Genomic DNA, 57,671 nt, shown 5'->3' with positions numbered 1-57,671 from the left:
ATTTAGTTCATTCAAAACAACATCATCGATAATATATCCTAATTCAGGATCATGACGAATTTGATGGGTCTGTAAATAAACTTGCTCAGCCGATGGTTTTTTTTGAAACAAATCAGAAATTTTTTTAAACATAGTTCGATAAGAAAAGCTGAAAACTCAAAATAATGTTTTATCTTAGCATTTGGTCACGAATACACCTATATTCATGACCAAAAAGCACTCAAACTAAAATTAACCGTAATTTTTTCTTAAATATTCTACAATCTTCTTCGATTCGAACAATTTTACGCCTGTATTAGGATCAACTAAATACGGGACTTGTATATCCTTCCCCTTGCGATTCATTACCTTTACAACCTGCTCGCGTTTACCGCCAGCCAAAGGAATATATTTCCCAGGCTTCAATCGTAAAATCGCTGGTCCTTGATCCTGCCAACGTTCTTTAGCAACATTATGAAACTTAAATGGTAATTCAAGTTCTGTGAGTTCAGCGCGCACGATTCTGGTGTATGGACTCGCTTCAAATCCCCACAGCTCAATTAAATGCTCGGGTTGTGGTCTCTGCTTAATCGCTTTATTTATAAAAATCCCACGAGCACCATTAATCAGTGTTCCAGCTAGAGCAACTACAGGCAATTTGGGGTAGTGTGAGAATTGCTTCGGTGTTTGACCTGTCTCACCATAATACTTAAAAAGATAGTGAATAATATCCTGAGACTCGTAAAGTTTAGCCCCAGTATTTTCATCAATTAAAAAAGGAAATTGAATCTTACCACCAAGTGTTTTTACTTGATCTCGATAGACCCTTCCACCTTTCGGACAAGGATACACTTCGTAGTCAAGATTAAGTAAAGTCAACACCTCTCTTACACGACGACAGAATGGTGATCCTTCAAATTCGTAAAGCTTTAATGCTTTTTCTGGCTGTTTAGGAAACGGTGTACCTGAAGTCCCACGTCCACCTTCTGCAACAGCTGAAGCTAGCGCCTGAGCCACTTTTAATTGATGAATCACCATACTGATTACCTCGTTTTTGTTTTATTTAAATTAATCGACTAATTTTGTCTTGGACACAATAATTCCATTATTGTCTGCATAGATATAATCACCTGGTTGGATTGTGATATTTCCAATTTGAATCGTGATATTGGTTTCGCCCACCCCTTTGCGATTACTTTTTTGAGGTATAGCCGCAAGTGCGTGCACGCCTAGATTTAAACTCGCAATAGCATCAACATCTCTAACACAACCATTAATAATGACACCACCCCATCCATATTTAACGGCAGACTCAGCAATCATATCTCCCATCAATGCACAACGCATGGAAGAACCACCATCTACAACTAAAACTTTGCCTTGCCCATCTGTAGCGAGTAACTCTTTTACTCGTGAATTGTCCTCAAAACATTTAACAGTGACAGCTTCACCCCCAAAGCTTTTTACACCGCCGTAACTTTTGAAGAATTTTCCATCAATAGATGGATACAATACTTGAATATCTAAATCAGGATGGTCATCCAGTAAATCACACGTCACAAATGTTGGCGTTGTCACTTTTTATACCCTCAGTTATGTTTTTGAATCTCTAAATTATCATAAATCTTAATTTTTTCATTTTGAGTTCTTGCGCTCACGACCATAGTATTAGCGACTTGCTCTGCTGTCACTGGCTTATATTTGAATGTATTTGGCAGAAATTGCGATACTCGCTTGAAAATACTCTGAGAAATATCTTCGAGTGTCCTTGTTTCAGCTCTTTCACCAATTAAGAGTGAAGGTCGAATGATCGCCAATTGATAGAGTGATAATGATTTTAGATAATTTTCTAACTTTCCCTTCACTTGATTATAGAAGAATGGAGATCTTTCATTCGCACCTTCCGCACTTACAATTGCAAAAAAAGTATCGGTATTCACGAGCAAATCAGCAAAATGAGCATTTATCTCAAAATCGATATTGTAAAAATTTTCTTTAGAGCCTGCTTTTTTAATTGTACTTCCTAGGCAACTAAAAGCATGTGAGAATTCAGAAGCGTCCTCATCATTTAACATTAAAAAGTCATCAATGACCAACTGATCAACTTTGGTGAACTGTTCAAATTGTTCATCATGCTTACGAACAACTACGACAATTCTTTCGCAATCTACCAATTGATTCAAATGATTTACCAAAGATCGACCAACTAAACCAGTTGCCCCTATAACTATTGCACTTTTAATATTTTTAATCATTTTTTCGCCATTCCTTCCAATATTTATCTAATCTAACGTGCTAACCGCATTTTATCTGCATCAAAAATGTTGTCAAAGCATGTCAAGACTTGACTTTGCCGCATCATTTAATCACAATATGGCACTTGTTTACGGGCTGGTGTAAATTCTTCTAATGTTTGTATTTAGTTGAAATTTCAGCCCGCCCAGACCAATCAATTTCAAGGAGTGCACGAGTGGCAAACTCTGCTCAAGCAAAAAAACGTGCTCGTCAAAACGTTAAAGCACGTAAACACAACGCAAGCTTACGTTCTATGGTTCGTACTTACCTTAAACGCACAGTAGCAGCGATCGCTGCAGGTGACTATGCAGCAGCTTCTGAAGCTTACAAAACTGCAGTACCTGTAATCGACCGTATGGCTGACAAAGGTATCATCCATAAGAACAAAGCTGCTCGTCATAAGAGCCGTTTAAATGCACAAGTTAAAGCTCTAGCTTCTAACTAAGTTGCGTTAAAAAAAGCCCTTTAAGGGCTTTTTTTATATTTTAAATTTATCAACAATACTTAAATAATATTAAAATTACTATCTTTCTTGCTCTACAAATTCACGAATAGACAGCTCATTACATTCACCACGCCATATCCATTTCAATTTTGCATCTATGAATGCTTCACCTTCAAACCAAACAAACAAACCTTCCATCATTTCTGGCCAATCCTGCTGAATAATCTGTGTTTTACCTGAAATCACAGCCAGAATACCAGCCAGAATAGTGTCATGGCTAACCGCCAAACTTAATCCATGATTCTGTTGAGGGTGAGTTTGATAAAGCAAATGTAAAACATCAATCACACCTGTAATTGGCTGCTTCATCCCAGGTAAAGTATTGTTTACAAAGCTATTGATAAATCCCAAAGCACCTTGTTGCTTAAAATATGGCGCAGCTTGCTCGATATCTAAAACGAAGCTACCAGGCTCGACCAAAAGCCCCTGCTCAACAATTTTAATATGATGGGTATTTGACTTAGGATTGATTTGATCAGCACCTTGAATCATCAGTGCTGCAGTATCAATACAACGTTGAATTGGACTAGAAATACAGTGTTCAATCACACGATCTGTTTGATCAATAAGATAAGCCCCCCAAGCCTGCGCCAGATCCTTACCTTGATCTGTTAATTGCAAATCATATCCAGCGAGTCCTTGGCCCACCACCATTTCACGAATTGAGTGGCGAGTAAATAGTGTAACAGGCACAGCAACATCGGGCAGTAAATCAACCGCTCTGAGCATACTTGGAGGAAGCAACTTCAGCGACATAATAATTCTATTAAATGAAATTAATTTGACTATAACACGATGAAATTATAGTTCCACTCCCCTAAAGTACATTTGACAACGCATCTAAAGCCAATTGCCTCATTTCAGGATCACGATAGGCGATAAAACCATTATTCAAAACAGTATCACGCTGATTATAGGTAAATGGCACAGAATCCAAGGTCAACAAACCACCTCCTATGCTCTCTAGCAAGCCTTGTCCAGCACTAGTGTCCCACTCGGAGGTTGGATGAAATCTTGGGTAAATATCTATTTCACCCTCAAGCATCATACAAAATTTATAAGCACTTCCAGCTTCACGACGTATAACCGGTATTTCTCTTTCAATATAATCAATATAGTGTTGATACTTAGGATTTTTACTACTATGACTCAGTCCAATTTGGATGGCATCGACTGGTGAGACTTTAAATTTGCAATATTTTTCCCAAATATTGTTCATAAATGAATATTTATAAGGAAGATCCGTCAAATAGCCCATATACATAACTTGCTCTGTCGGCACGACTATGACTGAAAATACAGTTTGATGGTTCTGAATAAGACTCAGATTAATCGTAAATTCATCACGCTCATGAATAAACTCCTTCGTACCATCCAAAGGGTCTAGCATCCAACATTGAGGCCATTCATGTCGCTCCGAATAATCACTTTCTTCAGAAATGATTGGAATATCAGGTGTAAGTTTTGCAAGCTCTCTGAGCAGATATTGATTGACCTTTAAATCTGCTTGAGTTACAGGAGAATGATCATCTTTTTCATTGATTTTAAAATCACGTCCAGCACAATAATTTTGATATTCTTCTAATAATATTTGGCTTGCAACAGCCAAAATCGGAACCAAATTTAACATTTGTTGATCTTGGGGAGCATGCGTTGTGATAAACATGGATAAAACCTATTTTTTCTGGCGCTACACACTCTAAGCACGACGATCATATTAAGAACCTCAGCCTAAAATGCAGCGTGATTTAATTTGCATTGTTGGATTTATATTTATAGTAGCAAACCTATAAAATATAACCACTTTGAAACACATAACCCATTTCAATCATAAGAACTCTAACACTTTTAAAACAAATTCCGAAGCGTGATTGCCAACAACCCTCAATTCATCTTAAATAACACCCGCAATAGTTCCAAAAATCAGAGCGCGCCTTAGAGTTAATATCACCATAAAAAAACAAGCCTTCTTAAAGAAGGCTTGTTTTTTATTTTTGCTCTTTGACTGGACTTTCAGGCTGTTCATTCGGTTTTTTTACAGGCTCTTTATTTTTAAAAGAGTCCTGATTCCCTTTATCCTCATTAGATTCTTTGTGTGGTTTCGAACTATTATCATGTTTTGTCATACTTCAAACTCCTATGCACCATTTTCAAAAAATATGATGCTTTCATAGCGACTTCTATACTATTTTTGTATTCATTATCAAGATCTAAATTTGTGACCTCACACATCTAATTCGATATAATATGAATGGAATGAAATATAGAAGTCACCACGCACACCCATTCTTGAAGTTCAATTTTAAAATGCTGATGCGAGTCCAACCTTTTGCATCAAATGATGGTGTAAATCGATATTTAAATAACACCCATTTTGTTGTTTTTATTTGTGCTAAATTGCAACAATACCTGAGGAAAGATGAATGAATAAACCCATCATCATGTTCGACATGGATGGAACCCTACTCGATCTTGCTTTTGACGATTTAATTTGGAATCACAAACTCCCTGAGCGACATGCCAAAACTCATCAAATCAGTTTAGAGCAGAGCAATCAAATTCTATTTAAATTTTATCAAGATCATAAGCACACGCTCGATTGGTATTCTACGCGCTTTTGGACAGCCAAAGTCGGCGTTGATACTTTTCAGCTTCAACACGATCACAAAGAATTCATCAAGCCGAGACAGGGATGCATTGCGTTATTATCAAGCCTTAAGCAAGCTGGATACCGAATATGGTTAGTCACCAATGCTGATGAAAGAGGTTTGGCATTGAAAATGAATCAAGTTGACCTCACCTCTTATTTTGAAGTGATGATCAGTAGTGAAACAATCGGTTTTGCTAAAGAGCGTTTTGAATTTTGGTATCAATTACAGCAAATGCACCCATTTGAACCTCGTCACTGCGTTCTCGTTGATGATACTGCGGTTGTACTCGAAGGTGCTAAATCTTTTGGTATTGAGCATCTAATCACAATTACCCAACCATCTAGCGCTCAACCTGAGCGCGAAAGGTCTAAACTTCAGTATCCTGCAATTAATGATCTAAGATCATTAATCCCCTATTTAGACCAAATTAACCATGAGAAAGAAATGAATGTCAAAACAGCATGAAACTAAAATCACTGATTCAATGCGAATTGATAAGTGGCTTTGGGCAGCACGCTTTTTTAAAACCCGCTCAATTGCCAAAGCAGCAATCGAAGGTGGTAAAGTTCATCACAACAATGATCGTGTTAAAGTTTCCAGAGAAGTACGTGTAGGAATGGAGTTAACGATTCAGCAGGGATTTGAAAAGAAAACCGTCATTGTGAAAGCATTATCATCTGTACGAGGCGGGGCACCTACTGCACAATTACTCTATGAAGAAACTGAAGTCAGTATCGCGCGTCGTGAGTTGCTTTCTGCACAAAGAAAATTGCATAATCTTGCACGACCAGATCATCGACCAAGCAAAAAAGATCGACGTGATATTACAAGATTCCGTCAACAAAATGGTCAGCAATATGACGAAGTTTGGTCATACGATGATGAATAAGTTAAAGCGACAAATACTGTCGTTTTGAAGTTTAAAATTATAGAACAGTTCGATTTTTTCTGTCACTATAAATGCCGTGGACATTAGACTTAATTAAAGACATCCACTTAAGTTATCAGTGATTTACATCGTTTTGAGGTTATGAGATGGATGATAATAAAAGCAAAGCACTGAGTGCTGCTTTAAGCCAAATTGAAAAACAATTTGGTAAAAATACGGTAATGCGCCTCGGTGACAATACTGTTCAAGCTGTAGAAGCTGTATCTACAGGCTCTCTTACATTGGATATCGCACTAGGTATTGGTGGTTTACCTAAAGGCCGTATTATTGAAATTTATGGTCCAGAATCATCAGGTAAAACCACCATGACACTTCAAGCGATTGCGCAATGTCAAAAATCTGGTGGTACTTGTGCATTTATCGATGCTGAGCATGCTTTAGATCCTCAATATGCTCGCAAACTTGGTGTTGATATCGATAACTTATTGGTGTCACAACCTGATCACGGTGAACAAGCACTAGAAATTGCAGATATGCTGGTACGATCTGGCGCTATCGACTTAATTGTTGTCGATTCTGTAGCAGCCTTAACCCCTAAAGCCGAAATTGAAGGTGAAATGGGTGACTCTCATATGGGTCTACAAGCACGCTTAATGAGCCAAGCATTGCGTAAAATTACAGGTAATGCAAAGCGCTCCAACTGCATGGTGATCTTCATTAACCAAATTCGTATGAAAATTGGTGTCATGTTTGGAAGTCCAGAAACCACTACTGGTGGTAATGCGCTCAAATTCTATGCTTCTGTACGCTTAGATATTCGCCGCATTGGTCAAGTGAAAGAAGGCGATGAGATTGTTGGTTCTGAAACACGCGTTAAAGTGGTGAAGAACAAAATGGCACCTCCTTTCCGTGAAGCATTATTCCAAATCATGTACGGTAAAGGTACAAATCAGCTTGCTGAATTGGTCGATCTCGCTGTACAACAAGAACTTGTTCAAAAAGCTGGTGCTTGGTATTCATACCAAGGTAACAAGATTGGACAAGGTAAGAACAACGTGATTCGTCATCTTGAGGAAAATCCTCAACTTGCACAAGATCTTGATCGCATGATTCGTGAACAGTTGTTAACCACAGCAACACCAGCTCCAACCGAAGAAAATGACGAAGAAGCTGATTTATTTGAAGTATAATTTTTCAAAAAATTTGAAATCGAAGCGCCCAAATTATGGGCGCTTTTGTTTAAGAGCATGGATTTAAAATGTCAGAGAAGTTTCCCAAGTTCATTCATTATGAGGACTTAAAATCAATAATGAATGAAGATGAACCTCAACATCCCATCAATGATCAACACTCGGCTAGTCAACACCTAACCGATCAAGCACCAGATGAATGTGATTTAGATGATACTCATTCATCAGTTCTAGCACAGAATAAAGGCTTAACAGGGACTCGTTTGAGATCGTATGCATTTGCAGTCTTAACTCGCAAAGAATACTCAAAAAAAGACTTAATTGATAAACTTGCTTTGTATGCACAAAATAAGGAAGAGGTTTTGAGCTTAGTTGATGAGCTAGCGCGAGAAAATTATCAAAGTGATGCTCGCGTTGCAGAAATGACGGTACACAGCCAATTACGTAAAGGAAAAGGTCCAAATCGAATAAAGCTAGCGCTTAAAAGCAAACACGTTGATAAAGCGTTGGCTGAACCAGAAATGGAAGAAATAGATTGGTATGAACAAGCATACTTATTGAAGGTCAAAAAATATGGCTATGAAGTTGCTCAGGACGCAAAATTAAAAGCAAAACAAATTCGCTTTTTACAATATAGAGGCTTTGAAATGGATGCGATTATGAAAGCTATAAAACGAAAAGAGAATGAAGAATAAGAAATAAAATTATTATAATGGTGGCAACCCTACTAGCAAAACTCCGGCACATCATAGTTCTGATACCGTTGCTACCTTCCGGTCCTGGCGGGGTTCTCAGAGTACAATTGCGAAGCCACCAGCAGGGCTACCATTGCAAGAACAGAGTATAGAGATTTTTAACGATCTTGCAAGACCATAATGGGCTTTAAAGGCACTAAAAAAGTTCAAGTGAATATTTACTAATCTATTAACAACAAACTTGATATTTTTCATCTAAATAACTTCAACTTAAATTTCTTCATTTATACAGTTTCATTGTAAATTTATATTGATTTTAAATGCTATGACGTTTTTAATGATCTGATTATTAAGAATTGAAAATACTCAAAGTTCAAATTTGAGTATGGACACAAATGGAATAATGAACATGCTCAATAAGCGTACTTTTCTTGCACTAGCATTGATGAGCTCAACATCAGTTTTTGCCAATATTCCTATCGAATCAAAAGGATTAAGCCAAAATTCGAGTTTGAACCAAACAGCAGTCGCAGCGAATAACACCGCTACAGCCCCTACCAACACCAGTTGGCAGCTTATCCAACAAAATCAACGCTTAGAAAATCAAATTCGTGCACTTCAAGGCAAATTAGAAGAACAAGAACATCAAATTAATCAACTGACCAACGAATTAAAAAATCGCTATACAGATCTAGATCAAAGATTAGAACTCCTTCAACAAAAAATTGATCCTGTGGAGGAGTCCAATGCCGAAGATCCTAATACTGCACCACCCATTCCTAATGAGCCAACTGCACCAAGCACTAGCACTAACTCCAATACCACAGCATCACAAAATGCAACGAACTTGAATCAAACCAACCAACAAGAACTTGATAAAGCGGCTTATACAGTTGCCTTAGATGCATACAAACAAGGTGGCGCAAAAAAAGCCATTGCACCTATGCAAAACTTTGTACGTAACAATCCAAATAGTGTGTATACAGGTAATGCCTATTTTTGGTTAGCTGAATTCAATTTAGCAATTGAACCACCCAATTATGAAGAAGCAAGAAAACACTATGAAACTGTCGCTTCGAAGTTTCCAAATTCAGGAAAAGCACCGCGATCTTTATATCAGCTGTATAGCATCGCGAAAGATGTAAATAAAAACGCTCAAACTGCTGAAATTTATAAAAATAAACTACTGAGCACCTATCCTGACTCTGAAGAAGCTGGATATTTCAAAAAAAGTTGAATAAAAAAAGACATCATAAGATGTCTTTTTTTTTCTAGCAAAAGCTCTTAACGAACAATACCGCGCTTAGATTCATTTAGAGAATCTATGAGGAGCTGAGCTTCAGAAACATTTGGTAAAATTTCAGCAGTAATCTGCTCAATGGCTTGTTGTGTCGTTAGACCACTTTTATAAATTAACTTAAATGATTCTCGCAAACCATTGATTACATCTTTTGACCAACCCTTACGACGCATACCTTCTACATTCATTCCAAATGCATGCGCCGGATTACCAGACACCATCACATAAGCAGGAACATCCTTCAAAATCAATGATGCTCCACCAATCATGCTGTATGAGTCGATTTTACAGAATTGATGAATACCGGAGTTGCCACCGACAACAACGAAGTCACCAACATGCACATGACCTGCGACACCAACATTGTTTGCAAAAATGTTGTTATTACCCACCACACAGTCATGCGCAATATGCGTATTGACCATCAACAGATTATTACTACCAATTTTAGTAATACTTTGATCCTGCACTGTACCGCGATGCAGACTGCAATGCTCACGAATTTTGTTGTTGTCGCCAATCTCAAGCCAAGTTTCTTCACCAGCATACTTAAGATCCTGACACACCTCACCCACACTGGCAAACTGGAAAATTTCGTTTGATTTACCGATGCGAGTATATCCACCAACCACCACATGAGAATGTAACACTGTCCCACTATCAATCGTCACATGAGGACCAATAATCGAATAAGGACCAATTTTTACATCAGAAGCAATCGTTGCCGTAGGATCAATAATTGCTGTAGGGTGGATTAAATCACTGTTACTCATGCTTGCTCTAATTTCTGATGAGAAATAATAATTTCAGCTGTCGCTGCAATTACACCATCAACGCTCGCACTACAAAGATACTTGTAAATACCACGTTTCTGCATTACAAGCTCTGATTTTAACACGAGTTGATCACCAGGAACGACTTGTTTTTTAAAACGAACTTTTTCAGCGCCAGCGAAAAGAAAAAGTGAACCAGGTTTTGGTTTTTCATTGTTCATGATAAAGCCAAGAACGCCAGAAATTTGTGCCATCGCCTCAACGATTAAGACACCCGGCATGATTGGATAACCTGGAAAATGACCTTGCATAAACTCTTCATTTATGGAGACATTTTTAAATCCGACAATTCCATTCTCAGTCACTTCTGTAACACGGTCTACCAATAGAAATGGATAACGATGCGGCAAATATTCACGAATTGTTTGAATATTCATCGGCAATTCAGGAATTGAAAAAGATAAAGTAGACTCTGTCATATTATTTACGCAATTTTAAAGTTGATTCGATTGACTCTAACTGAGCCTGCATATCATCTATTTGTTTGACTAATTTGGTCAATGGCACATCTGCTAATTGTCTTAGACGAACAACTGTTCGTTTCCAACGAGAATTTTCGAGCAATCCCATTCCTGAAGAATATGTACCAGCTTCTAAAATGCTACCTGTGACCATTGACATTCCAGTTAGCGTCACATTATCTACAATTTTTAGATGTCCTGAGATACCACAAGCACCTGCAAGGATACAGTTTTTGCCAATCACAGTACTGCCCGCAATACCGCATTTTGCAGCAATTGCAGTATTTTCACCGATTTGAACGTTATGTGCGACTTGCACAAGATTATCAATAATCACACCATCATGAAGTATAGTGTCATCCAAAGCGCCACGATCAATACTACAGTTGGAACCAATTCTGACATCATTTCCAATTTGAACAGACCCGAGTTGAGCAATTCGGTTCCACTTACCTTGATAAGGAGCAAAGCCAAAACCCTCTCCTCCAATTACGGTATTCGCATGGATACGAACACGTTTAGCAATTTTAGATCGACCCGTAATCGTGACATGCGAATCAATGAAACAATCCTCACCGATTTCAACATACTCATCAATTTTAGTTTGCGAATGAATGACTGTATTTGAACCAATCACGGCATGCGGGCCAACCACCACATAATGTCCAATATATACATTATCCCCTATCATAGCACTCGGATCGATTACTGCGGTGGCCTCGATACCACGTTGCACAGTTTTAGATTCGAACACATGAGTTAAAATCGCGAAAGCAAGATACGGATTTTGTACGACAATAAAATTATTATGCTGATTAAGCTGAGCCTGCATCTCAGAAGTGACAATTAAGGCACCTGCTTGAGATGAAATCGCTTCGTCTAAATACCTATCAGAATTTACAAAAGAAATTTGGTTTGAGTTCGCTTGAGTTAAACTTGCAAGACCCTCTAGCAACAGATCTGCATCACCAATAACTTGGCCTTGTACAAGTTTGGCCAAGTGATCGAGACGAAATTGATTTGATTTCATTGACTATTTGATTGCATTAACCTTTTGAATCATTTTAGCAGTTAAATCGTATTTTGGGTCATATGCCAAGGCAGCATTTTTATTTAAAACTAAATCAAGATTATTTTCTTTGCGCAATTGTTCAGCAACTTGTTTAATTCTTGAGTCGAAAACTTTATTTGTATTTTGAATGGTACTTTGAACACGTGATTGAACAGTCTGTTGCAAAGATTGAAATTCGTTCATCTTCGTTTGATATTGAGAGGATAGTTGCTGGGCATTCGATTGATTGGCTTGAGCTGATTTAGCCAACGCTTCAATTTCTTTACCCAATTGTTCTAATTTTACCGTTTGCGGTTTAATTGTCTGCTCAAGCTGAGTATTCTGCTGTTTTAAGTACGTGCTATTTTCAACGACTTTTTCTAAATCAATTACCCCATATCCTGCTGCATGCGCAAAGCCAACTACAGATGTGAGTAAAACCGTTGAAATCGTTGTTTTAAACATATTCATTATTATTCCTTAAAGGCAAAAGGCCGTACTAGAAAGTACGACCAATTTCAAATTGAACAGACTTAGTTTCATCACCAGGCTTATCATTCAGAGGGTACGCATAGCTTAATGATAGTGGACCAATCATCGTAATCCATGTGAAGCCTACACCAACACTATATCGCATATTTCCAGCATCGAAACCAAAGTTGTCTTTACAGTATTGTCTAGCATCGAATGCAGTCGAATTGGTTGCGCCAAAATAAATATTTCCAGTAGGTACGTCACATTGAGTGTCGAACACTTGAGCACCTTCTGCAAAAATAACAGGACGGACCTGTCGCGCCCAGTCGCCTTTAAAAGGAACTGGTAAGATTAATTCAGTACCAAATTGAACTAATGCATTACCCCCCACCTCTTCAGGGTTTCTATCTTCTCGAGTTAGAGCAGCATCTGTAATACTCGGATATTTTGGACCTAATGTACTATTATCATAACCACGAACAGACCCATAACCACCAGCGTAATAGTTTTTATAGAATGGTAAATCATTACCGAAACCTACCTTACCATAACCACGCCATACAAAATCCTTTCCTAAAGGAATAAAGGCTTGAGTATCGTATGTTACCTTCTGATATTCAACATCACTACCCGGCAATGCAATCTCTGCATTAACACGATGAGACATACCCGACGTTGGGAAGCGTGGATTATTTAATGTGTTATAAGACCAACCTAAATTTAAACTATAAGTAAAGAAATCACCTTTAAACTCATTACCGTACTCAACTTCAGGTTCAGAGCAAGGTTCATAACCAATTACATTACCGTTATCATCTTTAATTGGCTCTAAGTCGACTGGACAATACTTACCAGTACTTGTTTCCCTACCACCATTGGCAAGTAAATAATCACGCACATAAGTAGAAACAAATGGACCAGTCGTTACTTCAGTTTGATCAATATTAATACCAGCACTTAAGCTCTGATTCTCATCAATTGGGTAACCAAAGCTCAGACCACCACCGAAGCTATCTGTAACATAATTGTTAACGTTATAGTCTTCATCTAATTTCGTCTTACGATAATAGAGATTGTAACCACGGCTGACACCATCAATTGTAAAGTATGGATCAGTAACACTTAGGTTATAATAATCTTGTGTCTCAGAACGAGAAAGATCAATCGCTACACGGTTACCTGTACCTAAGAAGTTAGTTTGACTTAAGCCTGCTTGGAACGTAATACCCCCGTTTTGCGAATAACCAACAGCTAAAGTACTTGATCCTGAGTGTTGTTCTTCAACAGCGATATTCAAATCGATTTGATCAGGCGCTCCTGGAACACGTACCGGCTTAACATCAACTTTGCTGAAAAATCCAGTACGCATCAAACGGACTTTTGAAAGATCAATTTTTTCATTACTCGCTAATGCGCCTTCCATCTGGCGCATTTCACGACGTAAAACTTCATCAGCAGTCTTGGTATTACCTGTAAAATTAATACGTCTAACCGTAACTTGCTGACCTGGATTGATGTAATAATTCAAATTAACTTTTTTTGTTTCATTGTCAATTTGAGGCACAACATTAATTTCCGCATAGTAATAACCAGCATTACCATACTTACGCTGTAATAACTGTTTTACTGCATTCACCAACTCTTGTGAGTAAGTTGCATCATCTTTATAAATCTTTAGTGCACGAAGATCTTCGTCTTTATATAAAGCATCACCTAAAAATTTGGTTTCACCAAATTTAAATTGCTCACCCTCATTCATTGAAACTTCAATGAAAATATTTTTTTTATCTTCACTGATATTCAAATTAGAGTTGGTAATTTCAAAATTGATATAACCTTTATTAAGGTATAATGCTCTTAATGCTTCAAGGCTTGCTGCCATTTTTTCACGCGCGTAGCGATCATTTCTGGAAATGACAGATAACCATCCGCTTTCCTTGACAGCAAAGACTTGCTTAATTTCATCGTCTTTAAATACAGTATTACCAATTAAATTAATTTCAAAAACTTTAGCTGGTTTACCTTCAATGAAATTAATATTGACATCTACACGGTTATTAGCTTTTGCAACAGTTTCAACCTGAATATCAGCATTGTAGCGACCTTGTTGTGAATACTGTTGTTCAAGCTCGGTTTCTAGCGTCTGAAGTGCAGATTTAGTGAGCACCTCACCTTCAGCTAGACCCATTTTCTTCAAGCCCTCTTCCAAGGCTTCTTTTGGAATGAGCTTATTACCCTTGAAATTGATTTTAGAAATAATAGGACGTTCAACGACTTTGAAAACCAAAACATCGTTTTCTTTGAAAGCTTGAATATCATCAAACGAATTAGAGGCATACAACGCACGAATCGCATTCGCAATCACTGGATCATTAATGCGATCCCCAGCATTCACCGGTAACATTGCGAGTACATTAGCTTGCGTTAGTCGAACTAATCCATCAACACGCACATCCCGCGCGATAAACTCGTCTGCTGCATATACTTGTTGTACTGCTGCCATTGCGCTAACGAGTGCCAATGGCATAAATAAATGTTTGTGCTGCATGCCTATTGTTTTCCAGTAAGTTAATTATCCATCTATAACGCTTATAAACGCATAAAATCATTAAATATTGCGAGAAACATCATACTTCCCAGCAACACCATACCAATTTTTAATCCAACCAATTGTATTTGTTCAGAAACAGGTTTACCACGAATTAATTCAATTATGTAATAAACTAAATGCCCACCATCCAACATCGGAATCGGAAGCAAATTTAATATACCCAAACTTACACTCATTAATGCCATAAATGAAATGAAAGTTTGCCACCCCATTTCAGCACTTTGACCTGCAACTTTAGCAATCGTAATTGGACCCGAGAGATTATCCAACCCAATCAATCCACGAATCATTTTGACAATTGAGCCAAGTATCATAGAAGATAATTGACCCGTTTTTTCAACCGCAACCACGAAAGCTTCCGCTGGATTATATTGAATTGTATGCTTATATTCAGCAGGAATATTGATCTGACCAGATTGAGCTTGCACTCCCAACATTCCTGTCGTATTGCCCATATTGTCACGCTTTCCTTGCGGCATGACCTTTAATTGAACAATCTCGCCTTGACGCATCACTTCAATATTCAATAGTTTTTCTGGTGATTTTTGTACTATATCAACAACTTCAAACCAATCGTTAATTTTTTTATTATCAATCGCGACAATTACATCACCTTCTTTCATCCCTTGGCGTATAGCAGCACCATCTTCAGATAATTTATGCACAACTGGTTGAATATGAGGTCGATATGGTAAAAACCCCAAGACATCCAAAGGTGATTGAGACTGATCTTTTAAAAAATGCTGAATCGGTAAATTAAAAGTTTGTACCTGACCATCACGATCAGCTTGAATTTGAATCGTACCACTTTCACCTACGCGATCAATCAGCGCATAATTCAATTTTTCCCAAGTTGGCGTCGCAGTTCCATCCACAGCTATGATTTTATCACCAGAACGCATCTCTACTTGTGCGGCTGGCGTATTTTCAATCACTTTACCAACTCGAGTGTTTAATTGTTCCTGAGCTGGTAAGAACAGAATCCAAAACAGTAAAACAGCAAAAATTAAATTAACAAGTGGTCCCGCAGCAACGATTGCAATTCGTTTTAAAGGGGATTGCCGATTAAACGCATAAGGTAAATCTTCTGCACTTACATTACCTTCACGCTCATCTAGCATTTTTACATAACCACCTAAAGGTAATGCAGAGAGCTGATATTGAATGCCTGACTTTTTAGAGGTCCACTTTAGAACTGTTGGACCAAATCCAATTGAATACACAAGAACCTTAACGCCAAGTTTTCGTGCTACCCAGTAATGTCCAAATTCATGAATTGCAATCAATGGACCTAGAAGCAAAATAGCCGCGACGATAATGAAAAGTATATTCATCTTAGGTACTCAGTGAATTCGTGAGTTGAATAGCATAGCGACGTGAAAGCGCATCAGTCTCTAGGATTAGCTCTAAAGAATCAGCATTTGAATTTTGAATATGGTTCAAAGTGGATTCAACAACTTTAGGAATATCTAAAAATTTGATTTTATTTTTTAAAAATGCTTCAACCGCGATTTCGTTTGCAGCATTTAAGATCGCAGGCGCCAATCCTCCAGATTTCATTGCTTCACGAGCCAATTGCAACGCTGGAAAGCGTACAGTATCAGGCTGCATAAAATTAAGCGTATCGTTTAGAAATAAATCTAGCGGAGGAACATGTGTTTCAATCCGATCTGGCCATGCAAATGCATGTGCAATCGGCGTACACATATCAGGATTACCCATTTGAGCCAAAGTACTACCATCAACATACTGAACCATTGAGTGAATAATACTTTGTGGGTGCACAACCACTGTAACAAAATGTTCTTGAATTGAAAATAAATGACAGGCCTCGATCAACTCGAGACCTTTGTTCATTAGCGTTGCCGAATCAACTGATATCTTCTGCCCCATAGACCAATTAGGGTGCTTACAAGCCTGTGCAGGTGTCACATTACTGAGCTCATCTAGCGTATGATGCAAAAATGGACCGCCAGAAGCAGTCAACAAAATTTGTGAAACACCTAACTGGGGTTTACCACCTGTATCTAATTGTAAATAATTTTGAGGCAGGCACTGAAATATTGCGTTATGTTCAGAATCTACAGGTAATAATAAGGCTTTATTCTCTTTAGCGGCCTTCATCATGATGTCACCAGACATCACCAACGATTCTTTATTTGCTAGAAGAACACGCTTACCAGCTTGAACAGCAGCGAGTGTTGGCAATAATCCTGCCGCACCCACTATCGCCGCCATCACGATATCAACCTGAGGATGCTCAGCAACAGCGATTAAACCCGACTCATCAGAGAGAATTTCGGTTGAAGTGATATTTTTTAATTTGAAAAATTGATGTAGTTCATCCACCTTGCCTGAAGGTACAACAGCATAATGTGGATGATATTGTTGACATATTTCGCTTAACTGCTCTACACGACTAAATGCAGATACCGCAAAAACATTGTACTTCTCTGGATGTCGATCAATGACTTTTAAGGTACTTTGTCCAATTGAACCCGTTACACCTAATATACATACTGATTGAGACATCTATAAATCTACACCAACAAGTTTTAAAACAAATATTCCCGCAGCAAAAATAGGTGCGGCAGCAAGCAATGAGTCAATGCGATCTAATACACCACCATGACCAGGCAAAATACGACCTGAATCCTTAATACCTGCACGACGCTTAATCATTGATTCAAATAAATCACCTTGAACTGAGCTAAATACTGTCAGCACAGATAGGAGTAAAAATAGAATATGCTCTACTGCGGTTAAATCTAAATAGTTAAATTGTACAAATAAGATAACAATGATGACTGTAATTACACCACCGATTAACCCTTCAATAGATTTATTCGGGCTCACCTCAGGTGCAAGCTTACGCTTACCAAGCTTCCTACCTACAAAATACGCCCCACTATCAGCACCCCACACTAAGAGGAATAGATACATGAGCCACCAAGGTGAACTTATCCAGACTTCGTATATTGCCGATACTGCAGCGCTAATAATCACTACACCAATCCAATTCAGTGAAGTGTTATACCACGCATCATAAAGAGGATATTGCTTAACCCAATAAATGGTAATAACCCAAGTAATAATCGAAGCACTCCACAACAGCAGTACTAGATCATCAAAATAAAGCGCAATTGCAGAAAATACCGCAGTGATTACACCAAAGCATCCTGCTTTAAATTTATTCACTTGATCAGTTTGACGAGGCATGAGTTTAAACCACTCATAGCCAGCCCCCCCGGCAGCGATAATCATTAACGCTAACATTGGATAAATGGATGTAGTTGCAAACATACAGCTCAAGACTACAGCCACTAAAATCAATGCGGTAATTATCCGCTCTAACATTATTAGTTCTCTATTTTCTCTTGTTGGACCTGCTCAGAGGTTTTTCCAAAGCGCCTTTCACGCCCTAAAAACACACCAAAGGCATGATCCAATTCTTCTGTTGTGAATTCTGGCCACAACGTCTCAGTAAAATACAACTCAGCATATGCAGATTGCCATAATAAAAAATTAGACAATCGATAATCACCACCAGTACGAATCAATAAGTCGACTGGAGGTAAGTCACCTAAACTGACATGCTGAGCAAACAAATCAACATCAACTTGATCAACATCAATTTTTTGTTCTTTGACGAGTTGTGCGATTGTTTTAGCAGTTTGTGCGATATCCCACATTCCACCATAGCTCACAGCAATTGTGAGCGTCATTTCTGTGAAAGTAGCAGTCCTTTGTTCTGCTTGCAACATTAATTGTTGCAATTCTGGCGATAAACGAGAGCGATCCCCGATGAATCTAAGCCCAATCTGAAACTTTATCATTCGAGGAATTTGTTCATTAATCGTCTCTTCCAACAGTTTCATGAGCAAATCAACTTCGTATTGAGGTCGATTCCAGTTTTCACTTGAGAAGGCATAAACAGTAAGTGCTTTTACACCCACTTTACGACAATGCTCTACAATCGGATCAAGGACATTTTTTCCTTCACGGTGTCCATCACCTTTTTGTAGATGTTTCTTTTTTGCAAAACGATTGTTGCCATCCATAATGATGGCAACATGTTGAGGCAGAAGCTCTGCTGAGATGGTCATTATATAGCTTAGACCTTCATCAACTCTGCTTCTTTTGCTGCTAAACGCTTTTCAACTTCAGCAACAAATTTATCTGTGATTTTTTGGATTTCATCGCCAGCACGACGCTCATCGTCTTCAGAAATTTCTTTTTCTTTCAGCAACGCTTTAATATCACCTAATACATCACGGCGAATATTACGAATCGCAACTTTTGCATTTTCAGCCTCGTTACGTGCCACTTTTTGCATATCACGGCGTGTTTCTTCAGTTAATGCCGCCATTGGTACACGAATTGAATCAGCAGTAATTGGGTTCAAACCTAAATCTGACTCACGAATTGCTTTATCAATTGCAGCAACCATATTGCGCTCGAAAGGTTGAACAAGCAATGTACGCGAATCTTCAACACCAATGTTAGCAACTTGGTTTAATGGCACATCAGAGCCATAGTAAGGAACCATTACGCCGTTAAGAATTGATGGATGTGCACGACCTGTACGAACTTTAGCAAAACCATGCTCTAATGAGTCCAATGATTTATTCATGCGCTCTTCAGCATCTTTTTTAAGATCGTTAATCATGTGATCTTCCTTACCTAATTCTCAAAATTTAATTCAAAATAGTGTTTAGTATAAATAGCTTTGAAAGCCACGTACATCAATTAGTAACGTGAGTACCTTCTTTTTCACCCATAACCACTGACAATAACGCACCTGATTTATTCATATCGAATACTTGAAGTGGAACATTATGGTCACGGCATAAGCAAATCGCGGTTAAATCCATTACACCAAGTTTCTCATCTAAGACTTGGTCAAATGTTAATGCATCATATTTAACAGCATCTTCGTATTTGCTTGGATCTTTATTGTAGACACCATCTACCTTCGTCGCTTTAAGAATTAAGTTGGCCTCAATCTCAATACCACGTAAGCAAGCAGCGGTATCTGTCGTAAAGAATGGATTACCAGTACCCGCCACAAACACACAAACTTCACCATTATTTAAATGACGAATCGCATCACGGCTAGAATATGATTCTACAACTGTACCGATTGGTAATGCTGACATTAAACGGGTTTTAATATTACGACGTACCAATGCATCTCGTAGCGCCAAACCGTTCATCACAGTTGCTAGCATACCCATTTGATCACCTGTTACGCGACCAACCAACCCATCTTGCTGTAATTGGCTACCACGATAAAGGTTACCACCACCCACAACGATACCAACTTGCACACCTAGACCAACCAAGTGAGCAATAGATAAAGACATTTGATCAAGCACTTGTGCATCGATACCCATATCTTTATTGCCTGCTAGCGCTTCACCCGAAAGTTTTAGCAGAATACGACCAAAGCGTGGTTTTTTAGAATCTAACATTACAAACTCCAATATCCGAATTCATTTATAAGTATTACTTCAAACAATTATGCGGTTTTAATTTCAATCAATTCTGCATAAAGGTCGTATTCATCCGCATCAGTGATTTTAACAACCAGTAAATCACCTGCTTTAATCATGCTCTTATCAATATCTTCCACAAAGACATTTCCATCAATTTCAGGGGCATCTGCATAAGAACGCGCCACTGCAACTGGAAACTCTTCTTCTAGATCATCAACCAGCACAGTCATGGTTTGACCAATACGCTTTTGTAGTTTTGCAGCAGAAATTTCTTGCTGAACCTGCATAAAGCGTTCGTAGCGTTCCTGTTTAATTTCTTCAGGCACATGATCTGGCAGATCATTTGCAGTTGCACCTTCAACTGGAGAGTATGTAAAACAACCAACGCGATCGAGCTGAGCTTCTTTCAACCAATCTAGAAGTTGCACGAAATCTTCTTCAGTTTCACCCGGGAAGCCAACAACAAATGTAGAACGAATGACTAAATCAGGACACTTTTCACGCCAAACTTTTAAACGCTCTAGCGTGTTTTCACTATGCGCTGGACGCTTCATCAGTTTTAAAATTTTAGGGCTAGCGTGTTGGAATGGAATATCTAAGTAAGGCAAGATCTTACCCTGTGCCATCAAATCGATAACCGCATCAACATGTGGATATGGGTAGACATAATGCAGACGCACCCAAATACCCAATTGACCTAATGCTTCACACATATCGTAGAACTTAGTTTTTACAGGCTGACCATTCCAAAAATCAAGCTTGTATTTTGTATCAACACCATATGCCGAAGTATCTTGAGAAATAACCAAGACTTCCTTCACACCAGATCGTTTTAAAGCCGCCGCTTCTTCTAATACAGAACCAACTGGGCGAGATACCAGATCGCCACGCATACTTGGGATAATACAGAAGGTACAACGATGGTTACACCCTTCAGATATCTTCAAATATGCATAATGTTTTGGTGTTAGTCGAATACCTTGTTCTGGTACAAGATCAATAAACGGATTGTGTTTAGGGGGTTCAGGAACATATTGATGCACAGCTTCCATTACTTCTTGATAAGCTGCTGCACCAGTAACTTTAAGTACGTTTGGATGCATTTGACGAATTTTTTCTTCATCTTTACCCAAACAACCTGTTACGATGACGCGACCGTTCGCACTCATCGCCTCGCCAATCGCGTCTAATGACTCTTGTACTGCAGATTCAATAAAACCACAGGTATTAACAACAACTAAATCAGCACCGTCATAATCCGACGCTACATCATAACCTTCAGTTTTTAACTGAGTAAGAATTCGCTCGGAATCTACCAATGCCTTAGGACAACCTAAAGAAACAAAACCGACTTTGGGGGATTTCATGAATCTGCGCTCCACTAGAATCCGCGTATTGTATGTCTTTTCAATTCATAAAAACAGTTGAAAACCCCACTCTTTGCATAACGCACCAAAATATTCCCATAAATTTTAAAAAATATTGCAATCGCACCAATATGATGCATTATTAAATAAACCCAACTTTGCATGAATATTTTGCAATCGCTTCGCGCTTTTTTTCTTAATAAATGAGTTCATTTTAGTTATTTTTAACGATTTCAAACAAAGTTGGCTCATATTTTGCTTTATTTGAGGACGTTAAAATTAAATAACTCCCTCTTTGTGAGCAGTGATGGAAAAATACATAGATGCAATTGCTCTATTTTAAGACAGGATTTTAAGGTTAATGAATCAACAACCAACGATTGATTACCGTTTACTCGTAGACAACTTGAGCACTGCGATACTTTTAGTCGATAGTGAATTAAATATTTTTTATTTAAATTCCTCATGTGAAGCACTCTTTGATATCAGCTTATTAAGAGCATCAGGTCAATCTGTGCTCAGTATTTTACAATCTCCAGGTGATTCATTTAACACAGAAGAAGCACTCACGAATACATTACTCACGGGGCAAGCTTATACCCGCCGTGAAGCGACTATTATTGTGAACTTTAAAGATGTACATGTTGACTATTCTGTTGCCCAACTTAACACTGGCAAAAGTTATCACCCCCTCCTTCTGATTGAACTCAATCCAATTGATCGAATGTTGAAAATTTCTAAAGAAGAAAATTTTATTCAACAACATCAGGTCGCACGCCAATTAATCAGAGGTGTCGCGCATGAGATTAAGAATCCATTAGGGGGCATACGTGGCGCAACTCAATTATTGGCACGTAGTTTAAATGATCCTGAATATAAAGAATTTACGGACATTATTATTAGTGAAGTAGATCGCCTGAGAAATCTTGCTGACACAATGCTCGGTTCTCGGCAGTTACCAAGCTATGAACCTGTAAATATTCACGAGCCTTTGGAACGCGTTCGTTCTCTGATTGTGAACCAAACAAAAAAGAAAATTAAAATTACTCGTGATTATGATCTTTCTTTACCTGATGTTGAAGCAGATCGGGATCAACTTATTCAAGTGATGTTGAACATCAGTGTAAATGCTATTCAGGCCATGACTGAAAATAAAGAGTTTTTTCAAGACATTCAACCTGAATTAACCCTGCGTACACGTATTCATCGCCTTGTCACGATTAACGGAACTTTACATCGCTCAACTGTTCGAATTGATATCGAAGATAACGGCCCTGGCGTTCCAGAGGAAATTTTAGAGTCCGTATTTTATCCATTAGTCACAGGACGCGCTAAAGGAACAGGCTTAGGTCTGAGCATCGCACAAAATATTATGCATCAACACAATGGAATGATTGAATGCCAATCTGTTCCAGGCAAAACCGTATTTAGTCTTTATATACCTTGGGAGTTAAACCATGTCGCGAAATAAAATTTGGGTAATAGATGACGATCGCGCCATGCGTTGGGTTCTAGAAAAAACATTTAAAGAAGAAGGTTTAGATGTTACCAGTTTCGAAGAAGCTCAATCTGCACTGGATCAGTTACTTGATGATACACCTGATGTAATTTTGACAGATATACGGATGCCAGGAATTGATGGTCTTACCTTTCTCGCTAAAGTCAAAGGTCATTATCCTGATCTACCTGTGATCATCATGACGGCACATTCGGATCTAGAGTCAGCAGTATCAAGCTATCAAACGGGTGCTTTTGAATATTTACCAAAACCATTTGATATTGATGAGGCTTTAGCACTTGTCAATCGTGCCATCATGCACATTAATAAGCTCCAACAACAAGAATCTGCGAAATCATCCGTACAGCCAATTCAATCAACTGAGATCATTGGAGAATCTCCTGCAATGCAGGAAGTCTTCCGAGCAATTGGACGTTTGTCGCAATCACACATTACGGTATTAATTAATGGTGAGTCAGGTACAGGTAAAGAGTTAGTCGCTCATGCATTGCATCGTCATTCACCACGTAGCAGCAAGCCATTTATTGCGCTTAATATGGCTGCCATTCCGAAAGATTTGATTGAAACTGAATTATTTGGTCATGAAAAAGGTGCATTCACTGGCGCTAATACTCAGCGACAAGGTCGTTTTGAGCAAGCCAATGGCGGTACATTATTCCTTGATGAAATTGGGGACATGCCATTCGAAACCCAAACGCGTTTATTGCGTGTTTTAGCTGATGGCGAGTTTTATCGCGTCGGTGGACACATTCCAGTGCGTGTTGATGTCCGCATTGTCGCTGCGACTCACCAAGATCTAGAAAAATTAGTACATGATGGACGCTTCCGTGAGGATCTTTATCATCGTCTGAATGTAATTCGTATTCATATTCCTAAACTTGCTCACCGCTCGGAAGACATTCCGATGCTCGCACAACACTTTCTCGCACGAGCAGGTAAAGAACTTGGTGTAAGTCCAAAGATTTTACGTACAGAAACTATTGAATACATGAAACAGTTGCCTTGGCAAGGTAATGTACGTCAACTTGAAAACACATGTCGCTGGCTGACAGTGATGATTACTGGAAGAGAGGTTTACCCAGAAGATCTTCCTTCTGAGTTAAAACAACTACCAATCCAAAAATCTGATGATCCAAATCATCCACACAATCAAGCAGATCGTATCGCTATTCAGCATTGGGATGAGTTGCTTAGTCAGTGGGCTGTACAAAAACTCAAAAATGGCGAAATGAAATTATTGGATATCGCCACGCCTATGTTTGAACGCACCTTAATTAATGCTGCACTACAACAAACTCGAGGAAGAAAACGCCATGCTGCTGAGCTTTTAGGTTGGGGTCGCAATACCTTGACTCGTAAGCTAAAAGAATTAGGAATGGATACTGCTGAAGATGATGAAGATGAAGTTGTAAGCACTACTGCCGAGTAAACTTCTAGATTTAGGTTAATCAACACATTTGATTAACCTATTCTTCATCATAATTCTAAAATTTTAAATCATGCTCAATATAAAATACAAAAAGATGAGTCCAAATGAACAATAATCACTTAAAGCATAAAACTTATCTAGGTATCATCTTCTGCCTTATTTCTTCACCCTCCTTTGCCACAGTCGGCGGTCCGGAGACAATAGAAGTACTAGGTTCAGATATTAAAGATCAGAAAATATATTATTTACGCCATTACCATGATGAATCTGGTCGACTACCAACACTTTATTATTATTTGCTCAACAGCAGAAACCCACATAAAGCGATTGAGGTTCAATCCATTTATACCCCATTAAATAGCCGAAATCACATTACTGAAACTCAGCATACGCTTCGCAAAATTCAAAGTATTCAAGCTCGCCTTGTCAAACCAGCGCCATTAAGCCCTAAGACTGCTAACCTAAAATTAAATAAACAAAGAGAACAGACTGGAAATTTTTGGTTAAACGTGCCTGAAATTAAAGTAAGTAAATTCCAATCTCAGGTACAACTCAGCCAACGTTCTAAACCTTCAATGTATAAAAGCCAACAATTCGAGAATATTCGATATCATCGTAATTTACCTCAGATCAAAAAACTTTACGCATTTCCTCACACTTTCCCCAATTATCGCGTTGCAGTTATTAGTTATATGGGTATTCCTACTGAAACAGGCTACGAAAAACAAGATGCCATTTTACTCTGCTCAACAAAATAAAAAGCTCCCGAAGGAGCTTTTTATTATGCTTTTCAAGCACGCTGTTCAATTGGTAAAACTTTGCGTAATTCAGGTCCTGTGTAATCTGCACTTGGTCGAATAATACGGTTGTCCGCACGCTGCTCCATCACATGTGCCGCCCATCCTGTTACACGAGACATCACAAAAATTGGCGTGAATAGCTTCGTTGGTATACCCATAAAGTGATAAGCAGAAGCATGGAAGAAATCAGCATTACAGAATAATTTTTTCTCTCGCCACATGACTTCTTCACAACGTACTGATACTGGATATAAAACAGTATCTCCTACGTCCTTAGCCAAGCGCTCAGACCATACCTTAATAATCCCATTACGTGGATCATTGTCTTTGTAAATTGCATGACCAAAGCCCATGATTTTTTCTTTGCGTTCGAGCATACCCAGCATTTCGCGCTCAGCTTCTTCAGGAGATTTCCATTGCTCAATCATATCCATTGCCGCTTCATTTGCACCGCCATGCAGTGGACCACGCAAAGAACCAATCGCACCTGTAATACACGAATGTAAATCTGATAACGTCGAAGCACACACACGTGCCGTAAATGTTGAAGCGTTAAATTCATGTTCTGCATAGAGAATTAAAGAAACATTCATGACTTGTTCATGCAATTCATTAGGTTTTTCGCCACGCAATAAATGCAAGAATTGAGCACCAATTGAGTCGTCATCAGTATTTTCTTCGATACGAACACCATCATGGCTATATCGATACCAATAACAAATAATGGCTGGCAATGTTGCCAAAATACGATCAGCTATATCTTGCTGTTCACCAAAGGACTGTTCTGTTTCTAAGTTACCCAACATAGAAACACCTGTACGCATAACATCCATAGGATGTGAATCTGCTGGAATACGCTCAAGCACTTCTTTTAGTGCTTGTGGTAATGCTCTCAGTGATTTTAGTTTTGCTTTATAGTCCGCAAGTTGTTGCGCCGTAGGTAGTTCACCAAAGAAAATTAAATATGCAACTTCTTCAAATTGGCAATTTTCCGCCAAATCCTGAACATCATAACCACGATATGTTAAGCCTGCACCACTTTTCCCAACGGTTGAAAGTGCTGTTTTACCTGCGACTTGTCCACGCAATCCTGCGCCAGTCAATACTTTTCCTTCAGCCATTTTTTTATTTCTCCTGAGTGAATAGCTTATCTAGTGTGTTTTCGAAAGTATGATAATCAAGGAACTCGTATAATTCTTTTCGTTGTTGCATTTTATCAATAACATTCACTTGCGTGCCGTCTTTACGAATAGAATGCATCACTTCTAATGCTGCTTTCTGCATCGCACGTGTCGCAGACAATGGGTATAACACCATAGAAATTCCCTGTTCTGCTAGCTCTTCGGTCGTATAATAAGGGGTATCACCAAATTCAGTGATATTCGCTAGCACAGGCACACCTACAGCATCACAGACTGTTTTATACATCGTTATATCAGTCATCGCTTCCGCAAAAATAGCATCAGCTCCAGCTTCAACACATGCACATGCACGATCAATGACAGCTTGAAGCCCTTCTTTTTGCAGTGCATCCGTACGTGCCATGACCACGAAATTAGAGTCAGTTTTTGCATCAACAGCAGCCTTAATACGGTCTACCATTTCTTGTTGTGACACAATTTCTTTATTCGGACGATGTCCGCAGCGTTTTTGCGCAACTTGGTCTTCAATATGAACTGCAGCAGCTCCAGCAGCGATCATTTGCTTGATACTTCGTGCAATATTAAATGCACCGCCCCAACCTGTATCAATATCCACAAGCAAAGGCGTATCTACACGTTCAGTGATACGACGAACATCTTCAAGCACATTATCTAAACTCGTCATTCCCAAATCAGGAAGACCATAGGAATAGTTTGCAACACCTGCGCCTGATAGATAAATTGCTTTATAGCCAACTTGTTTTGCCATCATTGCTGCATATGCATTTACAGTTCCGATGATTTGTAATGGCTTTTCCACTTCTAATGCTTGTCTAAATCTTAAGCCTGCAGACGATTGTTCTGTCATATTCCTTTCCACAGTGTTTACTATAATTATCGAGTTTTTAGTATATCTATAAATTTAGTTTGATATATGACCGTTTAGTATTTTTGCTCTAAAACTTTAGTCATATAAAAATGAATTATCATTCATTTTTTGATTTTGTTATTATTTTGAGTGTCAGGCGTTAAGTGCTTTAATTTGTTATACTCCATCTTCAATTTCATTTTCGCTATTGATACTGCATGCAACATCCATTTCCGCATATTGAAACTTCTGGTTGTGATATGCCCCATACTCGCCGTGGTCAAGAACGACGTTTAGCATTATTGCTAAGCGCCAATACGCTATTCTTGGAACGTGGCTACGATGCTGTGTCTTTGGATGATATTGTTCAACATGCTGGAGGCTCCAAAGCATCTATTTATAAATATTTTGGCGGCAAAGAAGGACTTTTTACTGCTATATGTGATTATCGACGTGAACTCTTTTTTAAAGATATCTGTGTTGCATATGATCCAGATCATGGCGATTTTAGATCTTATCTGATACATACACTACTTAACTTTCATCGCCACATTAAAAAAGAAGATCACACTGCCTTTATGCGCCTCGTGATTGAGCAATCCCAAAAAAATCCAGAACTTGCTCTTTATTTGCACGAAAAAGGCCCTAAACATATCCAGTTAGCGATCGCAAATGCATTAGAAAATGCGCATAAACTTGGTGTGTTAAAATGTGAAAATCCTTTATTTTCTGCTCAATTATATTTTGGAATCTTAAGAAATTTAGAATGGAAAATTTTAATGGGGATACCAGTACTTGAAACCGATCAAGAAACCATCGAATACATCAGCTATTCTGTCGATCGCTTCCTAGATGGGCACCAAAAAGTCTAGTTTTTTTGCAATTCTCTTTACATATAGTATATTAGTCGATTCTCGTTTTTTTTCATCAACCAACAATTATTGGTCGTCTCATTCACTATTTTGACGAAACAATGATTGTGGAGTAACCATGGCTCTACGACATTTTCTTACTTTACGTGACCTTTCAACTGCAGAATTAAATCGCATTATTGATCGTGCTATAGAATTAAAACGCATGCAGCATAATCATGAAGTCTACCAACCCTTTGTTGGTAAAGTAATGGGAATGATTTTTGAAAAATCGAGCACACGTACCCGTGTTTCTTTTGAAGCTGGTATGACCCAATTTGGTGGTAGCGCAATTTTCCTCTCGTCCCGGGATACGCAATTAGGTCGCGGCGAACCGATTGAAGATTCAGCTCGCGTTATTTCAAGCATGCTTGATATTGTGATGATTCGTACTTTTGGCCACGATATTGTCACACGTTTTGCAGAATATTCTAAAGTCCCAGTTATTAATGCACTGACCGATGATCACCACCCTTGCCAATTGCTTGCTGATGTTCAAACATTCGTAGAACACCGTGGCGCTATCCAAGGCAAAACCGTTGCGTGGATTGGTGATGGTAATAATATGTGTAACTCATATATCGAAGCTGCACATATGTGGGGCTTTAAACTTAAGATTGCATCACCAAAAGGTTATGAACCAAAACCTGAATTTCTCTCTGAATTCGCGCACTGCGCCGAAGTTGTAGACTCTGCTGAAGATGCTGCAGTGAATGCCGACCTTATCGTTACTGATGTTTGGGCCAGCATGGGACAAGAAGAAGAGCAAAAAATTCGTGAAAAAGCTTTTGCTGATTTTCAAGTCAATGAACGTCTAATGGATCTTGCTCATCCAGACTGTTTATTTATGCACTGTTTACCTGCCCATCGCGGTGAAGAAATTTCAGAAAATATGCTCGATCACAAAAATGCTGTGGTATGGGATGAAGCTGAAAACCGCCTTCACGCTCAAAAAGCACTTGTTGAGTTCCTCATCAATGAAAGCTTAAAAAAAGATTAATTTCATCCACTAAAAAAGCACCCTCGGGTGCTTTTTTATTTTCTAAATCTTAATGATCATCTTTTAAATATTTAGGTTCTTTGGGAAGTTGCCAACTACAAAAGAAACATACGATTAAAATAATGATCACGTAAATAAAAAATGAATTTTCAATTCCTGCGGCCTTAAACTGCAAGGCAACAGAAGGTGCAGAACCACCAAATACGGCATTACCTATCGCATAAGAGAAACCTACACCCAACGCACGTACATGCGGAGGAAACATTTCAGCTTTTACAATACCGCCAATAGAGGTATACAAACTAAGCAATAGCATCAGGAAAATCAGTAGCATCGCGACAATAAATGGAGTTTCGCTAAAATATCTCATCCCGATTGCCATGACTGGATAGATAAATATAGCCATCAGACCACTAAATAACAGCATAGAATTTCTGCGACCAATACGATCTGACAATGCACCAAAGAATGGTTGCGCCACCATGAGTACAAAAATGCAGGCTGTCATCATCAACCCTACCGTTTTAGGATCTATTCCAATATTGGTAAGGTAAGTTTTTGAGTAAACTGTAATCACATAGAAACTAAGAGAGCCTGCTGAAGTATAACCAACTACCAAAAGGAAAGTTTTCCAGTGATTTTTAAAAAGCTCACGAAGTGTACCAGAATCTTCTTTATCACTTTCATCACTGGATAAAGTCTCTTCTAATCTACTTCTCGCTAATAAAGATAAAATTGCTGCAACACCACCAATAATAAATGGAATTCGCCATCCCCCATCATAAAGCTGCTGTTCAGACATAAAAGCTAAGAATATTACACCCAATAAACTTGCAAGGAGTTGACCACCCGTGAGCGTTACGTATTGAAATGATGAAAAAAAGCCACGTTGACCTTTTAAACCCAATTCACTCATATAAGTCGCCACAGCACCATATTCACCACCAACGGATAAGCCTTGAAGCAATCGAACCATTAATAATAAAAACGGTGCAGCCATACCCACTTGCTCATACGTTGGTAACGCTGCAAACATGAAAGAACTTATAGCCATCAATATAATTGAGATGACCATTGATTTTTTTCGACCGTGTTTATCTGCAATTCGACCAAAAAGCCAACTACCGATAGGTCGCATAAAAAAGCTTGCTGCAAATACACCCCACACATAGATGGCTTGGGTAGAACTATCCATATCTGGCGCAGTTAAAGCTTGGGTAAAATATACAGCAAATACTGCATATATATAAAAATCAAACCATTCAACTAAATTACCAGAAGCTGCACCAATAATTCCTTTGATACGGCTGGTTTTTTCTTGCTTGGAATATGTTGTAGACAAATGAAAAATCCTTATTCTAATTACATTGTTTATTGTCGAATAATGATGAAACTCTGAAGTATTTCAAAATTATAGGCGGAAAATATATGCCTATTTCATGCCAATTTAAAAAGCCTTTATGTAAATTTTATTAAATAGGCTTCTAAATTTTTATCAAAAATATTCAAGGTCGATTTATTATTAATTTAATTAAACAGACTTTCTCCTATAACAGCTCACCGAATTAAGCCTTGTGGCTGTAAAATGATAATCAGCGCCCCGAAAATAACCACTCCGCCACCAATGATATCCCATTTAGTAAGATCCATTTGATCCACAAACTTTAACCACAACAATGCCGAACAAATATAAATACCTCCATATGCAGCATATATTCGACCTGATGCTGCTGGATGCAAAGTCAATAACCACACAAAAGCAGCGAGTGCGACAAAAGTGGGTAGCCACAACCAATGCGAACGCCCTTGATTTAGGATCAAATATGGAAAGTAACACCCTAATATTTCCATCAGTGCTGTCAGAAAAAATAAAGCTGTCGTAGATATTACTTTTGTAACTTGTATGTCCATACTTTCACCCAAAAATTAAAGCCCGTTTAAATAAACGGGCTTTAATACAATTAATAACACACTATGCTGGTTCAGCTGCAGAATCTTCAAATACTTCCAACTTTAATCCAACGGCTTTGCCATCTTCTTTTTTAACTGTTACTGCTACATTACCGCCGTTTTCAGCCAGCTCACCAAATAAAATCATTTCAGCAAGCGGCTTTTTCAAATGCTCTTGAATCAAACGCTGCATTGGACGAGCACCCATCAGACGATCATAACCGTTTTCACTTAACCAATCTCGTGCAGACTGATCTACTTCTAAAACAACTTTTTTGTCATCAAGTTGAGCTTGAAGTTCTGTAAGGAATTTATCTACTACAGAATCGATTACTGTCGTAGGTAGAGCTTTAAATTGAATAACCCCATCTAAGCGGTTTCTAAACTCTGGTGTAAATGCCTTCTTCATTGCTTCCTGATTATCACGACTATTATCTTGCTCTGTAAAACCAATACTTGTACGGGAAATACTTTCAGCGCCAATATTCGTTGTTAACACTATAATGACATTTCTGAAGTCTGACTTACGACCATTATTATCAGTTAATGAACCATGATCCATGACTTGCAGCAATAAATTAAACACATCAGGATGTGCCTTTTCAATCTCATCCAATAACAATACACAATGTGGATTTTTATGTATTGCGTCAGTCAGTAAGCCACCTTGATCAAAACCAACATAACCTGGAGGTGCACCAATTAAACGTGAAACCGCATGGCGTTCCATATATTCAGACATATCAAATCTGACTAGTTCAACACCGAGTAGTTTTGCAAGTTGTTTTGTTACCTCAGTTTTACCTACACCAGTAGGTCCTGCAAATACAAAACTACCAACTGGCTTATCTGGTGCTTTAAGCCCAGCTCGTGACAATTTAATTGCAGAGGATAATGCGGTAATCGCCTCATCTTGACCAAATACAACTCGTTTAAGATCACGCTCTAAGTGCTCAAGTACAGATTTATCATCTTTAGACACAGTTTTAGGTGGAATTCGTGCAATTTTCGAAACAATATCTTCAATATTTTCAACTGTAATCAAAGTGTTATCTTGATCAGCTCTCAAACGTCGTTGTGCCCCTGCTTCATCTATTACGTCAATCGCTTTATCTGGGAGGAAGCGATCATTGATAAATTTAGCCGATAACTCAACTGCAGAAACAAGAGCTGCATCATCATATTGAACTTTATGAAATTCTTCAAATTTAGACTTGAGTCCACGAAGAATATCAATTGTTTCATTAATTGATGGCTCATTAACATCAATTTTTTGGAAACGGCGTGATAATGCATGATCTTTTTCAAAAACTTGACGATATTCTTGAAACGTTGTTGAGCCAATGCAACGTAAAGTACCATTTGCCAATGCAGGTTTGATTAAATTCGATGCATCCATAGTGCTACCCATACTTGAGCCTGCACCAATGATCATATGAATTTCATCTATAAACAAAATTGCTTCGGGCTTCTTCTTTAGGGCATTTAACAATTGCTTTAATCGTTTCTCAAAGTCACCACGGTATTTTGTACCTGCAACAAGTGCACCGATATCCAAACTATAGACTTCCGCATTCAGCAGTGGCTTTGGTGCTTTATTGTTAACAATCAGCCAAGCCAAACCTTCTGCTATGGATGTTTTACCCACACCTGGATCACCCACCAAAAGCGGATTGTTTTTACGACGTCGACATAGAATTTGAGCTGCACGCTCAATTTCTTTTTCACGACCAATCAAAGGATCGGTTTTACCCTTTAAAGCTTCTGCATTGAGATTTAGGGTATAAAGTTCTAATGGACCTGCATTTGCTGAGGCTGAGTTTTCACCATCTAAGTCATCCGTTTCTTCTTCAGCTGGAACATCTTCCTTACGCGCACCGTGTGAAAGATATTGAGTTAAAGTAAGACGATTGATTTGGTGGCGTTTTAGCAAATAAACCGCAAATGAATCTCTTTCTGAGTACATTGCAACCAGTACATCTGCACCTTCAACTGTCCGATCTCCACCACTAGACTGAACATGGAAAATTGCACGTTGCAATATACGATCAAAGCTTTCTGTAGGATGAGGCGCTTGCTCAGCATTATCGCCTAATTTAGGCGTATGTTGCTCTACATACTCTTCAAGTTCTTTACGCAAACTGACAATTTCTGCACCGCAGGCTTTTAGTGCATTCACGGCAGAATCATTATCTAAAAGTGCGAGTAACAAATGTTCAACTGTAAGAAACTCATGTCTCTTTTGACGAGCCATGCTAACAGCCAAACGCAGTGATACTTCTAATTGACGACTGAGCATGTGATCCCCTCATTCTTGTGGCTCGATCTGGCAAAGCAATGGATGACTTTGAGAGCGCGCATAATTGTTGACTTGATTAGCCTTGGTTTCAGCAATGTCTCTAGGATAGACACCAGCGATACCTTTCCCTTGATAATGTACTGTTAGCATTACTTCGGTAGCTTGGTCAAGATTCAATGCAAAGTATTGTTGTAAAATTTCAATTACAAAATCCATTGGCGTGTAATCATCATTCAACAATACCACATTGTATAAGGGAGGTCGCTTAAATTGCGGTGGTGCTGTTGCTACAGCTAAATCGCCATCGGATTCATCATTTTGTGCATCACTCAATCGTGGATTGAAGTGCCAATCCACCAATCCAGATTGTTGAAATGATAATTTAATGTCATTGAGACATTTATGACGTTTATTACTTCGCATAGCACTCTATAATCTATTATTGAGAATTTGCCGCAGCTTGCGGTACTTCAGCTGCAAATGCAGCAGTTGATTCGATTGCTTCACCACGTTGCCAACTAAAGCGCTTGGTTTGAGCACTTGAGCCTTTTACACGGATTTCAATAAATTGGGGCGTAAAGCCTTTTGGCATGGTCCAACGACCAGTTAATCGCTGATAATGGTCGAAATTGAATGATTTTTCTGAAATTGGAACAACCAAGACTTCCGTACCTTGAATTAATCTGATTTCAATTTCACCAGATGCTTTACGTTTATTCGGACTGACTTGAACTAAATCAACCTGATATTCATATACATTTTCTGGAAGCGACTTAACAGCTAAATTTTGCACAGTTAAACTCAATCCACCACGTTGTCTCAGCACTTCTCGGAAAATCGCACTCTGACCTTCAATTTGAAGTTTTTCAGCGTTGGCTTGATTTAATGCAGCATACATATCGTTTGAGTTAGTTACAGCAACATCACGTTCTTGAACTGAGGTATTTAATTTCTTATTCAGTTCAGATAATTCTTTTTTTTGTTTTTCGACAACTTCAACCAATTGTTCCGCGTCAGCATCATAACCAACTACAGTTAGACCTTGACGATGACCAACCGTATAGCCCAGAAGTAAACTGCCTGCACATAAGATGATCCCACCCGCCATAAGGGGTTTATTCGATTGAAAAAAACCGATATTTTTTTCATCTTTATGCTGTGACGTATTATTTGATTCTGAGTTTTGCATCGTCATCTCTAATTTATAAAATCAAAACACACATTTAACTGCAAAGTTAAATGTGTGTGAAGTCAAAAAAGGTTTTTTATGGTAATAAACCAATCACGTTAAGGCCTGCATTTTCCGCAAATTCAAACATTAAATTCATGTTTTGAACAGCTTGTCCTGCTGCACCTTTCACCAAGTTATCTTGGGCAACTAAAATGACTAACTTTGTTGGTTGTGGTTTATACAACGCAATACGTAAATCATTTGATCCACGAACAGAACGAGTTTCTGGTGAACTTCCTGCCGGCATAACATCAACAAACTGCTCGTTTTGGTAGAACTGTTCGTAAATTGTTTGCAAATCGGCTTGCTGACCTGCTTCTGTTAAGTCGATATATATTGTAGATAACATGCCACGAATCATCGGCACCAAATGTGGAACAAAAAGGATATTGTCAAATACACCTTTCTGTCCTGATATATTTTCAAGCGCTTCAACAATTTCAGGATGATGGCGATGCCCTGCTACACCGTAGGCTTTGAAGTTATCAGCATTTTCAGTATAGATCATGCCTAAACTTGCTTTGCGTCCAGCTCCAGATACACCAGATTTTGCATCAATAATAATACTTTCAGGTTTTACCAATACTTCTGAAGATCTAAGTACAGGCGCCAAACCAATTTGAACTGTCGTTGGATAACAACCAGGATTACCAATCACTTGAGCTTGTTTAATTTTTTCACGATTGAGCTCAGAAAGCCCATACACTGAATTTTTAAGTAGATCTGGACAATCATGCTCCATACCGTACCATTTTTCAAATTGCGCTAAATCCTGCAAACGAAAGTCAGCGGCTAAATCGATTACTTTTGTATTCGCTGCTACTAATTCTTCAGCGTGTTTCATCGCTACACCATGTGGTGTCGCAAAAAACACAACATCGCATGACTTTAATAAATCTAAGCTTAAATCTGAAAACTCTAGATCGGTATGACCACGTAAACTTGGAAACATATCATCGACACGACGACCAGCCTCAGTACGAGAAGTCAGTGCTTTCACTTGAACATTTGGGTGTCGCAGCAAAAGACGCAAAAGTTCAACGCCTGTATATCCTGTACCACCAACAATACCAACTGAAATCACGATATCTACCTCTAAATGACTGTATTCGTTACAGGCAGTAGTATGACAGGAACTTGTGACTTTCTGAACCCTTTCATATGGGAATGCTGTTATTTTATAAGTTTAATAATTTAGATGGCTCTGTTAAGCATCTAATAAAGTCTATCATGTGACTTCATTGATTTACCTGCCAACTCAAATAGCATAAATACAGTGCAAATATAAACCCTGGGAGAGCAAGAAATACGATCGGATCCTGTTTCACAACAAAAGGAGTTACTCCCCATACCGAACATAACCCTCCACTCACGGAAAGCAATTTAGAAATCTTTTTTTTGATTTATCTATAAAATTGCCATGATCAATAATATCAACCACGCTATAGCCCCGCCAAAAAGCGATAAATAGTTCGTCCAATGAAAGTGAATAGGATTACTCAGGTTCAGTAGAATATACATGAGGATGCTATAAAGCATTAAAGCAGGTACAGACAAAATTAGAATCAAAAAAACACACACCAATTCGTCTTATGAGCATATTAGAGACAAACTAACCAAACAGAGCAATCATGATAGCCAAAATTTAGAATACCAGTCGCCAGATCAGACTAATTGACTAGCGCTAAACAATTGATTCTTTAATATCGACAAAGCAATCCCAGCATAATAATTAATTATGCATCCACCAATATGGCAACGGCGTTATTTTTAATTTTTTTCGGTTAAGTTTAAAATCTGGATCATACTTCGCCACTTCCGCCCAAAACTGAGCACTATGATTAAAATGCTTTGTATGTGCTAATTCATGCACACAAACATAGCGTGTTATTTCCTGAGGAAAAAGCACCAAAGCACTATTCAACATAATGTCATGACGTGCTGTACAACTTCCCCACCGCGTTTTTGGCTGACGAATCTTACAGCCATGATAAGCTAAACCACACTGATCAGATACTTGAGCCAGATATACAGGCAGATGCTGTTTAGCATAATCAATAACAAAGGCTTTTAAATATTGTTGAGGCTGACGATCACTCACACTCAGCTCATTCATCACTGAATCAAACTTATAGTTTAATTTCTGCTGAATATATTGAATTTTAATAGAATTTTCTAAATTAAATAACTGTAAAGATAAAGGTAAAACGCGATCAATCTGTTGAATTTTACTTTGTTGTGCCTGCCAAGTTTGAACGATCCAAGCTTCTGAATCTTGAACAAACTGTTGTATTTGTTTATGGGTACAAAACCATGGCGCAGTCACACGAATTGACGTTCCATCTATACGTAGACGTAGTCTTTTCGATCGAATACTTTTGGTGATTTCAATATCAGGAAGGTCGGATAAAGTCATTGTTATTCTTTAATTATTAAATCCCCATCTCCCCCTTTAAGAAAGGGGGAAGAAAAGCCCCTCTATTTAAAAAGAGGGAGTTTAGGGAGACTAGCTCGTCAAGGAGTTAAAATTAAATCGCTGTACGCTCTTCAATACCGTTGTTGGTCGCAACAATCGCAATGTCTGCTTTATTCAAAGCAAAGATACCGTTGCATACCACACCAGGGATATCATTCAATGTTTTTTCAAGCTCAAGTGCATTTAAGATATTTAAGTTATGCACGTCTAAAATCACGTTACCATTGTCGGTCACTACACCTTCACGGTACGCTGGGTCGCCACCTAAAGAGACAATTTTACGAGCAACAGCAGAACGTGCCATTGGAATCACTTCAACAGGAAGTGGAAAATCACGCCCCAACTGATCTACCCATTTAGAATCATCTACGATACAGACGAATTTTTTTGCAATCGATGCCACGATTTTTTCACGTGTCAATGCCGCACCACCACCTTTGATCATGTGCATATGACGATCAATCTCATCTGCACCATCTACATATGCATCAAGACCACCCACTGAGTTCATATCTACCACTTCAATACCCAGCTTCTTCAAACGCTGCGCAGTCGCTTCCGAACTTGCAACTGCAGCTTCTAATTGAAGTTCAGGAAGTAAATCAATCAAAAAGTTAACAGTACTGCCTGTGCCTACGCCTAAAATGCCCCCTTTCGGTAAGTGTTTTAAAGCTGCTTGTGCTGCTGCTTGTTTTTTCTCATCTTGGGTTGCATATAGACTCATGACTTCACTCAACTAATTTGGACTTTTGCAGTTATTTTAAACCGCTAAGCCTTATGGTTTGTTACAATAAGCGCCTATTTTAAACTGTTAGATGGAAAATTAACATGCTGTCTCGTTTGGTTCGACAAATTTTACAAGCAACGGTATACGACGTTGCTATCGAAACCCCACTCGAAGCGGCACCACGAATTAGTGAACGTCTTAACAATAATATTCGTTTTAAACGTGAAGACCTACAACCCGTATTCTCCTTCAAACTCCGCGGTGCCTATAACAGAATCAGCCAACTTCCTAAAGCTCAACTAGAACGAGGTGTCATTACCGCTTCTGCTGGTAACCATGCTCAAGGTGTAGCACTCTCAGGAAAAAAATTAGGAATTCGCGCGATTATTGTGATGCCTAAGACAACACCAGACATTAAAGTCCAAGCTGTAAAGCGTTTAGGTGGTGAAGTCGTACTTCATGGTGATTCTTTTGACATCGCAAATAAATACGCAATTCAACGTGCGCAAGAAGAAGGAATGACTTTTATTCCGCCTTATGACGATGAACTCGTTATGGCTGGTCAAGGTACAATTGCCAATGAAATTTTACGTCAATGGCGAGATGTGGATTATGTATTTGTTGCCGTTGGTGGTGGAGGCTTGATTGCAGGTGTTGCTGCTTACCTTGGTGATGTAGCACCGCATGTCAAAGTTATTCCTGTGGAATATGACGAGTCAGCTTGTTTAAAAGCTGCTTTAGAAGCAAATGAACGTGTGATTCTGCCTTCAGTTGGTTTATTCGCCGATGGTACAGCCGTGGCGCAAATCGGTGAAAAACCTTTTGAAGTGATTCGTCTGCAAAAATCTGACAATTCAGGTCCAATCGTAGAACCAGAAGTTGTTCTTGTGAATACTGATGAAATATGCGCAGCAATTAAAGACACCTATGATGAATGCCGTAGTATTGTTGAGCCGTCAGGTGCGATGGCACTTGCAGGGATTAAAAAATATGTGGCTGAGCACGGCTTAGAAGGTAAAAACATCGTTTCAATTGTATGCGGTGCAAATATGAACTTTGACCGTTTACGTTATATTGCAGAACGAACTGAATTAGGTGAACGTAAAGAAGCTATTTTTGCTGTCACGATTCCTGAACAAAAAGGTGCATTCCTCAATTTCTGTCGTGCCCTTCAAGGTCGAAATATTACTGAATTCAACTACCGTGCAAGTAGTGCGACTGCAGCGCAAGTATTTGTTGGAATTAGTTTAAAAAGCGGCGAAAAAGAACGTCAAGAAATATTCGAGACATTAAAGTTTCAGTATGATGTGGATGACTTATCTGACGATGAAGTTGCCAAATTACATATTCGCTACCTGATCGGTGGTCATGCTGATATTGAAAATGAACGTTTATTCCGCGTTGAATTTCCTGAACGTCCAGGTGCATTATTAACATTCTTGGAACGTCTTGGTCCAACGCATAACATTACCCTGTTCCATTATCGTAATCATGGTGCGGCTGAAGGTCGTGTATTGGTTGGACTCGAAGCTGAAGATGCACAACAAAACCCTGATGGTTTAGTTGAAACGTTAGAAAGTATCAATTATCCATACGAAGAAATTACCAATAATCTTGGTTATCAACGTTTCCTCAAATAAAATCAATACAGCCTGTCATTTTGACAGGCTTTTTTAATTCAATAATTGATATACAATTAAAATCGAAAGATAGAAAAAACGATCACTTTAAAATTTTAGATATTAAGATAAATCATGCAAATATGGTTCAGTTTTGTAGTAATTCCTTTTCTCATGTGGATCATCTTTTCCGCACTTCTGTTTATTTCGAAATATCTATATCCTGAAGTTACCACCTTAAGCAAATCCCTCGAAGTTTTTATTTTTTTAGGTTATGCAGCACTCCCCTATATCATGTTGGGATTAGCACCTATTTATCGTTATCGTATGACGTTGATATATATGATGGCAATTGTGCTCATGACAAGTTTCGTTCATGCTAACTTTATGATCGATCATATTCATTTAACTTATATTTACTTAGCACTTTCATGGACATTGATTTCAATTACGATTTACTATTTTTATAGTGATCACAAATAATCCTCAATAAATGAATTGAATCAACTCAGATCAACAAGATAAACTCACTCGAAGCGAAATTAAAATCAAATCATTACTTTCTGATCTTTAAAATTTTAGGATATTCAATGGCGCTATTTGCAGTAATTGGCTTAGGCAGCTTTGGTGGTACAGTTGCATTAGAACTCACTCAATTAAAACATGATGTGATTGGAATCGATACTGAAAAAAAATACGTTGAAAATATCTCTGATAACATCAGTCATGCTGTCATCGCCGATGCCACAGATGAACATGTACTTCGAGAACTGAATGTACAGAATTGCGATGCCGTCGTTGTCGCAATTGGAGAAGATATTGAGGCCAGTATTCTATGTGTCCTCAACCTTAAAAATTTAGGCGTAGAAAAAATCCTAGTAAAAGCAAAATCGAAAGCCCATCATATGATTTTGACGCATCTCGGTATTGGTCAAATTATTCATCCAGAAGAGGACATGGGAATTCGCGTTGCACAATCATTAAGCTATCCAATGGTCAGACGCTATATGGCGTTGAATGATGACCGTTATATTGTCAAAGTGGAAGTGGGTGAAAAACTACAAGGTGTAGAATTTAAAGATATCATGGAGCACAGCGACGGCGTACAAACATTATTATTACAACGTGGCACACATGTAATTTATGACATCGCACCTGGTACATTACTGCAAAAAAATGACATTTTAATTGTTGAAGGTCCTGTCAATCTTTTACGTAAACTCTCATCGAGATTTATTTCGAAATGATGAAATTTTATGATCAATTGATCAATAAAAAAACGCAAAGTATTAATTTGAGTCCACCAAGTTTGCTTGCTTTGGGCTTTCTCAGTTTTATTATCATTGGAACATTACTACTAAAACTTCCCTTTGCTCATGAAGGAAATGTCTCTTGGCTAGAAGCCTTATTTACTGCCACATCCGCAGTGACAATTACGGGACTTTCTGTGGTCAATATTGGCGAGGCGTATACGACTTTTGGTCAGCTCATCATTATGCTACTCATCCAATGTGGTGGCTTAGGATTCATGACCTTCGCAATTTTGGCTGCATTGAGCCTTTCCACTAAACTTGGTTTAAAGCAACAAGTGATGGCTCAAGAAACAATTGGTCAAACCAGTTTAGCAAGGGCCTCGTTCACTGTTAAAGCCGTCTTATTGTATTCTCTATTTTTCGAAGGGATTGGAACATTCATCCTGACATTTACATGGCTTCAATACTACGATTTTAGTGATGCTCTGTTTTATGCAGCCTTTTACAGTATCTCAGCATTTAATAATGGTGGTTTCTCTCTTTTTCCAGACAGCTTAATGAGCTTTTCAGGTCAATATGCTGTAACTCTAACCATCAGTATGTTGTATATCATTGGTGGAATAGGTTTCGTGGTACTTATGGATATCAAACGCGCTCATAAGTGGAAAAAACTCTCAACCAACAGCAAACTCATTCTTTCTACTATCGCAGGACTCAATCTATTTGCCTTTATTATGATTTGGTGTTTAGAAGCAAATAATCCATTGACCCTCGCCCCAATGTCAATTGGAGACCAAGCATTAAATGCTTGGTTTCATGCCACAGTACCACGATCCTCTGGATTTAATAGTATTGATATGGCCAGTATGAGTGATCCAGCAACCTTGGTGACTATGCTATTAATGTTTATTGGAGGCGGATCTTTAAGTACTGCTGGTGGTATTAAAGTAGGTACATTTATTATTGTTGTATTGAGTGTGATCACGTTTTTGAGACGAGCTGACGAAGTCACTGTTTTTAAACACTCGATTCCCGCAACGGTCACCTATAAAGCTCTTGCGGTCATTAGCATAACTGCTATGCTCATTTTCATTGGTTTCTTTACGCTGTTAATTTTAGAGCCTAATAAACGTTTTCTAGATTTACTATTTGAAGCTGTTTCCGCGGCTTGTACAGTCGGATTATCTAGAGGTATTACTTCAGAATTACAACCTGCAAGTTTATATATGCTCATGATACTGATGTTTGCGGGTCGTCTCGGTCCTTTGACATTAGCATATTTAATTGCAACCCCTAAAAAAAGCAGGTTGAGTCATCCTAATGCTGAAATCCAAGTGGGTTAGATAGAATTCACTTGGATCTAAGGTGAAGTTGATCGATAAAACACGAACCAATCCAAAAGTAGATCAGATGTTTATAGCCATAAGTGCATTTTATAATAGCCGTGATTTCTTTATGCAAAGCATTGAACTTATCATGAATTAACACAAACTTAGAACTTTGCAATCAATATCAAAATACAATGAAATTAAAAGACTCAAGGAAACCCCAAGTCTTTTCACCATATGCGTGTGATTAAAAAAATTATGATTGGAAACCAATATAACGATTGAGGTTTTCGACACCCAATGCAACTTTATAAATTTTAAACTGAGGTAAATCAGAACGTGTAATCTCAGTAAACACATCCGAGTTTTCATCATCTGCATGAATTTCATCTACTGTGCGAGGCATAGTTGCTTCAAATTCATCCGAAATAAATTCAAATCCCAAGTCCATGGCAACAAACAATGTATGCTCACAAGGTTGAATATATTGCTCTTCATTCCAGTCGATAACAGCATGTTGACAATGCGGGCACTGTACATTTTCTTGAGGATCTTGAAGTTCAATTGTTGTATAAGCCATGTCAACCTTAAGTATTACGCGCTATAAAACATAAGTTTAACCATTGCTTTTAGATTTTTAAATAGCCCTGTTTATTCATTACTACATATAACAACCTTAGATTTTTGAGAAAACACAGCAACTCAATTGACTATTCAGAACAATAATGTATTTTTTAACAAAACGTCGCATATATGGAATGAATCCATGCTTTCAGATTTAGATGATTTTTATTGCTTTGCCCTTGTTGTCGAACATGGTGGTTTTAGCGCTGCCGAACGAGCAACCGACATTCCCAAATCAAAATTGAGTCGACGTGTTTATAATTTAGAAGAAAATCTTGGTGTAAGGCTTATTCAACGTAGTTCACGTCATTTTGCTGTCACTGATATTGGAATGAACATTTATCGCCATGCGCAAGTAATGATGAATGCTGCCCAATCTGCTCATGATTTGGTAGATCATTTAAGTGAACAACCAAGAGGCTTAATTCGTGTTAGTTTACCCGTATCAATTGCTCAGCATGAAATGACCAAAATACTGCCAAATTTCCTTAAGCAGTATCCTGAAATCAAAGTTCAATTGATGGTTACTAATCGACGTGTCGATATCATCAATGAAGGAATTGATTTAGCGCTTCGTGTTCGCTCAAGTTTGGATGATGACCCAAGTTTGGTCATTCGAAAATTTGAAAATATTGAACAACATCTTTTCGCCAGCCAGGCTTATCTTAATGAGTTTGGATCTATCAAAAAACCTGAAGAACTCTCAAATCATCGAATATTAAGTATGGTTGATGAACATACTGATCAACAACTCGTACTACATGATTCAAACAACAAATCGACTAAAGTCAAAGTGAGTCCAGTCGTGATGGGCTCTGATTTACTTATGCTTGCACAACTTGCAAGTGACAATTGTGGGGTAGCATTACTCCCAGACAGTATTGTTGTAGATTATATTAAAGATGGGCGTCTAGTTAAGGTTCTGCCTGACTGGAATGCACCACACGGTATTTTTCATGTGGTTTACCCTTCTCGCCGTGGTTTATTACCAGCTGTACGAGTGTTCATCGACTACTTAGTTGAGCACCTCACCAAAAGATAGTCACAACAGCATAAAGATTTAGAAGAATGTTGGCTTATTATTTGCTACCATTCACTCTGCTTTGTGCTAGTTTTTTTTAGATTTTATGACTTCTATTTATCAACAACAACTTGATGCAAAAATTGAACGTATCCGCAATCAATTTGCTGAATATCAACCACCTGAACTAGAAGTTTTTTCATCTCCTGAAAAACATTTCCGTATGCGAGCTGAGTTCCGTATTTGGCATACAGAAGATGATATGTTTTATGCCATGTTTGAACGCACGGAAGATGGTATTCAAAAGAAAGTTGTACGTGTTGATGAGTTTCCAATCGCGGATAAATCTATTAATGATTTAATGCCAGTTCTCCTGTCTGAACTAAAATCAAATGCAGTGCTCTCTAAGCGTCTGTTTGAAGTACATTTTCTTTCAGCGTTGAACGGTGAAATGCTGGTTTCATTGATTTATCGTTGTCCGCTTGATCAAGACTGGGAACAACTAGCAAAAAATTTATCTTCAAAACTCAATATTAAGATTATTGGTCGCAGCCGTGGTCAAAAAATTGTATTGACGGATGAATATGTAGTTGAAGAATTACAAGTATTTGACCGTAGATTCAAATATAAGCAAATTGAAAGTAGCTTCACGCAACCTAATGCGCAAGTTTGTCAAAAAATGCTGGAGTGGGCATGTAATGCAGCTCAAACCAGTGATAAAGATCTTTTAGAGCTTTATTGCGGTAATGGTAATTTTACCCTTCCATTATCGCTAAAGTTTAATCGCGTTCTAGCAACAGAACTGGCTAAATCATCAGTTTATGCAGCGCAATGGAATATTGAGCAAAATCAAATTAATAATATTCAAGTTGCTCGCCTTTCAGCTGAAGATTTTACCTTAGCATTCAATGCAGAACGTGAGTTTAGACGTTTACAAGAAGCCAATATTGATATTCAAAGTTATGACTTCGATACTGTATTTGTAGATCCACCTCGTGCAGGCATTGATGATGATACCTTGAAGCTGCTTCAACGCTTTAACCGTATTATTTATATTTCATGCAATCCAGATACTTTGCACGACAATTTAAAGATGTTATCGGAAACTCATAAAATCACTAAATTTGCGCTGTTCGATCAATTTCCTTATACCCACCATGTCGAGTCAGGCGTTCTTTTAGAGAAAATTTAAACAATTTATTTCTTACTAAATGGACAGTTCTTACACTGTCCATTTTTTATGCTTTTTGAATTTCACTTAAAAATCATATGAATAAAGAAAAATTTAATTTTTCAATGTCATAATTTCGTTAAACTTTAGGTTTATCATCGAAATATTTATTTTAAAATGTGCCTTAAATCACGATTACAAACTTGCATTAAATTTTAAATCGACTATATTTCGACCTATCTTTGGTTGCAAATGAAGGCTCTATGAGTTTTTGGCAAAAGCTGTTTTCATCAGATTCGCAGCAGAACGAGCATAAAAATCAAATTGCTTGTGTTGAAAATGATTGTTCATGTAAGACTAACGATCAGTTGATCGAGGCTTTACAAAAGGCATCAGATGAAGATGTAATCCGCGGAATCAAAAAAGTTCTTATTTCGCGTGGCTATTCAAAAAAAGATCTTACTGATTTATTGAGTAACAAAATCACCCTTCAGTAAAGAAAAAAAGCACTGCATAGACAGTGCTTTTTTTATGATAAATTTTCTGTTCAATTTAAAAATGTTCAATTAAGATAAGCTCATAGGATAATTAAAAATACATTTGGGGATTCAATGAAAAATATTCTATTCATTATTTTAGGGGCGACTTTCATATCGCTTAGTGGTTGTAATAAGCTACCTTCAGCATGTGAGGAAGTTTGGGGCAACATTGAAAAATTAGCGAAAGAGAGCGGTATTCCTCAAACTGCCATAGATCGTCAAAAAAACGAGTTTGAAGAGCAAATTAAACAGCTTCCTAAAGAAGATGCAATTAAAAATTGTGAAGCACAAAATGCTTTCTTCTCATAACTTCATTTGAGTTGAATAAAAAATTTAGGCACCTTTTTTAGAGTGCTTATATTGTATTTATACCTCATTATTTATTTCCAATTCGGTTATACTGTGGACTCTCTTTCAATAAATGTACATCTGTAAAGTTATTGGAATATTTTATAAATGCGGCATAAACACGTCAAAACATTCCCTCTTGGTGCTCACTTAATTGTTAAGCATTTTGGTTATTCACATCATGGTATTTATGTGGGTAAGGGTCGTGTTATTCATTATTCAGGTTTTGCTCATCTCTTTAAAAAACATCCGATCGAAATTACATCTCTGCAAAAATTTGCACATGGCAAAAAAATTACGATTCGGCATTATAGCACCCCCAAATATTCAGGTCGTGCTGTCGTAAGACGAATGCGCTCTCGAATGCATGAAAATAACTATCATCTCATTATTAATAATTGTGAACACTTATGTTCTTGGGCGATCACGGGCATCGAAAGTAGCCCACAAGTCATCAAAATGATGAATAGACTCACCACTATTGGTTATATCAGCTCACTCATGAGCTACTTAAATAGTCTTCTTTTAACTTTAGCAACCACCTGTTTTGCTTTGGTATTTTATATTAAGAAAAAGTTAAATGATCAGCGCAAACTGAAAGGCCCTGTGTATATCGCTTTACAGCAACATCAGAAACTAAAGCAAAAAAAAGCCCCGCTTAAGCAGGGTTTCGAGGAAAACAAAGTTTCAAATTAACCTTTCGGTTGAATTAAATATGCGCTTGAAAATCCAAATAGTCAAATATATATTTGAAATATAATGTTATTTTAGTTTTTATTTATAACTTATTAAATTATTCTTAAATACTCACCTTTATCTAATCATGTGAATTTAATCACAAAAATTATTTATTAACCTAAATTTGAATAAAAAAAAGCCTGAATCAATCAGGCTTTTTTTGATATTACCAAACTTTATTTTGCAGGCTTAAAACTATCTTTTAAATCCAAAATACGGTTAAAGACAGGTTTTTCAACAGTATGATCAAATTGATCAGCGACAAAATAACCTTCACGTTCGAATTGGAATCGATCTTCAGGTTTCGCTTGAGCTAAAGCAGGCTCAATTACCGCTTGAACAATTTTTAGAGAATCTGGATTTAAATTCGCTAAGAAATCATCGTCCGCATCAGGTGCGGCTTCAGTAAATAGACGATCATAAATACGAACTTCAGCAGGAATCCCTTTATTTGCAGATACCCAATGAATAACACCTTTGACTTTACGACCTTCTGGATTCTTACCTAAAGTATGCGGATCGATAGAGCATTTCAGTTCAACAACTTCGCCATTTTCATCCTTAATCACTTCATCACATTTAATCACATAAGCATGACGTAAACGGACTTCACCACCAGGAATTAAGCGTTTAAACCCTTTAGGCGGCTCTTCCTCAAAATCTTTACGATCAATATACAATTCAGAAGTCAGTGGAATTACACGATCACCCATATCAACATTTGGATGGCGTGCGTGTGTTAAATCCATATCTTCTGGAAGGTTGGTCAATGTCACTTTAAGAGGATTCAATACCGCCATACCACGTGCAGCAGTATTTTCTAATGATTGACGAATGCAGAATTCAAGCATTGCAACATCGACAATACCATCAGTTTTAGATACGCCCACACGCTTGCAGAAATCACGTAAGCCTTCTGGAGTAAAGCCACGACGACGCATTCCCACGACTGTAGGCATACGTGGATCATTCCAACCATTGACGTAACCACCTTCGACCAGCTTACGTAATTTACGTTTTGAGGTGATGGTGTAATCAACATTCAAACGGCTTGATTCGTACTGGCGTGGAACTGCTGGAGAATTTACCTTAGCGACAACCCAATCATAGAACGGGCGATGGTCTTGGAATTCAAGCGTACATAACGAGTGCGTAATGCCTTCAATCGCATCAGACAAAGGATGAGCATAGTCATACATTGGATAGATTTTCCACGTATCGCCTGTTTGATGATGCTCAGAATGTAAAACACGGTAAAGAATTGGATCACGCATATGTACGTTCGGTGATGCCATATCAATCTTGGCACGAAGTACTGCTTGGCCTTCTCCAAGCTCACCATTACGCATTTGTTCAAAACGTGCTAAGTTTTCTTCAACCGTTGCATCACGTTGCGGAGAATTTTTACCTGGTTCTACAAAATTTCCACGATTCAGCTTAATTTCTTCAGGAGATTGCAAATCGACATATGCATCACCTTGTTTAATTAATTGAATCGCCCATTGATACAATTGATCAAAGTAACTTGATGCGTAGCGTGGTTCACCATTCCAGTCGAAACCGAGCCATTTAACATCGTTCGCAATACCATCTACATATTCTTGTTCTTCTGCATCTGGATTTGTATCGTCAAAACGAAGATTACATAAACCAGAAAATTCTTCTGCAATACCAAAATTCAGGCAAATCGCTTTAACATGTCCAATGTGTAAATAACCATTAGGCTCTGGTGGAAAGCGCGTCACGACTTTATCTGTACGCCCTGCTGCAAGATCTTCTGTAATTACTTGACGTACAAAGTCTAAGCCCGGTTGTTGTTCTTGCTGCGCAGCATCGACTGATGGATTGTTAGTCGTCGGGGTATTTGGCAGGGATGAAACAACATCATTCGGCTTCATAGTTGATAAATCACTTCTATAAGATAAAATAGGATAATTAAAACGCTATCTTCATATTATTAACAAAGAAAATAACGTTTTTGCTTGCCTTGTAGTTTACAGTTTGCTTATGCTTCTCTCAACCACAAACCCATGGCTTTTTGTCCATGATCAGGAGATTATAGAATGAGTTTTCCTCAAGTCGAATTAAACACCAATAAAGGACGTATTGTTCTAGAGCTTAACTCTGAAAAAGCACCTAAAACTGTTGCTAACTTTTTAGAGTACGTTCGTGATGGTTTTTATGATGGCGTAATTTTCCACCGTGTAATTGACGGTTTCATGATCCAAGGCGGTGGCATGGATGAAAACTTCAAAGAAAAAGCAACTCGCGATTCTATTGAAAATGAAGCTGACAACGGTTTAAGCAATGACGAAGGTACGATTGCCATGGCACGTACTCAAGCTCCTCACTCAGCATCTGCACAATTCTTCATTAACGTGAAAAACAATGCTTTCCTTAACCATACGGGTAAAACAGCTCAAGGCTGGGGTTATGCAGTATTTGGTAAAGTTGTAGAAGGTATGGACGTTGTTAATGAAATCAAAGGCGTTCGCACTGGTAACCGTGGCTACCACGCTGACGTTCCACTAGAAAACGTTGTGATCGAATCTGCTAAAATTATCTCTGAATAAAAAACCTACCCCTTAACTTATTAAGTTTTCAAGCACTGCTTTAAAACGAATATCATGTTCAAGGGATCGTTTCGCCATCTAAAGTTGATGGGGATGTAGGCAAATAAGGAATATTAAGTGACCTATCTGTTTATTTCAGATTTACACCTGTCACCTGAACACCCTCGACTCGTTCGAGGGTTTTTAGATTTATTAGATCATTATCAAGACCAGCAAACCCAACTCTATATTTTAGGTGATTGGTTTAATGCATGGATTGGTGATGACTATACAGCTCCTTGGCTCGATGAAATCGTTGAACGCTTAAAAAGATTTACTGCTCAGGGAAATCAAGTTTTATTTTCTGTCGGCAATCGTGATTTTGCGCTGAATCAAATTTTTTTAAATAAATTTGGTGGCATCTTATTGTCCGAAGTCTCTAACTTAAAAATAAATGACGTCCAAATTCGTATAGAACATGGTGATTCACTGTGTACAGACGATGTCGCCTATCAACGTTTTAAAAAAATAATCAGAAATCCACTCATCATTTGGATACTGCGGAATACCCCACTTTCTTTTCGTACTCAACTTGCAAATGGATTTAGAAAAAAAAGCCACGAATCAAAAGAATTTAAATCTTATGATGTCATGGATGTAAATCAAGATGCTGTCCACGATGCATTGAAAGAAGTTGATTTACTAATTCATGGTCATACGCATCGCCCTCAAATCCATATCTCTCAAGATAAAAGAAGAATTGTTTTAGGCGACTGGCGTTTGGATCAAGCTCAAATTTTGGAAATTAATCAATCGAAATTCTCTAAGCAGTCAATCAATGATCTGACACTGAAAACATGGTCTTATTAGTTCCTCTATTTTTATAATGATCTCATCAACCTTTAAATTGAAATTTCACTCAATGTTTGAATATTAATCAGTATGTTTTGCTTTAAGTTTTTTTGCATATGATAATAACGACTCAATTCAATTCGTGAGTTTGTCATGTCTAATTTCAGCAATATTACTGTTCAACACCATGAAGATGATAAAGTGTCATTATTAATCGATGGTAAAGCAATCTCTGAACGTTATGATGTACGGCTAGATGCCACAATTATTGATGAACTCAAAAATCTTGCTGATGGCGCCGCATTGACAATCTTTGAACAATTTATATTTTCCCATCAAGATCTCAACTTTGAGCATTCATATCAATATGTGACTAACATCGTAAACCATAATAACGATTACGAATTGATCACCCACCTTGTCTACAAAATTAAGGCCGCAGACCAAGCACCGATCGAACATAATATCAGCAAAAATGGTCAACCTATGACTGAAGAAGATGTGCGCGCATTTATCAACCAACAAATTGCAATGTCATTAGAAAAATATACTGATTTAAAATATGCCTATTGATTTAAAGACAAGTCAGATTTTTCATATCATTTAGCATCAACTATAGAAAATATTTAAGTTCAGAGTCATTTAAAATTTTTAGATGAATATATTGTGAATAATCGGAGGATAATATGGATTTGTTAAACATCTCCCAATCTCGCTACACCACCAAAGCATACGATTCTTCAAAAAAGATCCCTCAAGAAAAGTTTGAAAAATTATTGGAATCTTTAAGGCTCGCACCTTCATCTATCAATATTCAACCGTGGCATTTCTTTGTCATCGAAACTGATGAAGCCAAACAGCGCATTGCTAAAGCACTGGTTGGTAAGTATGTTTATAACGCACCCAAAGTCCTTGAATCTTCACACACAATTCTGTTTTGTACGCATAAAGACATTACAGACTCTCATCTAGATCGATTATTAAATCAAGATGAAATCAGTGGTCGTTTTAAAGATGACCAAGCAAAACAAGCTCAAAAAGATACGCGCTTAGGCTATGTTGATTATTATCGCAACGAAAAAGGCGATATCCAGCGCTGGTCTGAAAATCAAACTTTTATTGCACTTGGGCAAACCTTATTCGCTGCAGGTTTAGAAGGTATCGATGCCACTCCAATTGGAGGATTCGATGAAAAAATTATCGCTGAAGAGTTAAATCTTGACGCAAAAGGCCTGATTCCATCAGTGCTATTGGCACTTGGTTATCGAAGTGAAAAAGATTTTAATGCCAAATTACCTAAATCTCGTTTGAATGCAGATCAAGTTTTCACTCGACTATAAATGTATTTGCCACAATAGTTTTCACGCTATTGTGGCTTTTCATTAAGCCGCTATTTTCTGTGAAATTTCTAAACAGATCATTGCAGCAGTTGCAGCTGACAGCGTCCAACCCAGATGCCCATGACCGGTATTATAAAAGACTCTCGGATGCTTCCCTTGTCTTACCACTGGCATCATATTCGGCATCATCGGTCTTAATCCAGCCCAAGGGACACAATGCTCAGTTGAAATATCAAAATTACGATTCACCCAATGAACCAAAGGTTGTATGCGATCCATACGGATGTCTCGGTTATAGCCATTAAATTCTGCAGTACCAGCAATTCTTAAACGATCTCGACCTAATCTCGACGTCACAATTTTTGCACTTTCATCCAATAAACTTACCCATGGTGCATGTTGTTGGCTATGTTCATCATTCAACTGAACTGTAATCGAGTACCCTTTCACTGGATAAACATTGACACGATCTCCAGCCTGTTGTGCTAAATGATAGCTTCCAACTCCACCACAAATGACCATTGCATCAGCTTGAATAAATCCATCGGGTATATCTCTACTTTTAGGATCACAAGCGCGATATTTAGCTGAAACTTGTTCTGTTGAATGATCCAGATTTAAATCTTCAACTTCTACACCGTATAAAAATTTCCCACCTTTATTCGCCACCACTTGGGCTAAATGCGTGGTGTATTTGTGTATATCTCCTGTGGCATCGTCAGGACAATAAAAACCACCGTAATATTCTCCCTTCAAACTTGGTTCAATACTGTGAATTTCTCCATTTGTAACAGCGTGACGCTCTAATCCACCTTTGCATAACAAATCATTCACTCTTATTGCGACATCATAATCCTGCTGATTATGATAAAAGTGCAAAATTCCACGCTTTACCAAATCAAATTGAATATTTTCTTTCTGTGCAATTTCAAACAGCCGTTTTCTTGCCAATAATGCCAGTCTTACCGTTTCTTGTGTGTTAGCTTCGTAGTGTTTGATATTACCCATAAATTCAATCAGCCAAGCGTATTTATGCAAATCAAAAGATGGGTTGAGTAATAATGGTGCATCTTTTTGGGTCATCCATTTGATACCCTTCAGTACCGTTGCTTTCTGATTCCACACCTCTGCATTACATGCAGAAAGTTGACCTCCGTTCGCAAATGAAGTCTCCATTGCTGGATATAAGTTTTTATCCAAAATCGTGACTTGATAACCAAGTTCTAATAATTCGTAGGCAGTTGTTATTCCTGTAATGCCAGCACCAATCACCATAATATGTGACATAAAAGCTCCTTGAAAATTTTATATTTTCAATGCCCCATCTGTCACGGTACCTGAGAGCTTCGGAAATCTTCATGACATATGAATTTTTCCATCCCCTTCGGTGAGTCTAAACATCATTAGACTTCTCTCCAGATGATTGAGAATAATTACAGTCCTTTTGCCTGAGAGATTCCGGGGTCGTTGCTCCTTCGGCGGATCTACAGAAGACCTCTCTCCTGCAATATTCGTTTAATTCTTATTCAGCAATTAATATGCCATAGTTAATTTTTTTATACATCTACGAAAATCAATTTTAAAAAATATTTTTATACAAATGGATCACCAAGTTTAAGACAACAGCTAAGACAGGAATTTTTAGCTTGGGAAACGTTACAAAGATCATTGTTTAGCTCAAATTTTCTCTACCATCGATAAAAATTTAGTTATTACAAAAAAATGAGGAAATAAGTTAATTTTTTTAGAGTTACTCTCTCAAATAGCATAGATCAACTTCCATCTACACTTTCATCTTCTTCAGCATAAAAGTGTAATGACTGATTAGAGCAATCATTGAAGCTCAAAGTTTCAATAGATGTGAGAGTAAGCAGAATGTGAGTTGAAAATTTGCTGTCAACCCCAGATGTTTTAGCGATGAGTATGTATAGACATTACAATGCCCATACCTGCAAGCGTTGCAATGACTGCCGTACCACCATAACTCATGAGTGGCAATGGATCACCCGTTACTGGAAGTATTCCACTCACCATTCCACTGTTCAAAAACACAAAGAAAAAGAAAGTTAAACCTGCCGCACCCGCATAAAGACGCCCAAAATTATGGAAGCTGTTCATGGAAATAATCAAACAACGAATAATGATCGCAGCAAAAATAACAAATAATACGAACACACCAAAAAAGCCAAATTCCTCTGCATAAGCAGACATAATAAAGTCTGTATGATGTTCGGGGAGATAACCTAAATGAGACTGTGTTCCTTCATTAAAACCTTTACCAAATAGTCCACCAGAACCAATCGCAATTTTAGACTGAATGATATTCCACCCTGCACCTAGCGGATCTGATTCAGGATCAAATAAAGTTAAAATTCGCTTTTTTTGGTATTCCTGTAGAAAGAAATTCCATAATAATGGTGCAACCACTGCAAACCCAGCGACCACAGCCCCAATCAAACGCCAAGAAATACCACTTAAAAAAATGACAAAAATTCCGGGAATAATTAATCCAATGTTTAAGTCAGGCTGTAATGCGACTAAAACAAAAGGAATCATCATCAGAAATAATGCAAAGAGAATATGCATAAATTTGGGTGGTAAAGTCCGCAGACTGAAAAACCAAGCCATCATGAGTGGCATCGTAAATTTCATAAATTCACTGGGCTGCACACTCCCTAATCCAGGAATAGAAATCCAGCGTTTTGCGCCTAAGCGGACATCACCAATTAGCAATACCAAAAGCAGAAGCACAATCGAAAATGCATACAGATAAGGACTGACAATTTGATAAACTTTTGGAGGAATTTGTGCACAAATAAACAGCAAAATAAAACCGATACCAAAACTGGTCGCCTGACGAATCACCATGCTTGAATCATGATTGGTTGCACTATAAACAACCATGAGTCCAAAAGCTGCGTTTAATATCAAAAAACCAAGTAACCATGGATCTAAATGTAATTTAGTCCAACGTGACGAATCATGTTTGATTGTTCGTCCATCTCTCAAGGCATGACGCAAAAAACGGTACTGTTGTGAAGGTATCATTGGCTGAATTGCATATTCTAAGTGGCGTTATTATAAGACAATGTTTTGGCTATTTAAGCAAAGTCCCAAACATAAAACTAAATTATTTCGAGTCAGACTGTGACTGAAGAATCAGACGAGCAAGTTCTAAATCTTCAGGATAAGTAATTTTGATATTATCAGATCGTCCAATCACCACATCTACTGGATGATGAGCATATTCAAGCGCACTCGCTTCATCCGTGATTGTGATCCTGTGAGTTAAAGCGTGTTCAATGGAAGTTTTTAACAATTTAATGGTCGACAATTGTGGAGTTTGTGCTTGCCACAATGCACTTCGATCTACAGTTTTTTCAATAGCACTCGACGGATCTACTCTTTTTAAAGTATCTCGCACAGGCGTTGCTAAAATTGCGCTATGCTTAGATTCGATAACATGGCGAATTAAAGACTCTAAATTGCTCAAGCTGACACAAGGTCGAGCAGCATCATGCACAAACACCAGATCATTTTCATCTGCAATATTGGTTAAATACTTTAAACCGTTAAGTACAGAATCAACCCTCTCCTGACCACCTAAGCAGAAATGAAGGATTTCCGATTTAGCAAATTGAAGTGTCTGAGCAAATTGGTCATGCTCTGAGATGGCCAACACATAGCCAGCAATAGGCAATTGAGCAATACGTTCTACAGTATGCTCAAGTACAGTTTTATTCTGGATAATTTGATATTGCTTTAACGCTGATTTGGAAAATCGACTACCAGAACCTGCTGCCGGAATAATAGCCCATAATTTACGGTTGTTCAGATTCAGGTTGTCTAGACTCATTGGTTCTTAAATCTACGTTAGCATTTGGGTCGATGTAAATCGGCTTATAATTCGTACTGATTGTACTCATTTGAATAAAAGTTTCATGAGGCTTAATTAAGCCAAGATCTAAACGTGCATGTTCTTCAATCGCCTCAACACCATTTTTTAGATCATACACTTCAGCAGCCAGAATACGATTACGCTCTTTTAACTCTTCATTTGTTTCAGCTTGTTGATTCATTTGCTGAAGTAGCGCCTGATGAGGGAAATATCCTCCTTCACCGAGCCAAAAGCGATATTGAAAGATGGCAATTAAAATTATTGCCACCAGCAAAATCACTTTACTTGAAGTAGTTTTAAAGACGTCTAACATTATATTTGAGGCTTAGTTAACATCATGAAATTAGAGCACTAATATACCCTAAAACAAAGAAAGGTAGTATGTGTAACTGTGTTAAATATGCAAATGTTAAACAAATTCACATTGATTGATTTCTTTTAAAAATACTTACTGATAAATATCAAAAGTTATTGAATATTCAAGAGTCATTATATTTACACTTTTTATTTCATAGCTTAATAACAAAAAAACCACTCTTTAAAGAGTGGTTTTTTAAAATTCAAAATAATCTAAACGATTAATTTAAACCTTTAAACTCAGCTTTACCGCGGTAAATAGCATTCGTCAATTCTTCGATACGAAGCAATTGGTTGTATTTCGCTACACGGTCAGAACGACAAAGTGAACCAGTTTTGATTTGACCAGCACCAGTACCTACTGCAAGATCCGCAATTGTAGAATCTTCAGTTTCGCCAGAACGGTGAGAAATCACTGTAGAGTAACCATTTGCTTTAGCAAGATAGATCGCATCTAAAGTTTCAGTCAACGTACCGATTTGGTTATACTTAATCAGGATAGAGTTACCAACTTTTTCGTTGATACCACGTTGAAGGATTTTAGGATTTGTAACAAACAAATCATCACCAACCAATTGAATCTTGTCACCAAGAATCGAAGTTAGGTAAGACCAACCTTCCCAATCAGATTCATCTAAACCATCTTCAATAGAGATAATTGGATATTGGTTTACAAGACCAGCAAGGTAGTCAGAGAATTGGTTGTTTGTGAATGCTTTATTGCCTTCACCAGCAAGGATGTACTGACCATCTTTGTAGAATTCTGAAGATGCACAGTCAAGCGCAAGCATAATGTCAGAACCCGCTTTGTAGCCAGTTTTTTCAATCGCTTCAAGGATAACTGTGATTGCTTCTTCGTTTGAACGTAAGTTCGGCGCGAAACCACCTTCATCTCCAACAGCAGTATTTAAACCTTGTTTCTTTAAAACTGATTTTAAAGAATGGAAAATTTCTGCGCCTGCGCGAAGTGCTTCAGAGAATGAAGTGAAGCCAACTGGTTCAATCATGAACTCTTGGATATCAACGTTGTTGTCCGCATGTGAACCACCGTTTAAGATGTTCATCATTGGAACAGGCATTGTTAAAATGCTGTTGTTACGAAGGTCTGCGATGTATTGGAAAAGAGGAATTTTCTTTTCGTCAGCAGCAGCACGCGCAGCAGCCAAAGACACTGCCAAAGTTGCGTTCGCACCTAATTTTTCTTTGTTTTCAGTTCCGTCTAAAGCGATCATCGTATTATCGATGTCTTTTTGTTCGAATACTGATTTACCCACTAACGCGTCACGGATTAACGTGTTTACGTTGTTCACAGCAGTTTTAACACCTTTACCTAAGTAACGTGCTTTATCGCCATCACGAAGTTCTAAAGCTTCACGAGAACCAGTTGAAGCACCAGATGGTGCACATGCACGGCCAACTACGCCAGATGCTAAGATAACGTCTGCTTCGATGGTTGGGTTACCACGAGAGTCCAAAATTTCACGTGCACGAATGTCAACGATTTGGCTCATGAACAATTCCTCAGTTGATTAATAAAACGATGCGTCTAACGCTGCATCAGTGTGTATCTAATTTTTTGAAACCTTTAACCAAGGTATCCAATTCTTTAAGCTGAGCTAAGAATGGCTCAAGTTGAGACATTCGAAGAGCGCAAGGTCCATCACATTTTGCTTTTTCTGGATCAGGATGTCCTTCCAGAAAAAGACCTGCTAGACCTGTCGCCATACCCGCACGCGCTAATGTCGTAATTTGTGCGCGACGACCACCTGCTGAATCTGCACGACCACCCGGGGTTTGAAGTGCATGTGTCACATCAAAGAAGACCGGCACATTCATTTCTTTCATGATGTCGAAACCAAGCATATCGACAACTAAGTTGT

61 protein-coding genes, 1 other RNA gene and 1 riboswitch (2 of these 63 only partly in view) are annotated in these 57,671 nt (G+C 38.0%); of the genes, 24 read left to right on the top strand and 38 right to left on the bottom strand.

All coding sequences use genetic code 11. From position 1 onward, the window contains the following. From AC1M9A_RS03035 to AC1M9A_RS03020, 4 genes are all read right to left on the bottom strand, one after another. A protein-coding gene (locus AC1M9A_RS03035) for a hypothetical protein (RefSeq protein WP_180027816.1) crosses the window boundary here: on the bottom strand, positions 1 to 132 show its 5' end (the start). Its footprint begins 219 nt before the window's first position; only the first 132 of its 351 coding nucleotides appear in the window; it begins with the start codon at positions 130 to 132; the stop codon falls past the left edge of the window. 99 nt (positions 133 to 231) lie between these two features. Continuing rightward, positions 232 to 1,017: a glutathione S-transferase N-terminal domain-containing protein gene (locus AC1M9A_RS03030; protein ID WP_481609589.1), complete on the bottom strand. Its 786-nt coding sequence runs from the start codon at positions 1,015 to 1,017 to the stop codon at positions 232 to 234. Between the two features lie 30 nt (positions 1,018 to 1,047). Further along, on the bottom strand, positions 1,048 to 1,557 hold the full coding sequence (gene rraA, locus AC1M9A_RS03025; protein ID WP_180027814.1) for a ribonuclease E activity regulator RraA: 510 nt from the start codon (positions 1,555 to 1,557) through the stop codon (positions 1,048 to 1,050). Positions 1,558 to 1,568: 11 nt separating this feature from the next. After that, entirely contained in the window at positions 1,569 to 2,234 is a 666-nt protein-coding gene (locus AC1M9A_RS03020) for a Rossmann-fold NAD(P)-binding domain-containing protein (protein WP_481594610.1), read from the bottom strand. Between the two features lie 215 nt (positions 2,235 to 2,449). Here AC1M9A_RS03020 and rpsT point away from each other — a divergent pair, with 215 nt between their 5' ends. After that, the gene (gene rpsT, locus AC1M9A_RS03015; protein WP_035263646.1) at positions 2,450 to 2,719 is read left to right on the top strand and encodes a 30S ribosomal protein S20; all 270 of its coding nucleotides are present in this window, start codon (positions 2,450 to 2,452) and stop codon (positions 2,717 to 2,719) included. A gap of 78 nt (positions 2,720 to 2,797) precedes the next feature. Here rpsT and AC1M9A_RS03010 read toward each other — a convergent pair whose 3' ends face one another. The 3 genes from AC1M9A_RS03010 to AC1M9A_RS03000 form a co-directional block, all read right to left on the bottom strand. Next, the gene (locus tag AC1M9A_RS03010; RefSeq protein ID WP_180027812.1) at positions 2,798 to 3,535 is read right to left on the bottom strand and encodes a histidine phosphatase family protein; all 738 of its coding nucleotides are present in this window, start codon (positions 3,533 to 3,535) and stop codon (positions 2,798 to 2,800) included. Between the two features lie 61 nt (positions 3,536 to 3,596). Further along, positions 3,597 to 4,445: a 3'(2'),5'-bisphosphate nucleotidase CysQ family protein gene (locus AC1M9A_RS03005; RefSeq protein ID WP_481609588.1), complete on the bottom strand. Its 849-nt coding sequence runs from the start codon at positions 4,443 to 4,445 to the stop codon at positions 3,597 to 3,599. Positions 4,446 to 4,767: 322 nt separating this feature from the next. After that, entirely contained in the window at positions 4,768 to 4,905 is a 138-nt protein-coding gene (locus AC1M9A_RS03000) for a hypothetical protein (RefSeq protein WP_171076720.1), read from the bottom strand. A gap of 297 nt (positions 4,906 to 5,202) precedes the next feature. On the opposite strand from AC1M9A_RS03000, the gene AC1M9A_RS02995 reads away from it, so the two are divergent. The 4 genes from AC1M9A_RS02995 to AC1M9A_RS02980 all read left to right on the top strand — a co-directional run bounded on the left by AC1M9A_RS02995 (position 5,203) and on the right by AC1M9A_RS02980 (position 8,204). Further along, the gene (locus AC1M9A_RS02995) at positions 5,203 to 5,895 is read left to right on the top strand and encodes an HAD-IA family hydrolase (RefSeq protein ID WP_481609587.1); all 693 of its coding nucleotides are present in this window, start codon (positions 5,203 to 5,205) and stop codon (positions 5,893 to 5,895) included. Beyond that, positions 5,879 to 6,319 (top strand): RNA-binding S4 domain-containing protein, encoded by a 441-nt coding sequence (locus tag AC1M9A_RS02990; RefSeq protein WP_035263651.1) that lies wholly within the window; start codon positions 5,879 to 5,881, stop codon positions 6,317 to 6,319. The genes AC1M9A_RS02995 and AC1M9A_RS02990 overlap by 17 nt, the downstream gene beginning before the upstream one ends. Positions 6,320 to 6,465: 146 nt before the next feature. Then, positions 6,466 to 7,509 carry a recombinase RecA gene (gene recA / locus AC1M9A_RS02985; protein WP_481609586.1) on the top strand — a complete coding sequence of 348 codons (1,044 nt, stop codon included), beginning with the start codon at positions 6,466 to 6,468 and terminating at the stop codon, positions 7,507 to 7,509. Between the two features lie 68 nt (positions 7,510 to 7,577). Beyond that, positions 7,578 to 8,204 (top strand): regulatory protein RecX, encoded by a 627-nt coding sequence (locus tag AC1M9A_RS02980; RefSeq protein ID WP_481609585.1) that lies wholly within the window; start codon positions 7,578 to 7,580, stop codon positions 8,202 to 8,204. Between the two features lie 27 nt (positions 8,205 to 8,231). On the opposite strand, the gene ffs is transcribed toward AC1M9A_RS02980, so the two are convergent. Next, an RNA gene (ffs, locus tag AC1M9A_RS02975) (signal recognition particle sRNA small type) lies at positions 8,232 to 8,328 on the bottom strand. Between the two features lie 285 nt (positions 8,329 to 8,613). Between ffs and AC1M9A_RS02970 the strand changes: the two genes are divergently transcribed. Further along, on the top strand, positions 8,614 to 9,441 hold the full coding sequence (locus AC1M9A_RS02970) for a YbgF trimerization domain-containing protein (protein ID WP_481607409.1): 828 nt from the start codon (positions 8,614 to 8,616) through the stop codon (positions 9,439 to 9,441). A 47-nt stretch (positions 9,442 to 9,488) separates the two neighbouring features. Here AC1M9A_RS02970 and lpxA read toward each other — a convergent pair whose 3' ends face one another. The 12 genes from lpxA to rimO all read right to left on the bottom strand — a co-directional run bounded on the left by lpxA (position 9,489) and on the right by rimO (position 21,799). After that, a complete protein-coding gene (gene lpxA, locus AC1M9A_RS02965; protein ID WP_035263657.1) occupies positions 9,489 to 10,277 on the bottom strand; it encodes an acyl-ACP--UDP-N-acetylglucosamine O-acyltransferase in 789 nt (262 codons plus the stop codon). Continuing rightward, entirely contained in the window at positions 10,274 to 10,756 is a 483-nt protein-coding gene (fabZ, locus tag AC1M9A_RS02960; protein ID WP_035263658.1) for a 3-hydroxyacyl-ACP dehydratase FabZ, read from the bottom strand. Before fabZ ends, lpxA begins: the two co-directional genes overlap by 4 nt. Before the next feature lies 1 nt (position 10,757). Further along, the gene (gene lpxD / locus AC1M9A_RS02955) at positions 10,758 to 11,828 is read right to left on the bottom strand and encodes a UDP-3-O-(3-hydroxymyristoyl)glucosamine N-acyltransferase (RefSeq protein WP_481609584.1); all 1,071 of its coding nucleotides are present in this window, start codon (positions 11,826 to 11,828) and stop codon (positions 10,758 to 10,760) included. 3 nt (positions 11,829 to 11,831) lie between these two features. Further along, complete coding sequence (locus tag AC1M9A_RS02950; RefSeq protein WP_373683274.1) at positions 11,832 to 12,320, bottom strand: OmpH/Skp family outer membrane protein; 489 nt, start codon at positions 12,318 to 12,320, stop codon at positions 11,832 to 11,834. A 28-nt stretch (positions 12,321 to 12,348) separates the two neighbouring features. Continuing rightward, positions 12,349 to 14,871 carry an outer membrane protein assembly factor BamA gene (bamA, locus tag AC1M9A_RS02945; protein WP_092766346.1) on the bottom strand — a complete coding sequence of 841 codons (2,523 nt, stop codon included), beginning with the start codon at positions 14,869 to 14,871 and terminating at the stop codon, positions 12,349 to 12,351. 41 nt (positions 14,872 to 14,912) lie between these two features. Next, complete coding sequence (gene rseP / locus AC1M9A_RS02940; protein WP_481595342.1) at positions 14,913 to 16,268, bottom strand: RIP metalloprotease RseP; 1,356 nt, start codon at positions 16,266 to 16,268, stop codon at positions 14,913 to 14,915. 1 nt (position 16,269) lies between these two features. Next, positions 16,270 to 17,466 carry a 1-deoxy-D-xylulose-5-phosphate reductoisomerase gene (ispC, locus tag AC1M9A_RS02935; protein ID WP_481595343.1) on the bottom strand — a complete coding sequence of 399 codons (1,197 nt, stop codon included), beginning with the start codon at positions 17,464 to 17,466 and terminating at the stop codon, positions 16,270 to 16,272. Then, positions 17,467 to 18,291, bottom strand: a complete 825-nt coding sequence (locus AC1M9A_RS02930) for a phosphatidate cytidylyltransferase (RefSeq protein WP_035263666.1) — start codon at positions 18,289 to 18,291, stop codon at positions 17,467 to 17,469. A 2-nt stretch (positions 18,292 to 18,293) separates the two neighbouring features. Continuing rightward, positions 18,294 to 19,040: a polyprenyl diphosphate synthase gene (gene uppS, locus AC1M9A_RS02925; protein WP_481587503.1), complete on the bottom strand. Its 747-nt coding sequence runs from the start codon at positions 19,038 to 19,040 to the stop codon at positions 18,294 to 18,296. 8 nt (positions 19,041 to 19,048) lie between these two features. Continuing rightward, positions 19,049 to 19,603 (bottom strand): ribosome recycling factor, encoded by a 555-nt coding sequence (gene frr / locus AC1M9A_RS02920; RefSeq protein ID WP_481588194.1) that lies wholly within the window; start codon positions 19,601 to 19,603, stop codon positions 19,049 to 19,051. Positions 19,604 to 19,679: 76 nt separating this feature from the next. Then, on the bottom strand, positions 19,680 to 20,408 hold the full coding sequence (gene pyrH / locus AC1M9A_RS02915; protein WP_035263670.1) for a UMP kinase: 729 nt from the start codon (positions 20,406 to 20,408) through the stop codon (positions 19,680 to 19,682). Between the two features lie 47 nt (positions 20,409 to 20,455). Further along, the gene (rimO, locus tag AC1M9A_RS02910; RefSeq protein ID WP_179998097.1) at positions 20,456 to 21,799 is read right to left on the bottom strand and encodes a 30S ribosomal protein S12 methylthiotransferase RimO; all 1,344 of its coding nucleotides are present in this window, start codon (positions 21,797 to 21,799) and stop codon (positions 20,456 to 20,458) included. A 361-nt stretch (positions 21,800 to 22,160) separates the two neighbouring features. Between rimO and glnL the strand changes: the two genes are divergently transcribed. From glnL to AC1M9A_RS02895, 3 genes are all read left to right on the top strand, one after another. Beyond that, positions 22,161 to 23,270, top strand: coding sequence for a nitrogen regulation protein NR(II) (gene glnL / locus AC1M9A_RS02905; RefSeq protein ID WP_481609583.1), 1,110 nt, complete (start codon positions 22,161 to 22,163; stop codon positions 23,268 to 23,270). Next, entirely contained in the window at positions 23,257 to 24,747 is a 1,491-nt protein-coding gene (glnG, locus tag AC1M9A_RS02900; protein WP_481591044.1) for a nitrogen regulation protein NR(I), read from the top strand. The genes glnL and glnG overlap by 14 nt, the downstream gene beginning before the upstream one ends. 104 nt (positions 24,748 to 24,851) lie before the next feature. After that, entirely contained in the window at positions 24,852 to 25,505 is a 654-nt protein-coding gene (locus tag AC1M9A_RS02895; RefSeq protein ID WP_481609582.1) for an aminotransferase, read from the top strand. Between the two features lie 32 nt (positions 25,506 to 25,537). Here the strand turns inward: AC1M9A_RS02895 and prpC are convergent, their stop codons facing one another. Further along, complete coding sequence (prpC, locus tag AC1M9A_RS02890) at positions 25,538 to 26,668, bottom strand: bifunctional 2-methylcitrate synthase/citrate synthase (RefSeq protein WP_481591046.1); 1,131 nt, start codon at positions 26,666 to 26,668, stop codon at positions 25,538 to 25,540. Positions 26,669 to 26,672: 4 nt separating this feature from the next. Continuing rightward, positions 26,673 to 27,557, bottom strand: coding sequence for a methylisocitrate lyase (gene prpB / locus AC1M9A_RS02885; RefSeq protein ID WP_035263679.1), 885 nt, complete (start codon positions 27,555 to 27,557; stop codon positions 26,673 to 26,675). 218 nt (positions 27,558 to 27,775) lie between these two features. On the opposite strand from prpB, the gene AC1M9A_RS02880 reads away from it, so the two are divergent. Then, positions 27,776 to 28,429 carry a TetR/AcrR family transcriptional regulator gene (locus AC1M9A_RS02880; protein WP_092766355.1) on the top strand — a complete coding sequence of 218 codons (654 nt, stop codon included), beginning with the start codon at positions 27,776 to 27,778 and terminating at the stop codon, positions 28,427 to 28,429. A 118-nt stretch (positions 28,430 to 28,547) separates the two neighbouring features. Continuing rightward, entirely contained in the window at positions 28,548 to 29,468 is a 921-nt protein-coding gene (argF, locus tag AC1M9A_RS02875; RefSeq protein WP_092766356.1) for an ornithine carbamoyltransferase, read from the top strand. 49 nt (positions 29,469 to 29,517) lie between these two features. Here the strand turns inward: argF and AC1M9A_RS02870 are convergent, their stop codons facing one another. From AC1M9A_RS02870 to rpiA, 8 genes are all read right to left on the bottom strand, one after another. After that, positions 29,518 to 30,810, bottom strand: a complete 1,293-nt coding sequence (locus AC1M9A_RS02870) for an MFS transporter (RefSeq protein ID WP_092766357.1) — start codon at positions 30,808 to 30,810, stop codon at positions 29,518 to 29,520. Between the two features lie 215 nt (positions 30,811 to 31,025). Continuing rightward, positions 31,026 to 31,379: a YnfA family protein gene (locus AC1M9A_RS02865; RefSeq protein ID WP_092766358.1), complete on the bottom strand. Its 354-nt coding sequence runs from the start codon at positions 31,377 to 31,379 to the stop codon at positions 31,026 to 31,028. Between the two features lie 61 nt (positions 31,380 to 31,440). Next, entirely contained in the window at positions 31,441 to 33,717 is a 2,277-nt protein-coding gene (gene clpA / locus AC1M9A_RS02860) for an ATP-dependent Clp protease ATP-binding subunit ClpA (protein ID WP_035263687.1), read from the bottom strand. 9 nt (positions 33,718 to 33,726) lie between these two features. Next, positions 33,727 to 34,140, bottom strand: a complete 414-nt coding sequence (clpS, locus tag AC1M9A_RS02855) for an ATP-dependent Clp protease adapter ClpS (protein WP_481609581.1) — start codon at positions 34,138 to 34,140, stop codon at positions 33,727 to 33,729. A gap of 16 nt (positions 34,141 to 34,156) precedes the next feature. Further along, complete coding sequence (locus AC1M9A_RS02850) at positions 34,157 to 34,906, bottom strand: DUF6776 family protein (protein WP_035263690.1); 750 nt, start codon at positions 34,904 to 34,906, stop codon at positions 34,157 to 34,159. A gap of 76 nt (positions 34,907 to 34,982) precedes the next feature. After that, positions 34,983 to 36,032 (bottom strand): N-acetyl-gamma-glutamyl-phosphate reductase, encoded by a 1,050-nt coding sequence (gene argC / locus AC1M9A_RS02845; RefSeq protein WP_481609580.1) that lies wholly within the window; start codon positions 36,030 to 36,032, stop codon positions 34,983 to 34,985. A 648-nt stretch (positions 36,033 to 36,680) separates the two neighbouring features. Further along, the gene (locus AC1M9A_RS02840; protein ID WP_481609579.1) at positions 36,681 to 37,364 is read right to left on the bottom strand and encodes a M48 family metallopeptidase; all 684 of its coding nucleotides are present in this window, start codon (positions 37,362 to 37,364) and stop codon (positions 36,681 to 36,683) included. A 112-nt stretch (positions 37,365 to 37,476) separates the two neighbouring features. After that, on the bottom strand, positions 37,477 to 38,148 hold the full coding sequence (gene rpiA, locus AC1M9A_RS02835; RefSeq protein WP_481591051.1) for a ribose-5-phosphate isomerase RpiA: 672 nt from the start codon (positions 38,146 to 38,148) through the stop codon (positions 37,477 to 37,479). Between the two features lie 104 nt (positions 38,149 to 38,252). Here rpiA and ilvA point away from each other — a divergent pair, with 104 nt between their 5' ends. The 4 genes from ilvA (at position 38,253) to AC1M9A_RS02815 (ending at position 42,366) form a co-directional block, all read left to right on the top strand. Beyond that, on the top strand, positions 38,253 to 39,791 hold the full coding sequence (ilvA, locus tag AC1M9A_RS02830; RefSeq protein ID WP_481595349.1) for a threonine ammonia-lyase, biosynthetic: 1,539 nt from the start codon (positions 38,253 to 38,255) through the stop codon (positions 39,789 to 39,791). A 114-nt stretch (positions 39,792 to 39,905) separates the two neighbouring features. Continuing rightward, positions 39,906 to 40,253 carry a hypothetical protein gene (locus AC1M9A_RS02825; protein ID WP_481587510.1) on the top strand — a complete coding sequence of 116 codons (348 nt, stop codon included), beginning with the start codon at positions 39,906 to 39,908 and terminating at the stop codon, positions 40,251 to 40,253. Between the two features lie 107 nt (positions 40,254 to 40,360). Next, positions 40,361 to 41,017, top strand: coding sequence for a potassium channel family protein (locus tag AC1M9A_RS02820; RefSeq protein ID WP_035263698.1), 657 nt, complete (start codon positions 40,361 to 40,363; stop codon positions 41,015 to 41,017). Then, entirely contained in the window at positions 41,017 to 42,366 is a 1,350-nt protein-coding gene (locus tag AC1M9A_RS02815) for a TrkH family potassium uptake protein (protein WP_481587537.1), read from the top strand. Before AC1M9A_RS02820 ends, AC1M9A_RS02815 begins: the two co-directional genes overlap by 1 nt. A gap of 241 nt (positions 42,367 to 42,607) precedes the next feature. Here AC1M9A_RS02815 and AC1M9A_RS02810 read toward each other — a convergent pair whose 3' ends face one another. Continuing rightward, positions 42,608 to 42,931, bottom strand: a complete 324-nt coding sequence (locus AC1M9A_RS02810; RefSeq protein WP_481591055.1) for a hypothetical protein — start codon at positions 42,929 to 42,931, stop codon at positions 42,608 to 42,610. Positions 42,932 to 43,117: 186 nt separating this feature from the next. Between AC1M9A_RS02810 and AC1M9A_RS02805 the strand changes: the two genes are divergently transcribed. From AC1M9A_RS02805 to AC1M9A_RS02785, 5 genes are all read left to right on the top strand, one after another. Next, positions 43,118 to 44,017 (top strand): LysR substrate-binding domain-containing protein, encoded by a 900-nt coding sequence (locus AC1M9A_RS02805; protein WP_180027793.1) that lies wholly within the window; start codon positions 43,118 to 43,120, stop codon positions 44,015 to 44,017. Between the two features lie 85 nt (positions 44,018 to 44,102). Further along, complete coding sequence (gene trmA, locus AC1M9A_RS02800) at positions 44,103 to 45,188, top strand: tRNA (uridine(54)-C5)-methyltransferase TrmA (protein WP_481609578.1); 1,086 nt, start codon at positions 44,103 to 44,105, stop codon at positions 45,186 to 45,188. A 242-nt stretch (positions 45,189 to 45,430) separates the two neighbouring features. Beyond that, the gene (locus AC1M9A_RS02795) at positions 45,431 to 45,664 is read left to right on the top strand and encodes a hypothetical protein (protein WP_035263705.1); all 234 of its coding nucleotides are present in this window, start codon (positions 45,431 to 45,433) and stop codon (positions 45,662 to 45,664) included. A gap of 114 nt (positions 45,665 to 45,778) precedes the next feature. Further along, positions 45,779 to 46,015, top strand: a complete 237-nt coding sequence (locus tag AC1M9A_RS02790) for a hypothetical protein (protein WP_035263707.1) — start codon at positions 45,779 to 45,781, stop codon at positions 46,013 to 46,015. 147 nt (positions 46,016 to 46,162) lie between these two features. Continuing rightward, positions 46,163 to 46,750, top strand: coding sequence for a lecithin retinol acyltransferase family protein (locus AC1M9A_RS02785; RefSeq protein WP_051586486.1), 588 nt, complete (start codon positions 46,163 to 46,165; stop codon positions 46,748 to 46,750). Positions 46,751 to 46,968: 218 nt separating this feature from the next. Here AC1M9A_RS02785 and AC1M9A_RS02780 read toward each other — a convergent pair whose 3' ends face one another. Further along, complete coding sequence (locus tag AC1M9A_RS02780; RefSeq protein ID WP_035263709.1) at positions 46,969 to 48,690, bottom strand: glutamine--tRNA ligase/YqeY domain fusion protein; 1,722 nt, start codon at positions 48,688 to 48,690, stop codon at positions 46,969 to 46,971. A 165-nt stretch (positions 48,691 to 48,855) separates the two neighbouring features. Between AC1M9A_RS02780 and AC1M9A_RS02775 the strand changes: the two genes are divergently transcribed. The 4 genes from AC1M9A_RS02775 to nfsB all read left to right on the top strand — a co-directional run bounded on the left by AC1M9A_RS02775 (position 48,856) and on the right by nfsB (position 51,536). After that, positions 48,856 to 49,365 (top strand): peptidylprolyl isomerase, encoded by a 510-nt coding sequence (locus AC1M9A_RS02775; protein WP_035263711.1) that lies wholly within the window; start codon positions 48,856 to 48,858, stop codon positions 49,363 to 49,365. Between the two features lie 117 nt (positions 49,366 to 49,482). Next, a complete protein-coding gene (locus AC1M9A_RS02770) occupies positions 49,483 to 50,214 on the top strand; it encodes a UDP-2,3-diacylglucosamine diphosphatase (protein ID WP_035263713.1) in 732 nt (243 codons plus the stop codon). 135 nt (positions 50,215 to 50,349) lie between these two features. After that, positions 50,350 to 50,769 carry a hypothetical protein gene (locus AC1M9A_RS02765; protein ID WP_035263715.1) on the top strand — a complete coding sequence of 140 codons (420 nt, stop codon included), beginning with the start codon at positions 50,350 to 50,352 and terminating at the stop codon, positions 50,767 to 50,769. 113 nt (positions 50,770 to 50,882) lie between these two features. Further along, positions 50,883 to 51,536, top strand: coding sequence for an oxygen-insensitive NAD(P)H nitroreductase (gene nfsB / locus AC1M9A_RS02760; protein ID WP_035263717.1), 654 nt, complete (start codon positions 50,883 to 50,885; stop codon positions 51,534 to 51,536). Positions 51,537 to 51,578: 42 nt separating this feature from the next. On the opposite strand, the gene AC1M9A_RS02755 is transcribed toward nfsB, so the two are convergent. The 6 genes from AC1M9A_RS02755 to kdsA all read right to left on the bottom strand — a co-directional run. Further along, positions 51,579 to 52,823, bottom strand: coding sequence for a D-amino acid dehydrogenase (locus AC1M9A_RS02755; RefSeq protein WP_481609577.1), 1,245 nt, complete (start codon positions 52,821 to 52,823; stop codon positions 51,579 to 51,581). A gap of 139 nt (positions 52,824 to 52,962) precedes the next feature. After that, positions 52,963 to 53,051: riboswitch (glycine riboswitch) on the bottom strand. A 396-nt stretch (positions 53,052 to 53,447) separates the two neighbouring features. Then, the gene (gene rodA / locus AC1M9A_RS02750; protein ID WP_092766373.1) at positions 53,448 to 54,584 is read right to left on the bottom strand and encodes a rod shape-determining protein RodA; all 1,137 of its coding nucleotides are present in this window, start codon (positions 54,582 to 54,584) and stop codon (positions 53,448 to 53,450) included. Between the two features lie 82 nt (positions 54,585 to 54,666). Then, on the bottom strand, positions 54,667 to 55,392 hold the full coding sequence (gene ispD, locus AC1M9A_RS02745) for a 2-C-methyl-D-erythritol 4-phosphate cytidylyltransferase (protein ID WP_481609576.1): 726 nt from the start codon (positions 55,390 to 55,392) through the stop codon (positions 54,667 to 54,669). Further along, positions 55,358 to 55,747, bottom strand: a complete 390-nt coding sequence (ftsB, locus tag AC1M9A_RS02740; protein ID WP_035263725.1) for a cell division protein FtsB — start codon at positions 55,745 to 55,747, stop codon at positions 55,358 to 55,360. The genes ispD and ftsB overlap by 35 nt, the downstream gene beginning before the upstream one ends. 265 nt (positions 55,748 to 56,012) lie before the next feature. Then, positions 56,013 to 57,302 carry a phosphopyruvate hydratase gene (eno, locus tag AC1M9A_RS02735; protein WP_180027787.1) on the bottom strand — a complete coding sequence of 430 codons (1,290 nt, stop codon included), beginning with the start codon at positions 57,300 to 57,302 and terminating at the stop codon, positions 56,013 to 56,015. 46 nt (positions 57,303 to 57,348) lie between these two features. Next, positions 57,349 to 57,671, bottom strand: the 3' portion of a protein-coding gene (gene kdsA / locus AC1M9A_RS02730) for a 3-deoxy-8-phosphooctulonate synthase (protein ID WP_035263729.1). It continues 535 nt past the right edge of the window; only the last 323 of its 858 coding nucleotides appear in the window; its start codon lies beyond the right edge, outside the window; it ends in the stop codon at positions 57,349 to 57,351.

It is taken from the genome of Acinetobacter sp. ANC_7634 (genome assembly GCF_056779875.1).
Note: the sequence above shows the minus strand (reverse complement) of the source record. Positions and strands in the feature narration are given on the sequence as shown.

Excerpts from the sequence above, each read along its gene's own strand:
- AC1M9A_RS03030 (WP_481609589.1), bottom strand. The coding sequence starts at position 1,017 with ATGGTGATTCATCAATTAAAAGTGGCTCAGGCGCTAGCTTCAGCTGTT.
- AC1M9A_RS03020 (WP_481594610.1), bottom strand. The coding sequence starts at position 2,234 with ATGATTAAAAATATTAAAAGTGCAATAGTTATAGGGGCAACTGGTTTA.
- AC1M9A_RS03010 (WP_180027812.1), bottom strand. The coding sequence starts at position 3,535 with ATGTCGCTGAAGTTGCTTCCTCCAAGTATGCTCAGAGCGGTTGATTTA.
- AC1M9A_RS03005 (WP_481609588.1), bottom strand. The coding sequence starts at position 4,445 with ATGTTTATCACAACGCATGCTCCCCAAGATCAACAAATGTTAAATTTG.
- AC1M9A_RS03000 (WP_171076720.1), bottom strand. The coding sequence starts at position 4,905 with ATGACAAAACATGATAATAGTTCGAAACCACACAAAGAATCTAATGAG.
- AC1M9A_RS02995 (WP_481609587.1), top strand. The coding sequence starts at position 5,203 with ATGAATAAACCCATCATCATGTTCGACATGGATGGAACCCTACTCGAT.
- AC1M9A_RS02990 (WP_035263651.1), top strand. The coding sequence starts at position 5,879 with ATGTCAAAACAGCATGAAACTAAAATCACTGATTCAATGCGAATTGAT.
- recA (WP_481609586.1), top strand. The coding sequence starts at position 6,466 with ATGGATGATAATAAAAGCAAAGCACTGAGTGCTGCTTTAAGCCAAATT.
- AC1M9A_RS02980 (WP_481609585.1), top strand. The coding sequence starts at position 7,578 with ATGTCAGAGAAGTTTCCCAAGTTCATTCATTATGAGGACTTAAAATCA.
- AC1M9A_RS02970 (WP_481607409.1), top strand. The coding sequence starts at position 8,614 with ATGCTCAATAAGCGTACTTTTCTTGCACTAGCATTGATGAGCTCAACA.
- lpxA (WP_035263657.1), bottom strand. The coding sequence starts at position 10,277 with ATGAGTAACAGTGATTTAATCCACCCTACAGCAATTATTGATCCTACG.
- fabZ (WP_035263658.1), bottom strand. The coding sequence starts at position 10,756 with ATGACAGAGTCTACTTTATCTTTTTCAATTCCTGAATTGCCGATGAAT.
- lpxD (WP_481609584.1), bottom strand. The coding sequence starts at position 11,828 with ATGAAATCAAATCAATTTCGTCTCGATCACTTGGCCAAACTTGTACAA.
- AC1M9A_RS02950 (WP_373683274.1), bottom strand. The coding sequence starts at position 12,320 with ATGAATATGTTTAAAACAACGATTTCAACGGTTTTACTCACATCTGTA.
- bamA (WP_092766346.1), bottom strand. The coding sequence starts at position 14,871 with ATGCAGCACAAACATTTATTTATGCCATTGGCACTCGTTAGCGCAATG.
- rseP (WP_481595342.1), bottom strand. The coding sequence starts at position 16,268 with ATGAATATACTTTTCATTATCGTCGCGGCTATTTTGCTTCTAGGTCCA.
- ispC (WP_481595343.1), bottom strand. The coding sequence starts at position 17,466 with ATGTCTCAATCAGTATGTATATTAGGTGTAACGGGTTCAATTGGACAA.
- AC1M9A_RS02930 (WP_035263666.1), bottom strand. The coding sequence starts at position 18,291 with ATGTTAGAGCGGATAATTACCGCATTGATTTTAGTGGCTGTAGTCTTG.
- uppS (WP_481587503.1), bottom strand. The coding sequence starts at position 19,040 with ATGACCATCTCAGCAGAGCTTCTGCCTCAACATGTTGCCATCATTATG.
- frr (WP_481588194.1), bottom strand. The coding sequence starts at position 19,603 with ATGATTAACGATCTTAAAAAAGATGCTGAAGAGCGCATGAATAAATCA.
- pyrH (WP_035263670.1), bottom strand. The coding sequence starts at position 20,408 with ATGTTAGATTCTAAAAAACCACGCTTTGGTCGTATTCTGCTAAAACTT.
- rimO (WP_179998097.1), bottom strand. The coding sequence starts at position 21,799 with ATGAAATCCCCCAAAGTCGGTTTTGTTTCTTTAGGTTGTCCTAAGGCA.
- glnL (WP_481609583.1), top strand. The coding sequence starts at position 22,161 with ATGAATCAACAACCAACGATTGATTACCGTTTACTCGTAGACAACTTG.
- glnG (WP_481591044.1), top strand. The coding sequence starts at position 23,257 with ATGTCGCGAAATAAAATTTGGGTAATAGATGACGATCGCGCCATGCGT.
- AC1M9A_RS02895 (WP_481609582.1), top strand. The coding sequence starts at position 24,852 with ATGAACAATAATCACTTAAAGCATAAAACTTATCTAGGTATCATCTTC.
- prpC (WP_481591046.1), bottom strand. The coding sequence starts at position 26,668 with ATGGCTGAAGGAAAAGTATTGACTGGCGCAGGATTGCGTGGACAAGTC.
- prpB (WP_035263679.1), bottom strand. The coding sequence starts at position 27,557 with ATGACAGAACAATCGTCTGCAGGCTTAAGATTTAGACAAGCATTAGAA.
- AC1M9A_RS02880 (WP_092766355.1), top strand. The coding sequence starts at position 27,776 with ATGCAACATCCATTTCCGCATATTGAAACTTCTGGTTGTGATATGCCC.
- argF (WP_092766356.1), top strand. The coding sequence starts at position 28,548 with ATGGCTCTACGACATTTTCTTACTTTACGTGACCTTTCAACTGCAGAA.
- AC1M9A_RS02865 (WP_092766358.1), bottom strand. The coding sequence starts at position 31,379 with ATGGACATACAAGTTACAAAAGTAATATCTACGACAGCTTTATTTTTT.
- clpA (WP_035263687.1), bottom strand. The coding sequence starts at position 33,717 with ATGCTCAGTCGTCAATTAGAAGTATCACTGCGTTTGGCTGTTAGCATG.
- clpS (WP_481609581.1), bottom strand. The coding sequence starts at position 34,140 with ATGCGAAGTAATAAACGTCATAAATGTCTCAATGACATTAAATTATCA.
- AC1M9A_RS02850 (WP_035263690.1), bottom strand. The coding sequence starts at position 34,906 with ATGCAAAACTCAGAATCAAATAATACGTCACAGCATAAAGATGAAAAA.
- AC1M9A_RS02840 (WP_481609579.1), bottom strand. The coding sequence starts at position 37,364 with ATGACTTTATCCGACCTTCCTGATATTGAAATCACCAAAAGTATTCGA.
- rpiA (WP_481591051.1), bottom strand. The coding sequence starts at position 38,148 with ATGAGTCTATATGCAACCCAAGATGAGAAAAAACAAGCAGCAGCACAA.
- ilvA (WP_481595349.1), top strand. The coding sequence starts at position 38,253 with ATGCTGTCTCGTTTGGTTCGACAAATTTTACAAGCAACGGTATACGAC.
- AC1M9A_RS02825 (WP_481587510.1), top strand. The coding sequence starts at position 39,906 with ATGCAAATATGGTTCAGTTTTGTAGTAATTCCTTTTCTCATGTGGATC.
- AC1M9A_RS02820 (WP_035263698.1), top strand. The coding sequence starts at position 40,361 with ATGGCGCTATTTGCAGTAATTGGCTTAGGCAGCTTTGGTGGTACAGTT.
- AC1M9A_RS02815 (WP_481587537.1), top strand. The coding sequence starts at position 41,017 with ATGAAATTTTATGATCAATTGATCAATAAAAAAACGCAAAGTATTAAT.
- AC1M9A_RS02810 (WP_481591055.1), bottom strand. The coding sequence starts at position 42,931 with ATGGCTTATACAACAATTGAACTTCAAGATCCTCAAGAAAATGTACAG.
- AC1M9A_RS02805 (WP_180027793.1), top strand. The coding sequence starts at position 43,118 with ATGCTTTCAGATTTAGATGATTTTTATTGCTTTGCCCTTGTTGTCGAA.
- trmA (WP_481609578.1), top strand. The coding sequence starts at position 44,103 with ATGACTTCTATTTATCAACAACAACTTGATGCAAAAATTGAACGTATC.
- AC1M9A_RS02795 (WP_035263705.1), top strand. The coding sequence starts at position 45,431 with ATGAGTTTTTGGCAAAAGCTGTTTTCATCAGATTCGCAGCAGAACGAG.
- AC1M9A_RS02790 (WP_035263707.1), top strand. The coding sequence starts at position 45,779 with ATGAAAAATATTCTATTCATTATTTTAGGGGCGACTTTCATATCGCTT.
- AC1M9A_RS02785 (WP_051586486.1), top strand. The coding sequence starts at position 46,163 with ATGCGGCATAAACACGTCAAAACATTCCCTCTTGGTGCTCACTTAATT.
- AC1M9A_RS02780 (WP_035263709.1), bottom strand. The coding sequence starts at position 48,690 with ATGAAGCCGAATGATGTTGTTTCATCCCTGCCAAATACCCCGACGACT.
- AC1M9A_RS02775 (WP_035263711.1), top strand. The coding sequence starts at position 48,856 with ATGAGTTTTCCTCAAGTCGAATTAAACACCAATAAAGGACGTATTGTT.
- AC1M9A_RS02765 (WP_035263715.1), top strand. The coding sequence starts at position 50,350 with ATGTCTAATTTCAGCAATATTACTGTTCAACACCATGAAGATGATAAA.
- nfsB (WP_035263717.1), top strand. The coding sequence starts at position 50,883 with ATGGATTTGTTAAACATCTCCCAATCTCGCTACACCACCAAAGCATAC.
- AC1M9A_RS02755 (WP_481609577.1), bottom strand. The coding sequence starts at position 52,823 with ATGTCACATATTATGGTGATTGGTGCTGGCATTACAGGAATAACAACT.
- rodA (WP_092766373.1), bottom strand. The coding sequence starts at position 54,584 with ATGATACCTTCACAACAGTACCGTTTTTTGCGTCATGCCTTGAGAGAT.
- ispD (WP_481609576.1), bottom strand. The coding sequence starts at position 55,392 with ATGAGTCTAGACAACCTGAATCTGAACAACCGTAAATTATGGGCTATT.
- ftsB (WP_035263725.1), bottom strand. The coding sequence starts at position 55,747 with ATGTTAGACGTCTTTAAAACTACTTCAAGTAAAGTGATTTTGCTGGTG.
- eno (WP_180027787.1), bottom strand. The coding sequence starts at position 57,302 with ATGAGCCAAATCGTTGACATTCGTGCACGTGAAATTTTGGACTCTCGT.